The sequence below is a fragment of the Nonomuraea aridisoli genome (assembly GCF_003236395.1).
GTDB lineage: Bacteria > Actinomycetota > Actinomycetes > Streptosporangiales > Streptosporangiaceae > Nonomuraea > Nonomuraea aridisoli.
On the sequence record NZ_POUD01000028.1, the window covers coordinates 1 to 51,153 of the forward strand.

49 protein-coding genes and 1 pseudogene are annotated in these 51,153 nt (G+C 72.2%); 31 read left to right on the forward strand and 19 right to left on the reverse strand.

The genetic code is table 11. The features are described 5' to 3' along the window. On the reverse strand, positions 1-597 hold a 597-nt coding region (locus C1J01_RS09825; protein WP_111178322.1), incomplete at its 3' end, for a TetR/AcrR family transcriptional regulator. An 84-nt stretch (positions 598-681) separates the two neighbouring features. Between C1J01_RS09825 and C1J01_RS09830 the strand changes: the two genes are divergently transcribed. Both C1J01_RS09830 and C1J01_RS09835 read left to right on the forward strand, forming a co-directional pair. Further along, entirely contained in the window at positions 682-1,707 is a 1,026-nt protein-coding gene (locus tag C1J01_RS09830; RefSeq protein WP_111178325.1) for a saccharopine dehydrogenase NADP-binding domain-containing protein, read from the forward strand. Next, a complete protein-coding gene (locus C1J01_RS09835; RefSeq protein ID WP_111178328.1) occupies positions 1,704-2,546 on the forward strand; it encodes an NAD(P)H-binding protein in 843 nt (280 codons plus the stop codon). The genes C1J01_RS09830 and C1J01_RS09835 overlap by 4 nt, the downstream gene beginning before the upstream one ends. A gap of 48 nt (positions 2,547-2,594) precedes the next feature. Here C1J01_RS09835 and C1J01_RS09840 read toward each other — a convergent pair whose 3' ends face one another. From C1J01_RS09840 to C1J01_RS09870, 7 genes are all read right to left on the reverse strand, one after another. Further along, the gene (locus tag C1J01_RS09840) at positions 2,595-4,307 is read right to left on the reverse strand and encodes an ABC transporter family substrate-binding protein (protein WP_111178331.1); all 1,713 of its coding nucleotides are present in this window, start codon (positions 4,305-4,307) and stop codon (positions 2,595-2,597) included. Continuing rightward, complete coding sequence (locus tag C1J01_RS09845) at positions 4,304-6,373, reverse strand: ABC transporter ATP-binding protein (protein ID WP_111178334.1); 2,070 nt, start codon at positions 6,371-6,373, stop codon at positions 4,304-4,306. Before C1J01_RS09845 ends, C1J01_RS09840 begins: the two co-directional genes overlap by 4 nt. Further along, the gene (locus tag C1J01_RS09850) at positions 6,370-7,212 is read right to left on the reverse strand and encodes an ABC transporter permease (RefSeq protein ID WP_111178337.1); all 843 of its coding nucleotides are present in this window, start codon (positions 7,210-7,212) and stop codon (positions 6,370-6,372) included. Before C1J01_RS09850 ends, C1J01_RS09845 begins: the two co-directional genes overlap by 4 nt. 1 nt (position 7,213) lies before the next feature. Further along, on the reverse strand, positions 7,214-8,191 hold the full coding sequence (locus C1J01_RS09855; protein WP_111178340.1) for an ABC transporter permease: 978 nt from the start codon (positions 8,189-8,191) through the stop codon (positions 7,214-7,216). A gap of 341 nt (positions 8,192-8,532) precedes the next feature. Then, entirely contained in the window at positions 8,533-9,513 is a 981-nt protein-coding gene (locus C1J01_RS09860; protein WP_111178342.1) for a phosphotransferase family protein, read from the reverse strand. Between the two features lie 50 nt (positions 9,514-9,563). Continuing rightward, positions 9,564-10,397, reverse strand: a complete 834-nt coding sequence (locus C1J01_RS09865; protein ID WP_111178345.1) for an amidohydrolase family protein — start codon at positions 10,395-10,397, stop codon at positions 9,564-9,566. Positions 10,398-10,556: 159 nt separating this feature from the next. Next, on the reverse strand, positions 10,557-11,327 hold the full coding sequence (locus tag C1J01_RS09870) for a MerR family transcriptional regulator (RefSeq protein ID WP_235854352.1): 771 nt from the start codon (positions 11,325-11,327) through the stop codon (positions 10,557-10,559). A gap of 62 nt (positions 11,328-11,389) precedes the next feature. On the opposite strand from C1J01_RS09870, the gene C1J01_RS09875 reads away from it, so the two are divergent. Continuing rightward, complete coding sequence (locus C1J01_RS09875; RefSeq protein ID WP_111178351.1) at positions 11,390-11,857, forward strand: DUF6194 family protein; 468 nt, start codon at positions 11,390-11,392, stop codon at positions 11,855-11,857. A 101-nt stretch (positions 11,858-11,958) separates the two neighbouring features. Here C1J01_RS09875 and C1J01_RS09880 read toward each other — a convergent pair whose 3' ends face one another. Beyond that, positions 11,959-13,050, reverse strand: a complete 1,092-nt coding sequence (locus C1J01_RS09880) for an NAD(P)/FAD-dependent oxidoreductase (protein ID WP_111178353.1) — start codon at positions 13,048-13,050, stop codon at positions 11,959-11,961. A gap of 98 nt (positions 13,051-13,148) precedes the next feature. Between C1J01_RS09880 and C1J01_RS09885 the strand changes: the two genes are divergently transcribed. Continuing rightward, complete coding sequence (locus tag C1J01_RS09885) at positions 13,149-13,490, forward strand: winged helix-turn-helix transcriptional regulator (RefSeq protein WP_111178356.1); 342 nt, start codon at positions 13,149-13,151, stop codon at positions 13,488-13,490. A 90-nt stretch (positions 13,491-13,580) separates the two neighbouring features. Continuing rightward, positions 13,581-14,120, forward strand: coding sequence for a hypothetical protein (locus C1J01_RS09890; RefSeq protein ID WP_111178358.1), 540 nt, complete (start codon positions 13,581-13,583; stop codon positions 14,118-14,120). A gap of 11 nt (positions 14,121-14,131) precedes the next feature. Here the strand turns inward: C1J01_RS09890 and C1J01_RS09895 are convergent, their stop codons facing one another. Further along, positions 14,132-15,007 (reverse strand): MurR/RpiR family transcriptional regulator, encoded by an 876-nt coding sequence (locus tag C1J01_RS09895; RefSeq protein ID WP_111178361.1) that lies wholly within the window; start codon positions 15,005-15,007, stop codon positions 14,132-14,134. A 138-nt stretch (positions 15,008-15,145) separates the two neighbouring features. Between C1J01_RS09895 and C1J01_RS09900 the strand changes: the two genes are divergently transcribed. The 5 genes from C1J01_RS09900 to C1J01_RS09920 are packed head-to-tail and all read left to right on the forward strand — an operon-like array spanning position 15,146 to position 20,424. Beyond that, complete coding sequence (locus tag C1J01_RS09900; protein WP_111178364.1) at positions 15,146-16,534, forward strand: MFS transporter; 1,389 nt, start codon at positions 15,146-15,148, stop codon at positions 16,532-16,534. After that, the gene (locus C1J01_RS09905; RefSeq protein ID WP_111178367.1) at positions 16,531-17,007 is read left to right on the forward strand and encodes a GAF domain-containing protein; all 477 of its coding nucleotides are present in this window, start codon (positions 16,531-16,533) and stop codon (positions 17,005-17,007) included. Before C1J01_RS09900 ends, C1J01_RS09905 begins: the two co-directional genes overlap by 4 nt. Continuing rightward, a complete protein-coding gene (locus C1J01_RS09910; RefSeq protein WP_111178370.1) occupies positions 17,004-18,209 on the forward strand; it encodes a metal-dependent hydrolase family protein in 1,206 nt (401 codons plus the stop codon). The genes C1J01_RS09905 and C1J01_RS09910 overlap by 4 nt, the downstream gene beginning before the upstream one ends. A gap of 47 nt (positions 18,210-18,256) precedes the next feature. Next, positions 18,257-19,048 carry an alpha/beta hydrolase gene (locus C1J01_RS09915; protein ID WP_220039825.1) on the forward strand — a complete coding sequence of 264 codons (792 nt, stop codon included), beginning with the start codon at positions 18,257-18,259 and terminating at the stop codon, positions 19,046-19,048. A 47-nt stretch (positions 19,049-19,095) separates the two neighbouring features. Then, complete coding sequence (locus C1J01_RS09920; protein WP_146615531.1) at positions 19,096-20,424, forward strand: PBP1A family penicillin-binding protein; 1,329 nt, start codon at positions 19,096-19,098, stop codon at positions 20,422-20,424. 129 nt (positions 20,425-20,553) lie between these two features. Here C1J01_RS09920 and C1J01_RS09925 read toward each other — a convergent pair whose 3' ends face one another. Both C1J01_RS09925 and C1J01_RS09930 read right to left on the reverse strand, forming a co-directional pair. Then, the gene (locus C1J01_RS09925) at positions 20,554-21,675 is read right to left on the reverse strand and encodes a CaiB/BaiF CoA transferase family protein (protein WP_235854353.1); all 1,122 of its coding nucleotides are present in this window, start codon (positions 21,673-21,675) and stop codon (positions 20,554-20,556) included. 55 nt (positions 21,676-21,730) lie between these two features. Beyond that, positions 21,731-22,810, reverse strand: a complete 1,080-nt coding sequence (locus tag C1J01_RS09930; RefSeq protein ID WP_111178378.1) for a C45 family autoproteolytic acyltransferase/hydrolase — start codon at positions 22,808-22,810, stop codon at positions 21,731-21,733. A gap of 182 nt (positions 22,811-22,992) precedes the next feature. Here C1J01_RS09930 and C1J01_RS09935 point away from each other — a divergent pair, with 182 nt between their 5' ends. Next, the gene (locus C1J01_RS09935) at positions 22,993-23,577 is read left to right on the forward strand and encodes a Uma2 family endonuclease (protein WP_111178380.1); all 585 of its coding nucleotides are present in this window, start codon (positions 22,993-22,995) and stop codon (positions 23,575-23,577) included. Positions 23,578-23,672: 95 nt separating this feature from the next. Then, positions 23,673-24,665 carry an endonuclease/exonuclease/phosphatase family protein gene (locus tag C1J01_RS09940; protein WP_111178382.1) on the forward strand — a complete coding sequence of 331 codons (993 nt, stop codon included), beginning with the start codon at positions 23,673-23,675 and terminating at the stop codon, positions 24,663-24,665. 2 nt (positions 24,666-24,667) lie between these two features. Here C1J01_RS09940 and C1J01_RS09945 read toward each other — a convergent pair whose 3' ends face one another. Further along, the gene (locus tag C1J01_RS09945; RefSeq protein WP_111178385.1) at positions 24,668-26,998 is read right to left on the reverse strand and encodes a beta-glucosidase family protein; all 2,331 of its coding nucleotides are present in this window, start codon (positions 26,996-26,998) and stop codon (positions 24,668-24,670) included. Positions 26,999-27,304: 306 nt separating this feature from the next. On the opposite strand from C1J01_RS09945, the gene C1J01_RS09950 reads away from it, so the two are divergent. Continuing rightward, on the forward strand, positions 27,305-28,729 hold the full coding sequence (locus tag C1J01_RS09950; RefSeq protein ID WP_111178388.1) for a vanadium-dependent haloperoxidase: 1,425 nt from the start codon (positions 27,305-27,307) through the stop codon (positions 28,727-28,729). 44 nt (positions 28,730-28,773) lie between these two features. Here C1J01_RS09950 and C1J01_RS09955 read toward each other — a convergent pair whose 3' ends face one another. The 3 genes from C1J01_RS09955 to C1J01_RS09965 form a co-directional block, all read right to left on the reverse strand. After that, positions 28,774-28,962 (reverse strand): hypothetical protein, encoded by a 189-nt coding sequence (locus C1J01_RS09955; RefSeq protein WP_111178390.1) that lies wholly within the window; start codon positions 28,960-28,962, stop codon positions 28,774-28,776. A gap of 135 nt (positions 28,963-29,097) precedes the next feature. Beyond that, positions 29,098-29,913, reverse strand: coding sequence for a carbohydrate ABC transporter permease (locus tag C1J01_RS09960; RefSeq protein ID WP_111178393.1), 816 nt, complete (start codon positions 29,911-29,913; stop codon positions 29,098-29,100). Further along, positions 29,906-30,640, reverse strand: coding sequence for a carbohydrate ABC transporter permease (locus tag C1J01_RS09965; RefSeq protein WP_235854354.1), 735 nt, complete (start codon positions 30,638-30,640; stop codon positions 29,906-29,908). The genes C1J01_RS09960 and C1J01_RS09965 overlap by 8 nt, the downstream gene beginning before the upstream one ends. Here C1J01_RS09965 and C1J01_RS49705 point away from each other — a divergent pair. The 10 genes and pseudogenes from C1J01_RS49705 (at position 30,621) to C1J01_RS10005 (ending at position 38,399) form a co-directional block, all read left to right on the forward strand. Continuing rightward, positions 30,621-30,764: a hypothetical protein gene (locus C1J01_RS49705; protein WP_181448671.1), complete on the forward strand. Its 144-nt coding sequence runs from the start codon at positions 30,621-30,623 to the stop codon at positions 30,762-30,764. The two genes, C1J01_RS09965 and C1J01_RS49705, sit on opposite strands and share 20 nt — an antisense overlap. Before the next feature lie 105 nt (positions 30,765-30,869). Beyond that, a complete protein-coding gene (locus C1J01_RS09970; protein ID WP_111178396.1) occupies positions 30,870-31,052 on the forward strand; it encodes a hypothetical protein in 183 nt (60 codons plus the stop codon). A gap of 345 nt (positions 31,053-31,397) precedes the next feature. Then, positions 31,398-31,891: pseudogene (locus C1J01_RS51185) on the forward strand (amidohydrolase family protein); the annotation flags it as partial. Positions 31,892-31,967: 76 nt separating this feature from the next. Beyond that, positions 31,968-32,651 (forward strand): amidohydrolase family protein, encoded by a 684-nt coding sequence (locus C1J01_RS51190; RefSeq protein WP_268958634.1) that lies wholly within the window; start codon positions 31,968-31,970, stop codon positions 32,649-32,651. A gap of 19 nt (positions 32,652-32,670) precedes the next feature. Then, positions 32,671-33,336: a hydrolase gene (locus C1J01_RS09980; protein ID WP_111178399.1), complete on the forward strand. Its 666-nt coding sequence runs from the start codon at positions 32,671-32,673 to the stop codon at positions 33,334-33,336. A 52-nt stretch (positions 33,337-33,388) separates the two neighbouring features. After that, positions 33,389-34,972 (forward strand): MFS transporter, encoded by a 1,584-nt coding sequence (locus tag C1J01_RS09985; protein ID WP_111178402.1) that lies wholly within the window; start codon positions 33,389-33,391, stop codon positions 34,970-34,972. A 164-nt stretch (positions 34,973-35,136) separates the two neighbouring features. Further along, on the forward strand, positions 35,137-35,757 hold the full coding sequence (locus C1J01_RS09990) for a hypothetical protein (protein WP_111178404.1): 621 nt from the start codon (positions 35,137-35,139) through the stop codon (positions 35,755-35,757). A 65-nt stretch (positions 35,758-35,822) separates the two neighbouring features. After that, positions 35,823-36,095: a hypothetical protein gene (locus C1J01_RS09995; RefSeq protein ID WP_111178407.1), complete on the forward strand. Its 273-nt coding sequence runs from the start codon at positions 35,823-35,825 to the stop codon at positions 36,093-36,095. A gap of 274 nt (positions 36,096-36,369) precedes the next feature. Further along, positions 36,370-37,710: a serine hydrolase domain-containing protein gene (locus C1J01_RS10000; RefSeq protein ID WP_111178410.1), complete on the forward strand. Its 1,341-nt coding sequence runs from the start codon at positions 36,370-36,372 to the stop codon at positions 37,708-37,710. Positions 37,711-37,748: 38 nt separating this feature from the next. Then, positions 37,749-38,399, forward strand: coding sequence for a class I SAM-dependent DNA methyltransferase (locus C1J01_RS10005; RefSeq protein WP_111178413.1), 651 nt, complete (start codon positions 37,749-37,751; stop codon positions 38,397-38,399). 65 nt (positions 38,400-38,464) lie between these two features. On the opposite strand, the gene C1J01_RS10010 is transcribed toward C1J01_RS10005, so the two are convergent. From C1J01_RS10010 to C1J01_RS10015, 3 genes are all read right to left on the reverse strand, one after another. Next, positions 38,465-41,368 (reverse strand): M36 family metallopeptidase, encoded by a 2,904-nt coding sequence (locus C1J01_RS10010; protein WP_235854355.1) that lies wholly within the window; start codon positions 41,366-41,368, stop codon positions 38,465-38,467. 153 nt (positions 41,369-41,521) lie between these two features. Further along, a complete protein-coding gene (locus tag C1J01_RS49710; RefSeq protein ID WP_181448669.1) occupies positions 41,522-41,662 on the reverse strand; it encodes a hypothetical protein in 141 nt (46 codons plus the stop codon). Next, complete coding sequence (locus C1J01_RS10015) at positions 41,655-42,428, reverse strand: ABC transporter ATP-binding protein (RefSeq protein ID WP_111178416.1); 774 nt, start codon at positions 42,426-42,428, stop codon at positions 41,655-41,657. Before C1J01_RS10015 ends, C1J01_RS49710 begins: the two co-directional genes overlap by 8 nt. A gap of 116 nt (positions 42,429-42,544) precedes the next feature. On the opposite strand from C1J01_RS10015, the gene C1J01_RS10020 reads away from it, so the two are divergent. The 8 genes from C1J01_RS10020 to C1J01_RS10055 form a co-directional block, all read left to right on the forward strand. After that, positions 42,545-42,877, forward strand: coding sequence for a putative quinol monooxygenase (locus C1J01_RS10020; protein ID WP_111178441.1), 333 nt, complete (start codon positions 42,545-42,547; stop codon positions 42,875-42,877). A gap of 162 nt (positions 42,878-43,039) precedes the next feature. Then, positions 43,040-44,296 (forward strand): ROK family transcriptional regulator, encoded by a 1,257-nt coding sequence (locus tag C1J01_RS10025; protein ID WP_111178419.1) that lies wholly within the window; start codon positions 43,040-43,042, stop codon positions 44,294-44,296. Continuing rightward, positions 44,293-45,102 carry an ABC transporter permease gene (locus C1J01_RS10030; protein WP_111178421.1) on the forward strand — a complete coding sequence of 270 codons (810 nt, stop codon included), beginning with the start codon at positions 44,293-44,295 and terminating at the stop codon, positions 45,100-45,102. Before C1J01_RS10025 ends, C1J01_RS10030 begins: the two co-directional genes overlap by 4 nt. Beyond that, positions 45,099-45,878 carry an ABC transporter ATP-binding protein gene (locus C1J01_RS10035; protein ID WP_111178424.1) on the forward strand — a complete coding sequence of 260 codons (780 nt, stop codon included), beginning with the start codon at positions 45,099-45,101 and terminating at the stop codon, positions 45,876-45,878. The genes C1J01_RS10030 and C1J01_RS10035 overlap by 4 nt, the downstream gene beginning before the upstream one ends. 35 nt (positions 45,879-45,913) lie before the next feature. Then, positions 45,914-46,882, forward strand: a complete 969-nt coding sequence (locus C1J01_RS10040) for an aliphatic sulfonate ABC transporter substrate-binding protein (protein WP_111178427.1) — start codon at positions 45,914-45,916, stop codon at positions 46,880-46,882. Beyond that, positions 46,879-48,348, forward strand: coding sequence for a sulfatase family protein (locus C1J01_RS10045; protein ID WP_111178430.1), 1,470 nt, complete (start codon positions 46,879-46,881; stop codon positions 48,346-48,348). Before C1J01_RS10040 ends, C1J01_RS10045 begins: the two co-directional genes overlap by 4 nt. Further along, entirely contained in the window at positions 48,345-50,615 is a 2,271-nt protein-coding gene (locus C1J01_RS10050) for a glycoside hydrolase family 43 protein (protein ID WP_111178432.1), read from the forward strand. The genes C1J01_RS10045 and C1J01_RS10050 overlap by 4 nt, the downstream gene beginning before the upstream one ends. A 94-nt stretch (positions 50,616-50,709) precedes the next feature. Then, the coding region (locus tag C1J01_RS10055; RefSeq protein WP_146615532.1) for a hypothetical protein at positions 50,710-51,153 on the forward strand (444 nt) is incomplete at its 3' end.

Here is a 51,153-nt window from a genome sequence, read left to right on the forward strand (position 1 = left end):
GGCCAGGAGCATACCGGCCTCGCACAGCGCCCCGAACAGCAGCTGCGCGCGGGCGGGCAGCCGCCCGTCCGCGGCCCCGCCCACGTCGCCGTCCGCGGCCCCGCCCGCGGACGTGGACCCGCCCGTGGACCCGTTCGACCTCCCGTCCGTGGGCCCGTTCGTGTTCGCGGTCGTGGCCTGGCGGAGGCCGGTGAGGAGGACGCGCAGGGTGTGGGCGTACTCGATCTCTCGGACGGTCTCCCAGCCCAGGACCGAGGGGGCGTCCAGGAGGACGATGCGGCGGAAGCGGGGGTCGAGGCAGTGCTCCAGGAACGCGCGGGCGCCGCGGCTGAGCGCCGCCCACGGGTCGCGTTCCTCGGCGGCGGCCCGCTCCAGCCGGGCGGCCACGTCGGCCAGCTCGGCGGTGAAGGCCGCCCGGAACAGCTCCGCCTTGCCGGCGAAGTGGTGGTACGCGGCGCCCTTGGTCATCCCGGCCGCGGCGGCGACGGCGTCGATCGTCGTGGCCGCGTAGCCGTCGGCGCCGAACAGATCACGCGCGGCGCGCACCAGCCGCGCCGTCGTCTCGTCCGAACGCTCTGCCTGGGTACGGCGGATCATCGTGCTCCCCATTGACTTGCATACTCGCGGTACGTAACTTCGAGCCTAGTTACGTACCGACAGTATGAATCATGGAGGTGGGTCATGTCTCCACCGCACATCGCCGTCTACGGCGCCACGGGCCACACCGGGCGCCTGGTCGCGACCGGGTTACGCGACCGCGGCCGGGACGTGATCCTGGCCGGCCGGGACGCCGGCGCCCTCAAGGCGCTGGCCGACGAGCTGGGCGGCGCCCCGGTCCACCAGGCGGCCCTCGACGATCAGGACGCGCTGCGCGAGCTGGCCGCACGGGCGTCCGTGGTGATCCACTGCGCGGGGCCGTTCACGCACACCGGCCGGCCCGTCGCCGAGGCGGCGGCCGGGGGCGGTTGCCACTACGTCGACCACGCGCTGGAGCAGCATCACACGGCCTGGATGTTCGACGCCATGGCCGAGCCCGCACGGCGGCAAGGGATCACCATGGTCACCGCGATGAGCTTCTACGGCGGCCTCGGCGACCTGCTCGCGGGCACCGTGGCCGCCGGCATGACGGACATCGAGCGGGTCGTCACCGCGTACGCGGTCAGCGGCTGGCGGCTCACCACGGGGGCCAGGAGGACGGCCGAGCTGCTGTTCGCCGACACGCGGCGCATCACGTACACCGACGGCGCCCGGCACGTCGGCTACGTCGAGCCGCGCAACGCCGTCTTCCCGTTCCCGCCGCCGCTCGGGCCGCGCACGATGATCGCGCCGGTGCCGTTCTCCGAGGTCGTCACGGTGCCGCGGCACGTGGCCGCGCGGCGGGTGGAGGCGCAGCTGACGGCGCACACGTTCGAGGAGGAGCAGGCGTTCACCAGCGAGCACGTGGACGCGGCCACCCGGGCGGACTCGGACTTCACGGTCGCCGTCCAGGTGATCACCGGGGACGGCGGCCGGGCGGGGCAGGCGAGCGGGCGCGACCTGTGGCGCATGAGCGCCGTGGCCTCCGTCGAGGCCGCCGTCCGCCTGGCCGACGGCGGCGGGCCCGGCCCCGGCGTGTACGGCCCGGCCGAGGCGTTCCCCGCCGAAGCCTTCCTGCGCGACCTGGAACGGCTCGGCCTGTTCACCCTCGCCCTTCCGGAGGACCGATGATCCTCGTCACGGGAGCGGCCGGCGGGCCGCAGGGATCGACCGGCCGGCACGTCGCCGGCCTGCTGCCGGCGCGCGGCGAGCAGGTGCGGGCGTTCGTGCGCACCGACGACCACCGCGCGGAGGAGCTGCGCAAGCTCGGCGCCGAGGTGGTCGTCGGCGACCTGCGCGAGATAGCCGACGTGCGCCCGGCGATGCGGGGCGTGCGGCGGGCGTTCTTCACCTATCCGGTGACGGCGGGCCTGCTGGACGCCGCGGCCGCGTTCGCGGCGGCGGCCCGCGAGGAAGGAGTGACCCGCGTCGTCGAGGTGTCGCAGCTCGACGCCTCCCCCGTGGCGGGCACGCCGCGCATGCGCCGGCACTGGGTGGCCGAGCAGGTCTTCGACCGGGCCGGGGTGGGCGCGGTGCACCTGCGGGCGGCGGTGTTCTTCGAGAACCTGGCCGTCGTGGTCGCGGCGGCGGGCCGGCTGGCCCTGCCGCTCGGCCCGGCGGACACCTGGATCCCGCTGGTCGCGGGCGAGGATGTGGCGAGGGTGGGCGCCGGGCTGCTGCTCGACCCCGCGCCGGCCGACCCGGTGTGCCTGGTGACCGGGCAGATGGCGACGGCCGGCGAGGCTGCGCGGGCGTTCGGGGTGCCGTACGAGGACGTGCCGCCGCAGGAATGGGAGGGGTGGGCGATGGAGGTGTACGGCGATCCGTACACGGTCGAGCATCTGACCCACCTGTGGGCGCTCTTCCGCTTCATCGGCTCCGGCGACCACCCGCTCTACCGGGTCACCGAGAGCATCGAACGTTACGGCGGCAGAGCGCCGCTGACGCTACGGGAATTCACCGGTGCATGAGAGAACCCCCGGCCGGGGGTACGGCCGGGGGTTCGTCACCTCAGGGGATCAGCCGGTGAAGCCGACCTCGGTGTAGTCGAGGTACTTGTAGCCGCGCGCGCCCCAGTTGGCGAGCGTCTTCTTCGTCGCCTGGATGTTGGGCCGCTGGTACAGCGGGATGGTGTGCACCATGTCCCAGATCAGCTTGTCGGCGGCGTTGGCGAGCTCGATGGCCTTGGCCGGGTCGGTCTCGGCCACGGCCGCGTCGATCGCGGCGTCGACCGCCGGGTCACTGGCCTTGGGGAAGTTGCTGTCGGAGCCGGTCTTGTAGATCTGCGCCAGCGAGCCGATCGGCAGCGGCGTGCCGATCCACGCGAACGGCGTGACGTCGAAGTCGCCCTTGATGATGTAGTCGTTGAAGAACTTGTCGAGCGGGACAGCCTGGATGTTGACCTTGATCCCGACTTCCTGCAGCATGGCCTGGGCCAGCTCACTCTCCGACTGCGACACCGGCGTGCCCGTCGGGATGACGAACCTCAGGCTGAGTTCCTTGCCGTCCTTCTTGCGGACCTGGCCGTCCAGCTTCCAGCCCGCCTGGTCGAGGAGCTGCTTGGCCTTCTCCGGGTTGTACTTGCCGAGGTCGCCGGAGTTGTCGACGTAGCCCTTGTGGTTGTTCATGAAGACGTGGTTGCCGAGCGTCTGCACCGGCCAGTCCATGTCCTTCAGCGAGGACTGCGCGATGGCGTCCCGGTTGATCGCGTACGCGACCGCCTGCCGGACGGTCTTGTCCTTCAGGAACTCGCTCTGGTTGTTGACCGTGAAGTGCCGCCAGTCCGGGCTGAGCGCCTTGCGGATGTCGGAGTTCGGCACCTCCTTGGCCCGCTTGAGCTCGGCCGGGGAGCCGGAGGGGATCTCGACCGCGTCGAGCTCGCCGTTGGCGAACGCGTTCACCTGCGCCTCGGGCGACTCGATGCCCCGGAAGATGATCTTGTCGAGCTTGGGCTTCCTGCCCCACCAGTTCTCGTCACGCGCGAGGGTCAGCGTCTTGGTGCCCTCGTCGATCTTCTCGACCTTGAAGGGGCCCGCGGTGACCGGGATCTTCTGCAGGTAGTCGTTGTCGAACTTCTCCGGCGTGTCGATGTGCTTGGCCGGGACGAGGTGGAAGGTGCCGCGGTTGAACAGGCCCTCCCACTCCGGGTACGGCTGGGAGAAGGTGATGACCGCGACCTTCTCCGAGTCGCCCTGCTCGACCGACTCGATCTGCTTCCAGCCGTCCGTGGAGGCCGGCTTGTACTTGTCGTTCGAGCCGTTGGCGGCCTTCCACGCCGCCTCGAGGTCCTTCCAGGTGATCGGCGTGCCGTCCGACCACTGGGCCTTGTCGTTGAGCGTGTAGGTGACGACCTGCTTGCCGTCCACCGTCTCGTTCTTGACGTCGGTGACGTAGTCGGGGTTCGGGGTGAACGTCGCGTTCTCGTCCGCCATCAGCAGCTGCGGCAGGATCGGGTCCAGCATGTCGGCCGTGTCGGCCTGGTTGCCGTCGACGTGGGCGGGGTTCCACTGCGAGGGCCACTGGCCGATCGCCAGCGTCAGCGTGCCGCCCTCCTTGACCTGCTCGTACGGGATGGGGTTGATGCTGATGGCAGGCGTCTGCGACATCGCCTGCTGGGCCTGCTGCGACTGCTCGGCGTTCGGCTGGTTTGTTTCGCCGCCACCTCCGCCGCACGCTGCGACGGCCAGGGCCAGGACCGCGATGCCCGCGGCCGCCCGGTAACGAACCTTCACTTTTCCTCCTGATCGTCCGAGGCCGTGATGACCTCGATCTCCTCCGCGTAATGGCAGGCGGCACCGTGGTCCACGGTGTTCGCCAGCCGAGCAACCGAGGGCTCTTCGTCCACGCACCGCCGCCGTTCGGCCTCGCTGAGGCGGGCGAACTTGGGGCAGCGCGTACGGAACCGGCAACCCGATGGCGGGTCGGCCGGGCTGGGCAGGTCTCCTTCGAGCAGGATCCGCTTGCGGCTGCGCTCCAGCTCCGGGTCGGGCAGCGGGATCGCCGACAGCAGCGCCTGCGTGTAGGGGTGGGCGGGGTGGTCGTAGACGTTCTCCACGGTGCCGATCTCGGCGATCTTCCCGAGGTACATCACGGCCACCCGGTCGGCCAGGTGCCTGACGACAGCCAGGTCGTGGGCGACGAAAAGGTACGACAACCCGAGGGTGTTCTTCAGTTCCTCCAGCAGGTTGATCACACCCGCCTGGATGGAGACGTCGAGCGCCGATACCGGCTCGTCCAGGACGACCAGCTTCGGCTCCAGCGCGAGCGCGCGGGCGATGCCGATGCGCTGCCGCTGGCCGCCGGAGAACTGCTGCGGGTAGCGCTCGGCGTGCTCGGGCGCGAGCCCGACCAGGTCCAGCAGCTCGGCGACCCGGGCCTGCACGTTCTTCCTGCCGTGGGCGCGCAGCGGCTCGGCGATGATGTCGCCGACCGGCATGCGCGGGTCGAGCGCGGCCATCGGGTCCTGGAAGACGATCTGCACGTCCCGGCGCAGCGCCCGGCGCGTCGCGGAGTCGATCTCGGCGCTGTCCTTGCCGAGCACGACGACCCGGCCGCCCTGCGGCGGCGCGAGCTGCATGATCTGCTGCAGCGTGGTCGTCTTGCCGCAGCCGGACTCGCCGACCAGGGCCAGCGTCTCGCCCTCGGCGATGTCGAAGCTGATGCCGTCGACCGCGTGCACCGTGCCGACGCGGCGCTTGAAGACGGCGCCCTTCATCAGCGGGTAGTGCCGGATCATGTCGTTCAGCTCCAGCACGGTGGGGCGCTCGGCGCGCGGCACGCGCACCACGTCGCTCGGCGGGATCATCGGCACGGGGAACACGTCGGCGCCGGTCAGGCCCTTGTGCTCGATCTCCTGCGCGCGGATGCAGGCGACGTGCCGTTCGCCGCCGAACGGCACGAGCGGCGGCTCCTCCTCGTCGCACAGGTCCACCTTCATGGGACAGCGCGGCGCGAACGGGCAGCCGGGCGGCAGCGACGCCGGCGAGGGCGGGTTGCCCTCGATCGGCACCAGCGCCCCCTCCTCGCCGTCGATCCTGGGGATCGAGGCGAGCAGCCCCATCGTGTACGGCATGCGCGGCCGGTAGTAGATGTCGTCCACCGACCCCTGCTCGACCGGCCGGCCCGCGTACATGACGAGCACCCGGTCGGCCATGCCGGCGATGACGCCGAGGTCGTGGGTGATCATCACGATGCCGGCGCCGGTCTCCTGCTGCGCGGTCTTGAGCACCTCCAGGACCTGCGCCTGGATGGTGACGTCGAGCGCGGTGGTGGGCTCGTCGCAGATCAGCAGGTCGGGGTCGTTGGCGATGGCCATGGCGATCATCGCGCGCTGCCGCATGCCGCCGGAGAACTCGTGCGGGAAGGCCTTGGCGCGCACGTCGGGGTGCGGGATGCCGACGAGGTCGAGCAGCTCCACGGCCCGCTTGGCGGCCTTGTCCTTGTTCATCTTCTGGTGCACGCGCACGGCCTCGGCGATCTGGTCGCCGATGGTGTAGACGGGCGTGAACGCCGACAACGGGTCCTGGAAGATCATGCTGATCGACTTGCCGCGGACCTTGATCAGCTCGTCTTCCTTCATGCCGATCAGCTCGCGGCCGTGCAGCTTCACCGAGCCGCTGACCACGGCGTTCCGGTGCAGCAGGCCCATGATCGCCAGCGAGGTGACCGACTTGCCCGAGCCCGACTCGCCGACGATGCCGAGCACCTCGCCGCGCTCGACCTCGTACGACACCCCGCGCACCGCCTGGATGCCGCCGGGGAAGGTGACGGTGAGGTCCTTGACCTCCAAGATGCTCACGAGTTGCTCCCGGGGTCGAGTGCGTCACGCAGGCCGTCGCCGATGAGGTTCACGCTGAGCACGAGGAGCACCAGGAGGCCCGCGGGGAAGGCGAACAGCCACGGATAGCCGCTGGCGTTGTCGGAGCCGCTCGCGATGAGCGTGCCGAGCGAGACGTCCGGCGGCTGGATGCCGAAGCCGAAGAAGGACAGCGCCGCCTCACCGATGATCGCCGCGGAGACGTTGAGCGTCGCGTCGATGATCAGCAGGGAGGACATGTTGGGCACGATGTGCCGGAAAATGATCTTCCAGCGCGGGATGCCCATGTAGACGGCGGCCTGGACGTACTCGCGCTCGCGCAGCGAGATCGTCATGCTGCGCACCACCCTGGAGGTGACCATCCAGGAGAACGCGGCCAGCAGCACCACGAACCACAGCCAGGAGGAGTCGGCCTTCAGCCGCGGCGAGACGATCGCGATGATGAGGAAGCTCGGCAGGACGAGGAGCAGCTCCACGCCCGACATCAGCAACCGGTCCACCCATCCGCCGAAATATCCGGCGAACGCTCCCACGATCGCGGCCAGCCCCGTCGAGATGACGGCGACCAGGAGCCCGATGACGATCGACTTCTGCATGCCGCGCAGGGTGATCGCGTACATGTCCTGGCCGATCGCCGTCGTGCCCCACCAGTGGTCGGGGCCGGGGGGCGACAGGAAGGACAGGAAGTCCTTCTCCGTCCACTCGTAGTTGCCGAAGAACGGGCCGATGTAGGCCAGCGCCACGAGGATGACCAGCGCGGCCAAGCCGTAGCGGGCCTGCCGGTTCTTGAGCAGGCGCCTGAGAACGACCTTCGAACGCATGTCAGCTCACCCGCACCCGGGGGTCGAGGGCCGCCACCAGCAGGTCCGACAGGAAGGCGGCGAACAGGACGCAGATCGCGGTGAAGAACGTCACCGCGGCGACGGAGTTGACGTCCTGGGCGTTGATGGCGTCGACCAGCCAGGCGCCCATGCCGTGCCAGGCGAAGATCTTCTCGGTGAAGATGGCTCCGGTGAACATCGTTCCGAACGCGAAGGCGAAGTACGTGGCGGACGGGATCAGCGCCGTGCGCAGCGCGTGCTTGGTGAGCGCGGTCCTGCGGCGCAGGCCCTTGGCCATGGCCGTGCGGACGAAGTCCTGGCCGAGCACGTCGAGCATCATGTTGCGCTGGATGCGGCTGTAGAAGGCGATCGAGCCCAGGCTGAGGGAGATGGTGGGCAGGATCAGGTGGTTCAGCCGGTTGAGGAACTGGTCCCAGCCCGAGAGTCTGGGGTTGTACTCGCCGGTGTACTCGATCAGCGTGAACCCCAGGCCCCGGTTGAGGTTGTAGGTGGCGATCGCGAGGAGAGTGGCCAGCACGAACACCGGGATCGCCATGATCACGAACGAGCTGACGCCTATTAACCGGTCACTGAGCTTGTACTGCCTGACCGCCGAGACCGCCCCCAGCGCCACCCCCACGGCGAAGCCGAGGACGGTGCCGATGAGCAGCAGCCTGAGGCTGACGAAGATCCGCCGGCCCATCTCGGCGTTGACGGAGCCGCCGTTCCAGGTCTTCCCGAAGTCGCCCGTGATGACGCCGGAGGCCCAGGTCGCGTACCGCTGCAGGACCGGGGTCTTGTCGTTGAGGTTGTAGGCGTCGAGGGTCTGGTCGATGACCGCCTCGGGGATGGGAGGTTGGCGTCCTTGGTATGTGGCCCGCGGGTTCATGGTGGTGGCCGCGAGCATGTACGCGAGGCTGGCCGCGAGGGCGACCAGGATCACGTTTATTGCCAACCTGCGGAGCAGGTACTTGCCCATTACTCTCCGTTCGCGCTGATCGGGCGCGAGCGTCCGCCTGGGGAGGCGGCGCCGCGACGTATACCCGCCTCGTCGTTTGAAATTCAACTGACGAGCAGGTGGCGATCAGGGCGAAAGAATATAAGCAAAAATATAACAGTCAGAAACGGCACCACATAACGGTCAGGTCACCACCAAAAGATCATCGGGACCTGTCCGATACCCGAGCGCAGCCCCATGACGTGCTCGAACACGTTCCGTAACGATCACTTCGCATGCCTCTCGACACCCTCTACGTCACAGAATCCGGACATATATTGACGCGTAGAGAAAGTGATGCACGTCATATCCCGAGACGCATGTCACCCCATATCGGCGAGCACGACGGCCACCTCCGAGTAGGACGCCAGGACGCCGGCCGCGTCGCCGAGCCGGTGGCGCTCCAGGCGGACGGCGCCGAGATGGCGGACCTCGTACACCAGGGACCGCCAGACCGCGGCCGGGGTGCGGTCCGGGGGCCCGTACGCCTCCCAGAACGCCACGCGCTCGTCCTGCTTGGCCGAGGCCAGGCGGATGGTCCAGTCGGCGGCCGGGTCGCCCCACCAGGTGCGGTCGAAGTCGAACACCCCGGTGATCGTGGGCTCGGGGGCGTCCGGGGCGAGCATGGTGTTGACCGTCCACAGGTCGCCGGTGAGCAGGCGGGGCTCGGCGATCTCGTCCAGGAGCTCGCGCCGCTCGGCGGCCAGGGCCGCGGCCCGGCGCACGTCGGCGGCGTCGAGTCCGGCCCCTTCCAGGTCGGCGGCGATCTGCGACAGCGACGCGGTGACCGCCTGGCCCCAGGTGGCGTACGCCGGGTTCGCCACGGGGCCGAACGCCGGGCCGCGCACGTCGTGGACGGCGCGGGTGATCTCGCCGAGCCGCCGGTAGAAGGACGTCCAGGACGCCCGCGGGTAGCCGGGCAGGCGCTCCGGGGCCGGGACGCCGTCGAGGAACGTCTGCACCATGTAGTCGCGGCCGATCAGCTCGTGCGACCAGTCGGCCGCGAGGACCCGCGGCATCAGCGGGGCGATCACCGACAGGTACGGCACGGTGGCGTACTCGTTGCGCATCAGCTCCCGCTCGGAGGCGAACTGGCGGGCCGGCTCGGGCGCGAACCGCAGCACGACCGGCCGCTCCAGCCCCTCGACGGTGACCCGGTAGGTGGTGTTGTAACTCCCCCAGCCGAGCTCGACGGCTGAGACCGCGTCCCGCCCGAGGACGCGACGGCAGATCCGCCGGATGTGCTCGGAGGTCACCGGCTGCTGGAACGCGCCGCCGTCGCGCGCGATTGTTCGCAGATCCACGCCGCCATCCTGCCGAACGCCCCCGGCGGCCCGCACGCCGCATCAACCGGTCAGCCCCCGAGCCGGTACGCGCGCCGCGCGGTGCCGGCGAAGACCTCGGCGCGCTCGTGCTCCGACAGCCCGGCGCACAACTCGTCGGCCGCCGCGGCGACCTGCTCGTACTCGGCGGCCAGCAGGCACACCGGCCAGTCGGAGCCGAACATCACCCGCTCGGGCCCGAACGCCTCCAGCACCACCTCTGCGTACGGTCGCAAATCGGCCACCCGCCAGGAGGCCCAGTCGGCCTCGGTGACCATGCCGGACAGCTTGCAGCAGACGTTGGGATGCGCGGCCAGCTCGCGGACCCGCGCGCGCCACGGCTCCAGCTCGCCGGAGGCGATCGGCGGCTTGGACAGGTGGTCGAGCACGAACGTCAGCTCGGGCAGCGCGGCCACCGTCTCGACGGCGGCGGGCAGCTGGTGCGGCAGCGTGAGCAGGTCGTAGGCCAGCCCGGCGGCGGCCACGGCGGCCAGGCCCCGGCGCACGTCGGGGCGGGTGAGCCAGGCCGGATCGGGCTCGGACTGCACGCCGTGGCGCACGCCCACGAGCCCGGCGGGCAGCGCGGCCAGCGTGTCGGCGGCGTCGGGCGCCGTCAGGTCGATCCAGCCGACCACCCCGGCGACCAGCTCCGACGCGGCGGCCAGGGCCAGGAACTCGCGCGTCTCATCGAGGTCGGGCAGCACCTGCACGAGCACCGTGCGGGTCACCCCGGCCGCGGCGGCGTGCCCGGCGAGATCGTCGAGGGTGAACGTGCGCCGTACGGGCGCCATCTCCTCGGGCTCCAGCCAGGCGTGCGGGCGGGCGAGCGGGTCCCAGACGTGGTGGTGGGCGTCGATGCGGTTCATGGGGGTTCCAGCTCCGTGCGGGTCGGTACGGCTCGGTCAGGATCTTGCCACGACCACGTCGGCGCGCCGGTGCCGGGCGACGCGGCCGGGGTGCGGCCGCTGATCACCGGGACGACGAGGCCGGCCGCGCCCCCGTACGGACGCCGTCGGGCGGATCCGTCATCGTGCGAGCACCGCGTGGAGTGCGACGGCGGCTTCGAGCAGGGCTCGGGAACGGGTGTCGATGCTGGCGTCCCTGGCGGCCAGCGTGCCGCGCACCTCCTCCCAGCGGTGGCCGCGGCGCAGCTGCGGCATCAGGGATCTGAGCGGAGCTATGCGGTAGCCGGCCATGCGCAGCTGGTGGACCACGCGCGCGTCGCGCACCTGGCCGGGTGAGTAGCGTCGCGGGCCTCGTACGGAGTCGCGGCCGGGGACGACGAGACCTTCCGCGTCCCAGTGCCGCAAGGTCGACGGGCGCACGCCGAGCGCGGCGGCGAGCTCGGCGATGCTCATCGTGTCCGAGGGGCGCACGGCGTCGATCGGTTCCGCGGTGATGGCCTCGGCGGCCTGCCTGGCCAGGGCGAGCTCACGGCGCTCGGTGTCGAGCCGGGCGTGTGCCGCGTCCAGGAGGGCGAGCGCCTCCGACGGCACATCCGACAGCGCGTCCGACGGCGCATCCGACGGCGCATCCGACAGCGCATCCGACAGCGGGCGCGCGTGCGCGGCGCGCAGGATCCGCTTGGCCTCGACCGGGCCCGTGCCGGCCGCGAGTGCGCGATAGGCCAGCACGGCCTGGACGTGCGGCTCGGCGTAGACGCGGTAACCGGTGGGCGTGCGTCCCACCGGGGGCAGCACACCGTCGCGCTCGAGATTGCGGATCTGCTGCACGGAGTACCCGGTCCGCCGTGCGATGTCGGCGGTGCGCATTCCTGGCGAGTTGCGGCTTCGCACGCTACGACCTCGGCTCTTTCGTGAAAAGTCTCCATAAGCGGTTGAATGGAATGCTAGAACGCATGGACGTTGACGAGATCATCAAGTTCCTCGACGGCCTCGGCGGGGTTCTCGTGCTCAGGCCGGGGCCCGGCGATGGTTCACCCGAGACCAGCTGGGGCGACGTGTTCGTCTACTACGCTCCCGACGGCGTCGTCCCGAAGACCCAGCCGTTCGCGACGATCGTGACGAAGGACTACCCCGGCGACGAGGGCTCGCGGCTGAACCGGCCGGACGCCTTCCGGCTGAACCTCTTCGCGGGCAAGGACGCCTTCGTGAGCTGGACCGGCCACGAGCCGCGCGACCCGGGCCCGGACGACGCCGATCCGAGCGTGGCGGACACCGTGATCGCGCACCCCGTCTACGGCGAACTCGGCTGGCTCGCCGTGGTGAACCCGGGCCCGCGCACGGAGGCGGCGGTCCGTGACCTGCTGCGCACGGCCCACCGCCTCGCCCGCGGCCGCTACGAACGGCGGGCCGCGGCGCGCTGACCGGCTCAGGACCGGCTCAGGACCGGCCGCTTGGAGCCGCGCGAACCCTTCATCCGGCCCGGGGACGCCGTTGGCCCCGGGCCGGAGTCCTTCCCGGCGCTTCAGGCGTCGAAGTGGCCGGTGTACATGTCCAGGAGCATTGCCTGGCCCTTGATCTGCGAGGTCACCTCGCGGCCCACGAACCCGCCGTAGTCGGGCAGGTAGCCGGCGCCGCCCTCCGGGCCCAGCGGGACGAGGATGACCGGCGGCCGCCGTTCGTAGTCCTGCTGCTCACCTTCGCCGGTGATCAGCGCGCGCAGGTTCGCCGCGAGCAGCTCGCCCTGGGCGCCGGCGAACCCGGCCATCTTGCGGTCGGCGTCGGCGATGTCGCCGACGGCGAACACCCGCTCGTGCCCGGCGACCCGCAGCCGCTCGTCCACCCGTACGTAGCCGCGCTCGTCGCGGGCGGCGGCGAGCGAGCCGCGCAGGTAGTCGGTGCGCGGCACGACGCCGAAGCAGCGGAACCAGACGTCGGCCGTCAGCTCCTCCCCCGCCTCCGTGACGACGCTGACAGGCCCGGCGACGGCGGGCGGCACGCTCGGCAGGCCGCGCAGCGCGGCGCCGAGCCGCAGCTCGACGCCCAGGTCGGCGAGCTGCTTGCGCAGCTCGACGCGGAGCTCGTCGTCGAACGGCCCCTGGAGGATGTCGGACGCCGCGTCGGCGAGGATCACGTGCTTGCCGGGGAACGTCGTCTTGATCTCCCCCGCCAGCTCCAGCCCGGCCGGCCCGGCCCCGAGGAGCAGCACGCGCTCCGAGCCGGCCAGCGCCTCGTGCGCGGCCCGCGCCCTGGCCCTGGCCGACCCGACGTCCGGCTCGTCGATCTTCGCCGGGAACGGGTACGACGACCCGGTCGCCAGCACCAGGTAGTCGGGCTCCAGGACCTGCCCGGAGGCGAGCCGCACGCGGCGGCCGTCGGCCTCCACGACGCTGTCCTGGACGAATCTGCCGCGCGCCAGCAGACGGCGGTAGGGCAGGAATATCCGCTCCAGCCACTCCGGCTCGACCAGCGCCCGCCACGCCGCGACGTTGTGCATGAACGTGTCGGTCTTGTCGACCAGCGTCACGTCCGCGACGTCGTCGAGGAGCTTGGCCACCTTGAAGCCGGCGTATCCGCCGCCGACCACCACGACGCTCGGCCGCGCGTTCTCGCTCATCACATCTCCAAGCAGGGGAACTAGGAAGGAAGGTGCGGCTAGGTTATTCGTACTTACTTCTAAAATCAAAGCAGCATCTGATCTGTTAGCTTGGAGGGATGGCGCCTACGCGACACGACCTGGAAAGCTGCGCCCGCGGCGACGCCGCCCTCACCCGGGCGTTCACCCTGCTCGGCAAGCGCTGGAACGGCCTGCTGCTGGGCAGCCTCGGCTCCGGCCCCGCGGGCTTTCGGGAGCTGTCGCGGGCCATCGGCGGCGTGAGCGACTCGGTGCTCTCCGACCGGCTGGCCGAGCTGTGCAAGGCGGGCCTGATCACCCGCCGCGTCGACGAGGGGCCGCCGGTGACGGTGTCGTACGAGTTGACGGAGGGCGGGCGGGCCCTCATTCCGGCGCTCCACCAGATCTCACGCTGGGCCGAAGAGCACCTGCCCGCGACCTGAGCCTGGGGCGGTTGGGGGTTGATCGTCCGATATGCGGTGTTACGTTGAGATTCGAGGCGTGCCCCGACACCTGCGAAGGACGTGGTTCCCGTGCTCTACCTCTTCGGCTTCGAGCGGATCGGCGTGGCCGTGAGTGACATCTACTTCGTCGACCCGGCCCCCTTGCCCGGCCAGGAGGGCGCCGAACGCGGCGTGCGGCTCGAGCTGCGCAGGCTGGAGCAGGGCGAGCTGAAGGGCTCCATCTACTCCGCCCGCCCGATCGGCATCGACCGGCCGATCTGGCGCGTCGACCTGCTGGAGTCCGTCGAGGGCACGCCGGGCAGCTTCGACCGCACCCACCACCACCCGGGCACGCGGGGGTGGGAGCCGGGGCGGCGGGTGTTCGACGAGCGGCTGTCGAAGGAGCCGCTGGCCTGGCTGGGGGAACGCCTCGCCGACCTCGAGGGCGTCCTCGACGAGGCGGGCGTCGCCCGCGACGAGGTGACCCCGGAGGACGTACGCGGCCTGCGCGAGCGCGCCCCCGAGATCGTCGAGACGGTCTCCCGCCTGCTGGACCAGGTGCGCGCCGCCTCCCCCGACGTGCCCGCCGGCGCCGAGTCGGCCACCAGCGTCCGCGCCAGCTGGCTCTGACCCCCTGACCCTCAGGGGGTCGCGGGGCGGCGGTGCAGGAGGCCGAACTTGGCCCACATGGCCTCCGCCGCCTCGATGGAGGCGCCCGTACGGGCCGGGTCGACGGCGGCGAGCTGGGCGACGAGGGCCTGGGCGACGGCCATCCCGGCGGTCAGCGACGGGAAGAACGCCTCCCCTTCGGCGGGCACCAGCACGACCTCCTCCGCCGCGTTCGCCAGCGCCGGGCTGGCCGCGTCCGTGATGGCGAACACCCGCGCGCCCCGCGACCCGGCCTCGTTGGCCGCCAGCACCGTGCTCTCGTACAGACGCCAGAAGCTGATCGCGATCAGCACGTCGCCGGCGGCGACGGTGGAGACCGTGTTCGCCAGTTCCGCGTCGCCCGACGTCACCGCCGCCACGGGATAGCCCGCCAGGCGGGCGTTGTGGGCGAGGGCGAGACCGACGGCGGCGTAGCTGCCGTCGGCGACGATGACGGTGCGCCGCGCCGCCGCGACGGCCTGCGCGATCGTGAGCAGCACGCGTTCGTCCATGCGCCGGTTGAGCAGCGCCAGGCTGTCGAGGTCGCGGCGCAGCGAGCGGGAGCTGGGCGAGCCGGTGCCCCGGTGCTCGGCGGCGACCTGCCCCGCGCTGAGCGAGGAGAGATAGCGGGCGCGCAGCTCCAGTTGCAGCGCCGGCCAACCCGCGAAGCCGAGCGCCTGCGCCGTACGGGTGACGGTCGCGACGTTGACGCCCGCGACCTGGGCCAGCTCCCCCGCCGACGCGAAGGACGCGCGGCGCGGCTGTGACAGCAGGAGCTCCACGACGACGGCGGCCTTGCCGCGCAGGCCGCGCTCGGGCAGCCGCTCACGCAGCCAGTCTTCGAAGCTGTCGGCGGCGCGCTCTGTCACCGTGATCCTCCCTCGGCCGGCACCATGCTACGCAGTTCGCCGCTATCATCAGCCTTCCTGCAATGACCATTGCATTCTTGACATTTCGCACTATATGTTGCTTCCCAGTCTCCCCGTAGGACCTGGGAAGGTGCGTCCATGTCCTTGTTGGCCCGTCTCGATCGGCTCCCGCTGAGCCGCCCCCACTATGTCCTCCTGCTGATCGGCGGGCTCGGCTACACCTTCGACGGCATGGACTCGGCGGTGGTCGCGTTCCTGTTGCCGAGCGCGCAGGACGCCTGGAGCCTGTCCGATGGCCAGCTCGGCTTCATCGGGTCCGCGACGCCGTTCGGGTTCCTGTTCGGCGCGACCGTGGCGGGCCTGCTCGGCGACCGCATCGGCCGCAAAAAAGTGATGATGTACGCGCTCGCCTTCTACGCCGTCTTCTCCGTGGTGGCCGCGTTCGCGCCCTCCTACGAGGTGTTCCTGGTGGCGCGCGTGCTGGCCGGGGCCGGCGCGGGCGCGGAGAGCGCGATCATCGCGCCGTTCCTGTCGGAGTTCGTGCCGGCCGACCGGCGTGGGTGGTTCATCGGCGCGCTGGCCGGGTTCTTCTCGTTCGGGTTCGTGATGGCCGCGCTGATCGGGCGCTTCGTGGTGCCCACGTTCGACGACGGCTGGCGGATCGCGCAGGTGATCACCGCGCTGCCGATCCTCATGCTGCTGTGGTGGCGGCGCTCACTGCCGGAGTCGCCGCGCTACCTGCTGCATCAGGGCCGTACGGCCGAGGCCGAGGCGGTGGTCGCCGACCTGGAACGCCGCGTCGAGCGGGCCACCGGCGCGCCGCTGCCCCCGGTGCCCGAGACCGCCGTCGCCCCTTCGGCCGCTCCTTCGGAGACGGCCCGCAAGGTGAACCTGCTGACCGCGCTGCGCTTCCTGTGGAGCCCCGCCATGGCCAAGCGCACCGGGGTGATCTGGCTGGTGTGGTTCGTGATCACGTTCTCGTACTACGGGTTCTTCTCGTGGATCCCGACGCTGCTGGTCAACCGCGGCATCACCGTCACCAAGAGCTTCGAGTTCTCGATCATCATCTACCTCGCCCAGATCCCCGGCTACTTCTCCGCCGCCTGGTTGTCGGAGCGGCTGGACCGCAAGAACACCATCGCCCTCTACCTGGCGGGCTCGGCGGTCAGCGCGTTCTGGCTGTCGCAGATGGACTCGCCCGTCTCCATCACGGTCGCGGGCGCGGTGCTGTCGTTCTTCCTGAACGGCACGTACGCAGGCGTCTACTCCTACACCCCCGAGGTGTTCCCCACCTGGATCCGCGCCACGGGCACCGGGCTGTCGAGCGCCTTCGGCCGGGTCGGCAGCATCCTCGCCCCGACGATCATCGGGTTCTCCGCGGCGAGCCTCGGGTTCGCGGGCGTGTTCGGCCTGACGACCGCGGTGCTGGTGGCCGGGGTGGTGTGTGTGATCGTTTTCGGCCTGGCCACGGCCGGGCAATCCCTTGAAGAGCTGACCGAACCCCCCGTGCAGGAGGCCACCAGGTGACCACGTTGACCCAGCTGGAGGAGAGGGTGCGCAGGGAGGTGGGCGTGCGGCTGTTCACCGTGCTCGCCTGGGTGCCGGAACGGCGGGCGCTGCGCCGGGTGCACAGCAGCCACCCCGAGCAGTATCCGGTGGGCGGTGAGAAGACCGTCGAGGTCGCCCAGGGGTGGCTGGCCACGTGTGTCGAGGGGCGGCGGCCGTACCTCGGCAAGGACCGGGCCGCCGTGCGGGAGATCTTCGCCGACCACGAGCTGATCGAGAGCCTCGGCTGCGGCGCCGTCGTCAACGTGCCGGTCGTGGACGGGGACGAGGTGGTCGGCGTGCTCAACCTGCTCGACGCCGAGGGCCGCTACGACGAGAGCTCGGTGGCGGCGGCGCAGGCCCTGGCCGGCGAGGCCGCCGCCGCACTGCGCGAAGACGCCACCACGGCACAGCGCGAAGGCGCCGCCCGGGCGCGGCGCGGAGGTGCCGCATGAGTCTGCTGCTGCGCAACGCGATGCTGCTCGACGTGGCGACCGGCGAATACACCGAAGGCGACCTGCGCTGCGCCGACGGTCGCATCGCCGAGACCGGGACGAACCTGCGCGCCCCCGACGGCACGCGGGTGCTCGACCTCGCGGGCGCCCGGGTCGTGCCCGGCCTGATCGACGCCCACGTGCACGTCACCGCCTCGACCGCGGACCTCGGCGCGCTGCGCACGATGTCGCCGTCGTACGTCACCGCGCACGCCGCCCGCATCATGGGCGGCATGCTGGACCGGGGCTTCACCACCGTCCGTGACAACTCCGGCGCCGACTTCGGGCTGGCCGACGCGCAGGCCGAGGGCCTCGTCCGGGGGCCGCGGCTGCTGTTCTGCGGCAAGGGGCTGAGCCAGACCGGCGGCCACTCCGACTTCCGCGGCCGGGGCGAGCAGCACGTCGACGACCACCCGTGCTGCGCGGGCATCGGACGGGTCGCCGACGGCGTCGACGCCGTGCGCGCCGCGGCCCGCGACGAGCTGCGCAAGGGCGCCACCCACGTCAAGGTGATGGCCTCCGGCGGCGTGGCCTCCCCCACCGACCGCATCGACTCGACCCAGTACTCCATGGACGAGCTGCGCGCCATCGTGGCCGAGGCCGAGGCCGCCAACCGGTACGTCGCCGCCCACGCCTACACCGCGCGGGCCGTCAACCGGGCGCTCGAAGCGGGCGTGCGCTCGATCGAGCACGGGAACCTGATCGACGACACGAGCGTCGAGCTGTTCCGGCGCCACGACGCGTTCCTGGTGCCGACGCTGGTGACGTACTGGGCGCTGAAGGAGGAGGGGCGGGCGTTCGGGCTGTCGGAGGGCAGCTGGCGCAAGGTGGACGAGGTGCTGGAGGCCGGGCTGACGGCGCTGGAGCGGGCCGCGCGCGGCGGCGTGCGACTGGCGTTCGGGACCGACCTGCTCGGCGGCATGCACCGTCACCAGAGCCACGAGTTCCGCCTCCGCGCCGAGGTGCAGCGACCTCTCGACGTGCTCCGCGCGGCCACGTGCGGCGCCGCCGAGCTGCTGGGGATGACCGGCGAGATCGGCACCCTCGAGGTCGGCGCCCACGCCGACCTCCTCGTCCTCGACGGCGACCCGCTGGAGGACGCCGGCGTCCCCGCCGACCCCAAGCACCTCCGCCACGTCGTGCAGGCCGGCATCATCACCTGACCCGCCCTCCGGTGCGGTGCGAGGGCGGGGTGCGTAGCGTGGGCGGGGTGACGACGCTGACGCGCACCGCCCTCGTGGTCGTCGTGGTGCTGGTTCTGCTGCTCGGGCTGCTCTGGGTGTTTCAGCGGCGGCTCATCTACCTGCCGGACCGGGGCGCGGTGCCGCCGGCCGCGTCGGTGATCCCGGGCGCGCGGGACGTGTCGTTCACGACGCGTGACGGTCTGCGCCTCGCGGCCTGGTACGTGCCCGGCCGCCACGACGTGACCGTCCTGGTGATGGGCGGCAACGCGGGCAACCGGCTGCACCGGGCGCCGCTGGCCCGCGCCCTGGCGGAGCAGGGGCTGCCGGTGCTGCTGATGGACTACCGCGGCTACGGCGGCAACCCGGGCAGCCCCACCGAGGAGGGCCTGTACCTCGACGCGCTCGCCGCCCGGGCGTTCGTCGGCGGCCCGCGCGTCGTCTACTTCGGCGAGAGCCTCGGCGGGGCGGTCGCGACGCGGCTCGCGCTGGAGCACCCGCCCGCCGGGCTGGTGCTGCGCTCGCCGTTCACCGACCTGGCCGACGCCGGCCAGGTCAACTACCCCTTCCTTCCGGTACGCGCGCTGCTGCGCGACCGCTTCCCCGTCGTCCCCGACATCGGCCGGGTGCGGGCGCCGGTCGTGGTCGTGTACGGCGCCCGCGACACGATCGTGCCCCCGCGCCTGAGCCGGGCGGTCGCCGAGGCGGCCGGGGCGACGGCCGTGGAGATCGCCGGAGCCGGGCACAACGACCTGGTCATGCTGAACGGCCGCGAGCTGGTCGACGCGGTGGTGGAGCTGGCCGGACGCGGATCGCGGTAGCGGGCCCGGCCTGTCCGCGGTGCCCGCACCGTCGTAGGATCCGCGGCGTGAGACCCTTACACGTCGCCGCCGGCGTGGCCGTGGCGGTGGTGCTGGCAGGCTCGGCGGTCCTGGTTCCACGACTCGTCTCCGGCGCGGAGCCGGCCAGGGATCACCTGGCCGTGGCCGCCGTACGCCCCAGCGTGCTGGTCGACGTCCAGGGGGCGGTCATCGAGGAGTTCACCGGCGACTGCGCGGCAAGCCGGAACGCGTACCTGTGCGAGCGGGTGCGGGCCGAGCTGTCGGCGAGCGACGCGACCCTGGTGCGGCGCGGCGACCTGACGATCAGGACGGCGATCGACCCGCGCGTGCAGCGGGCCGTCGAACAGGCCGTCGAGCGGCACGTCGATCCGGGCGACGAGCCGGTGGCCGCCCAGGCCGTGATCGCGCCCGGCACCGGCGAGATCAAGGCGCTGGCGACCCGCGGCGGTCACCCCGGCGGAGCCCACCACTCCAGCGGCGTCCAGCAGGGGACCAGCGCGATGGTCTATCCGCTGGCCGCCGCCCTGGAAAGCGGCATGCGCCTCGACGACGGCCTGTCCACCGGCGACGGCTATCAGGCGCCGGCGTACGCGTCGTTCAAGAACTGCGCGGGCGAGAGCGTCGGCGACCCCACCCACACCGTCGTCAACCGGACGGACGACGGTGCGGCCTTCACCACCCTCCGCTCCGGCACGGTCGCCGCCGAGAACACGTTCTTCATGAAGCTGACCGAGACGGTCGGGTTGTGCGAGAGCGTGAAGATGGCCCAGCGGCTCGGGCTCGCGCGCGCCGACGGCGCGCCGCTGCAGGAGTACGAGACGTTCGCGCTCGGCGTCAACGAGGTGGACGCAGTCGCGGTCGCCTCCTCCTACGCCACTCTGGCCGCCCGCGGCCGGCACTGCGCGCCGCGCGTGGTCACCGAGGTCATCGCCGACGGAGGCGTCGTCCGGGCCTTCCCGCCGGCCTGCGAGCAGGAGCTGGAGGCGCCGGTCGCGGACGCCGTGACCGCGGTGCTGGCGCAGGCCCTGGCGGCGAGCCCGCTCGAGGGCCTCGGCCGCGACGCGGCGGGCATGGACGGCACGGCCGACGCCTTCACCGCGGCGGGCTACGCCGGCTACACGCCCGACCTCGCCTCGGCCGTCAGCCTCGGCTTCCCGTCCGGCGGCGTCCGCCGCACCCTGACCGACGTCACCATCGGCGGCCGCCGCCACCAGGAGGTCTCGGGCACGGACGTCGCCGGCGCGATCTGGAAGGAGTCGATGCGCGCCGCCCTGGCCGGCACCCCGGAAACCCCGTTCACCGCCCTCGACGAGACCCGCTTCGGCGGCTGCCGCAAAGCCTGCCCGCCCGGCTGATCAGGTCAGGCGGTCGAGGGGCCCGGGGGCCTGCGCGGCCCGGATCTGGTCGGCGTAGAACCGCAGCAGTACGGCAGGCCCTCGCGCGGGGCAGCGGCCGTCAGACGCCTGGAGGCGGCGGCATGAGCCTCAGTCGTCCAGGAGGTCGCGGACCCACTCCGCGTCCTGGCCGAGGGACGGGGGCCGGTGTCGGTAGGTGGGCGGGGTGGCGCTGAGGCGGAGCGGGTTGGCGACCTGGCCGACGCCGTCGAGCCGTACGGCGGGCTCCAGGCCGAGCCGCTCGGCCAGGGCGAACGCGGCGGCCAGGTCGTTGATGGGCCCGCACGGCACCCCGGCGGCGGTGAGCCGCTCGAACCAGTCGTCGGCGCTCCGCGTGGCCAGGGCGGCGTTCAGGTCGGCGACGAGCGGCTCGCGGGCGGCCACCCGGCCGGCGTTGGTGGCGTAGCGGTCGTCGTCGGCCAGGTCCGGCCGGTCGAGGGCGAGGCACAGGGCGCGGAAGAGGCCGTCGTTGCCCGCCGCGATGACGATCGGCCGGTCGGCCGCCTGGAACACCTCGTACGGGACGATGCTGGGGTGCCGGTTGCCCATCGCGCGGGGCACGACCCCGGCGGCGGCGTAGGAGGAGGCGTGGTTGGTGAGCGCGGAGAGCACCGACGACAGCAGCGAGACCTCGACGTGCTGGCCCTCACCGGTGACGTCGCGGTGGCGCAGGGCGGCCAGGATGCCGAACCCGGCGTGCAGGCCGGTGATGACGTCGGCCACCGCGACGCCCGCCTTCATGCCGGGCCCGCCGGGCTCGCCGGTGATGCTCATGAGCCCGCCGGCGGCCTGCGCGATGAGGTCGTACCCGGGCAGGTGGGCGCCCTCGCCGGAGCCGAAGCCGGTGATCGAGCAGTACACCAGCCCCGGGTTGAGCTTCCGCAGCGCGTCGTAACCGAGGCCGAGGCGGTCCATCGTGCCGGGCTTGAAGTTCTCCACGAGCACGTCGGCCCGGGCGGCCAGGGCGCGGGCGACCTCCGTGTCGGCCCGCAGGTCGAGAGCGATCGAGCGTTTGTTGCGGTTGACGCCGAGGAAGTACGTGGCCTCCCCGTCGGCGTACGGCGGCCCCCAGGCGCGGGTGTCGTCGCCGGCGCCGGGCCGTTCGACCTTGACCACCTCCGCCCCGAGGTCGGCCAGCAGCATCGTGCAGTACGGCCCCGCCAGCACCCGGCTGAAGTCGGCCACCAGCAGCCCCGACAGCGCCCCGCTCACACGCACCACCTCGCGACCACCCTACGCACGCGGCGAGACCCCGCACGCACGCGGGTCAGAACGTCTGCCACGTCGCCTCGGTGACCCGGCAGGGCCCGCCGTGGTGCACCCGCAGCCGCCCGGCCGTCACGTCGAGGCCGATCGTGGCCACCGTCTCCCACCGCTGGTTGATCGGCTGCGTGAGGTCGGGGTGGGCGCAGACGGGGGCGTCGTCGGGGCCGTGGCTGAGCATGGCGTGCGCCCGCGCGGTCAGGTCGGCGCGGCTCAGCCCCGCCACGTTCGCGCGCAGGTGCCGCTGCCGGTCGTACGTGCCGGGCCGGTCGGAGGCGTGCCGCTCCCCGGGCGCGAGGACGGGGTCGAGGAAGTGGTTGCAGTGCAGCAGCACGCCGTCGGGGCCGGGCGGGATGACGGCGACGCCGGCCGGGGAGATCTCGACGGACGCCGCCTCCGACGCGGTCACGACGGTGATCACGGTCGACGCGGAGACCTCGGCCGACCGCGCGATGCCGGCCGCCTCCTCCACCGTGGCGGCCTCCTCGAGGATCCGGCGGGCGATCAGGTGCACGGGCACGCCCACGTCGCCGGTGTCGGAGCGGTGGCGCAGGATGTTGAAGTGCACGCCGAGCCCGGCCGTGTTGACGCCGATCTTGGCCAGTGACCCCGCCTCGGTGAACGTGCGCACCACGTGGCCGGGGCGCGGCTCGAGCTCCCACAGGACGGGGGCGTCGCGCAGGTGGTCGTGCCAGTCCCAGGTCTGCACCGTGCGCGCCGGGGCCGCGTCGGGCAGCACGACGGAGGTCGAGCACTCGCCCTCGCCGGCGATGGCGCCGGTGGTCGCGTCGATGGCGGCCAGGATCTCGGTGCGGGCGTTCACCGCGGCGACCTGCCAGGGTTCGAGCCCGGCGCCGGCGGCGATCCCGGCGATCTCGTCCGCCAGGCCGGGCGCCCAGGCGGCGCTCCGGTCGAGCGCGCGCTCGGCCCACGCGCGCACCTGGTCGCCGGTCGCGCCGGCGACGGTGAACAGGTCGGTGTAGCCGGACAGGTTGGCGAGGATCCTCGGTCGCAGGCGGGTGCCGAACTCCTTGCCACGGGCGCTCGGCTCGATCTGACTGGAGGAGAAAACGGGAAATGTCATGATCTGTCCATCATCTCAGCGCGCCGCGCGGCGGTTACCGGCACCGGAGAGCAAGGCCTCTACCCCGCCGACGGGCGCGCGGAACCCACGTACGGCGGCCGCTCCGTGACTCAGGGTGACGTTTTTCGGGGAAGTAGCATGTGGGCGAGGGCGAGGCTCCCGATACTGAGTGGGTGACCGCGATGGCGACGATCGAACCGAGCACGAGGCGCAGGTTTCTGCCGAGCGCGCAAGCGTTCACGGTCGACGATCTGCTCGAGCTCCCCGACGACGGGAACCGCTACGAGCTCTTCAACGGGAGCCTACTGGTGAGCCCTTCCCCCACCCCCCTGCACCAGCGCATCATCTACCGGCTGCAGCGGATACTCGATGACGCGATGCCACCGGGGCTGGAGCCCTTGGCGACCGTGAACGTGCGGGTGAGCGACAAGGACTTCTACATCCCCGACCTCGTCGTCGTCCGCGAGGACGAAACGAAGACGGTGGAGCTCATGTTCGCGCCCGGCGACATCCTGCTCGCCGCGGAGGTGGTCAGTCCGAGCACCAAGATGCGCGACGAGATGTTCAAGGTGGAGGCGTACGCGAAGGCGGGCATCCCCTCCTACTGGCGGATCAACCCGGAGGAGGGCCCGGCCCTCTACGTTCACGAGCTGAAGGGCAAGCGGTACGGCGAGCCCGCCGTCTTCAAGGCCGGCGCGGCCGCCGACCTGACCGCCCCCTTCCCGATCAGCTTCGACCCCGCCGATCTCGTCAGCAGCCGCCGGTGACCCGAGGCACCACGCCGCCGCGCCGGCGTGCGCCGTCTCGTCCCGCGTGCGTTTAGGGTGCACGGTGTGGATCAGTTCGGGTACGGGGCCGCGAAGTGAGCGCGACGGCCGGGATCGAGCGCGCCGAGGCCGCTGAGGAGCCGCAGAAGCCGAAGAGACGACGCAGGCGGTGGTTCGCCTGGACGGTCGTCACGTTGCTCGCCGTGTGGGCCGTAACCAGGGTGGGCGGCCTGGAGAGTGGATCGTTCCCCACGCAGCTGATGACCGTCACCCCCTTCGGCGCGGCGCTGGCGGCCCTGACCGCGCTGCTGTCGCTGCTGCGCCGCAACCGGCCGGCCGCGCTCGCCGCCGCGCTGGTGTGCGCGGTGATGGTCGCGGTCGTGGTGCCGCGCACGATCAGCGCGGAGCAGCCGGCGGCGAAGGGCGCCCCGCTGCGGGTGCTGACGATCAACCTGTTCGGCCGCGCCGACGCCGAGGCGGTGGTCGATCACATCCGTACGCACGACGTCGAGGTGTTCAGCGCGCTGGAGCTCACCTACGCCGAGGCCGAGCGGCTGGACGAGGCCGGGCTGAAGGAGCTGCTCCCCTACCGGGTGCTGCAGCCGGAGCTCGACGTGACGGGCGGCGGCATCTACGCGAAATATCCGCTGACGGAGCTGCACGGCCTGTTCACGCCGATCGGCCACAACATGCCGGCGGCGAGGGTGGCGCTGCCCGGGGGCGAGTCGGTCGAGATCGTCGCCGTGCACCCCAACCCGCCGCTCGGCCGCCGGGTGGAGGAGTGGAACACCGTCCTGCGCACCCTGCCCTCGGCCTCGCCGTCGGCGGTGCGGGTGCTGGCCGGCGACTTCAACGCGAGCCTCGACCACCGCGCCTTCCGCGACCTGCTCGACCGCGGCTACGTCGACGCCGCCCGCCAGGTGGGGAAGGGCCTGGTCCCCACCTGGCCGAACTTCGGGCCCATGCGACCGTTCATCTCCATCGACCACGTGCTGGCCGACCGGCGGGTGGCGGTGGAGCGGGTGGAGGTCCTCGACGTGCCCGGCACCGACCACCGCGGCGTCTTCGCCGCCCTGCGGCTGCCCTAGGCTCACCACTCCCCGAGGCGCGCCGGGGTGGTGAGGCGGCGGGCGTGGCCGAGGATGACGGGTTCGCCGGTCAGGCGGAGGTCCGCGCGCAGCGGCGGCTCGTCCGCCGACGGGCCGGCGGCGAGCGTGACCGTGCCGGGCTCGACGACGCGGCGCAGGTCGACGCCGGTGTAGGAGAACGCGTCCGCCGGCACCTCGAACGTCACCGCCCGCGTGCGGCCCGGCTCCAGGGGCACCCGGGCGAAGCCGACGAGCTGCACGGCGGGCCGGGCGACCTGCGCGACCGGGTCGGAGGCGTAGAGCTGGACGACCTCCTCGGCGGGCCGGTCGCCGGCGTTGCGCACCGTCACGGTGACCTCGACGACGCCGTCGGTGGCGCATTCGGCGCGGTCCGTGGCGAGGGCGACGTACTCGACGGGCGCGTACGACAGGCCGTGGCCGAACGCGAACGCCGGGGTCGGGTCGAGCACGGTGATGCCGTCCGCGCGCCGGCCGAGGGGCGGCTGCAGGTACGTGGACGGGTTGATGGCGGGCGAGGCGGGGATCTGGACCGGCAGCCGCCCGGAGGGGTTGACCCGGCCGCTCAGCACCCCCGCCAGTGCCGCGCCGCCCTCCACGCCGGGCAGGAACGCCTGCACGGCCGCGGCCACCCGGTCCTTGTACGCCCCCAGCGCGTACGGCCGCCCGGACACCACGACCAGCACGACCGGCGTGCCGGTCGCCAGGACGGCCTCGACCAGCTCCGGCTGCAGGCCGGGCAGCCGCAGGTCGGCGGCATCGCAGCCCTCGCCCGAGCTGCCGCCGCCGAACAGCCCGGCCCGGTCGCCGACGAACAGCAGCGCCAGGTCCGACTCGGCGGCGAGCGCCGCGGCGGCGGGGATGCCTGAGGCGTCGCCGCCCAGGACGTCGGCTCCGGCCGCGTGGCGCAGCTCCGCCTCGGGGAACTCGGCGGCCAGGCACTCGCCGACGGATCGGATGGGCAGGCCCATGCCGTGCTCGGGGTAGCGGTCGAGCACGTGGTTGGGGAAGGCGTAGCAGCCGAGCAGCGTGCGCGGGTCGCCGGGGCACGGCCCGACGACGGCGATCCTGGCGGTCGTGCCGGGGTCGACGGGCAGCACGCCGGCGGGGTTGTGCAGCAGCACGATGGAACGTTCCGCGACGCTGCGGGCCAGCGCGCGGTTGCGGGGGCCGTCGAGCTCCAGCCGGTCGGCGTCCTCGGGGACGTCGTAGGGGGCGTCGAGGAGGCCCAGCTCGATCTTCTGCCGCAGCACGCGGCGTACGGACTCGTCGAGCAGCGTCTCGTCGATCAGGCCCGCGCGGACCTGCGCCACCAGGTGGTCGCCGTAGGAGACGGTCTCGGGCAGCTCCACGTCGATGCCGGCGCGCAGGGCGACGGCCCCGGCGCCGGCGACGTCCTCGGCCACGCCGTGCATGGACGCCAGGAACGGGATCGCCCAGTAGTCGGACACCACCGTCCCCTCGAACCCCCACTCCTCGCGCAGCAGCCCGCGCAGCAGGTGGGCGCTCGCGCCGACCGGCACGCCGTCGAGGTCGGTGTAGGAGTTCATCACCGAACGGGCGCCGCCCTCGCGCAGGGCCGTCTCGAACGGCGGCAGGATCACGTCGGCCAGCTCCCGGGGCCCGATGCTGACGGGCGCGTGGTTGCGCGCGGCGCGCGAGGCGGCGTACCCGGCGAAGTGCTTGAGCGTGGCGACGATCCCGGCGCCCTCCAGGCCGCGCACGTACGCGGCGCCGAGCTGCCCCACCAGGTACGGGTCCTCGCCCAGCGTCTCCTCGACCCGCCCCCAGCGGTAGTCGCGCACGACGTCGAGCACGGGCGACAGGCCCTGGTGGACGCCGGCGGCGCGCAGGTCGGCGCCGATGGCCGCCGCCATGCGCTCGATCAGCCCGGGGTCGAACGTCGCCGCCCAGGCCAGCGGCGTCGGGTAGGCGGTGGCCCCGTGGGTGGCGAACCCGGTCAGGCACTCCTCGTGGGCGATCGCCGGGATGCCGAGGCGGTTGGCGTCGATCACCAGCCGCTGCAGGGAGCGCAGGCGCTCGGCGCCCTCGGCCGGGGTCACCGGGGCGGTGCCGTAGACGCGGGTGAGGTGGCCGAGCCCGTGGGCCAGCCGGTCCTCCAGCCGTTCCGAGGTCGTGAAGAGGTCCTGCAGCGGGGCGACGCCGCCGGGGTCGCCGGTCTGCACCCAGGCGGATCCGAGCTGGGCGGCCTTCTCCTCGAGCGTCAGCTCGGCCAGCAGGCTCTCCACGCGCTCGCCGACCGTGCGGGAGGTGTCCCGCCAGGCCGCGACGCCCGGCGCGTTGACAGATGTCATGGCTGTCACTTTCGAGAGTTCCATCCCGATCATTACGCCCGGACTGTAAGTGGCCCTCTGCTGCTCGTCAAGAATATTTCGCCATACGTCCGAAAATTTCGGAAACTTCGGCTGAAAGGCCGAGGAAAGCTCCTCGGAAAGGCTGGCTGAGCAGCGGACTCTTGGCGCCGTACCGGATGAAATTTTCAGGAAAGCGCATCAGAAATATCAGCGGTAAGCGGGATGTCACCCGGCCGCCAGGCCGAATGCTTGTTCGAATGTGGCAGTGTCGGCTGTTCCGAGAAGCCCTCACCCAGGAGTCCGTCCATGCCCGTTCACCGGTTCTTATCCGCGCTCACGCTCGCGCTGGTCACCGTCGCCGCACTCGCCCTGACCGCCCTGCCCGCCCGCGCCGGCGGGCCGAACGTGGTGGTCAGGTGGAACCAGGCGCTGCTGCAGGCCGTACGCGGCGGCACGCTCGGCCCGCCCCTCGTCGCCAGGGCGCTCGCGATCGTGCACACCTGCGCCTACGACGCGTGGGCCGCCTACGACGCGGTCGCCTCCGGCACCCGGCTCGGCGGCTCGCTGCGGCGGCCAGCGGCCGAGCACACCGAGGCCGACAAGGCCGAGGCCATCAGCTACGCCGCGCACCTGGCGGCGGTCGACCTCTACCCGGCGCAGCGGGCCGTCTTCGACGCGCTGATGGCCGACCTCGGGTACGACCCCGCCGACGCCTCCGGCGTGCCGGCCGGCGTCGGGGTGACCGCGTGCCGGGCGGTGCTCGACCACCGGCACGCCGACGGCTCCAACCAGCCCGGCGGCTACGCCGACACCACCGGGTACGCGCCGGTCAACGGCCCCGTGGTGGTCGCCGAGCCGACGGCCGGGATCGCCGCGCCCGGCCGCTGGGCGCCGCTGACGTACGCCAACCGGGCCGGCGTCGTGGTGACGCCGCCGTTCATGGCCCCGCACTGGGGAGGGGTGGCCTCCTTCAGCGGCGCCGCGCGCGCCCTCGCCGACCGCGTGCCCGCGCCGTACGCCTACGGCTCCTCCGGGTTCCGCGCGCAGGCCGCCGAGATCGTGTCGGTCACGGCCGCGCTGACCGAGCGGCAGAAGGCGATCGCCGAGTACTGGGCCGACGGGCCGAGCAGCGAGACCCCGCCGGGGCACTGGTGCCTGTTCGCCCAGCAGGTCTCCGCCCGCGACCGGCACGGCGTCGACGAGGACGTGAAGCTGTTCTTCGCGCTGGCGAACGCCGTCATGGACGCCGGGATCGCCTCGTGGGAGGTCAAACGCGACCACGACTCCGCCCGGCCGATCACCGCGATCCGCCATCTGTACCAGGGCCGGCAGATCCCGACCTGGGGCGGCCGGACGGTCGAGGGGGCCGCGTGGGTACCGTACCAGCCGTCGTGGTTCCCGACGCCGCCGTTCGCCGAGTACGTCTCCGGGCACAGCACGTTCAGCGCGGCGGCGGCGGAGGTGCTCAGGCGTTTCACCGGCGCCGACACGTTCGGCGGTCAGGCGGTCGTCGCCCAGGGCTCGTCGCTGGTGGAGCCGGGGGTGACGCCCACGCAGGACGTGACGCTGCGCTGGAGCACGTTCAGCGCGGCCGCCGACGAGGCCGGGCTCTCGCGCCGGTACGGCGGCATCCACTTCCGCGCCGGCGACCTGCAGGGCCGCGCCCTCGGCCGGGCGGTGGGCACGGCGGCCTGGGACCGCGCGAAGAGCCACTGGACCGGCCGCGGCTGACGGCGGGCGCCCGCTCCCCCGTGCCGGGGAGCGGGCGCGTGCGGTCAGGCGAGACTCTCCTCGGCCTGCCGGTTGAGCGTCTCGAGGTCGAACGCGCCCGACTTGACGGCCGCGGTGAACGCCTCCCAGTCGAGGCGCGGCACGTTCAGCACCACGTCCGGGTGGTCCGCGTGCACGAGCTCCACGTGGTCGTTGATCCGCTTCGCCGCGACGCGGCCGGCGTCTTGCGTCATCTGCGGCACTCCTCTCGTTGGTGTGCGGTTGCGGGCAGCCTTCCACCCGGCGGGCGGATCGGCCACCGGCTCTCCCGGGAGTGCGCGGCACAAACCAACCCGAAGGCGACTGTCTGGAGACCCCGGCCGAGGGGGTCAGCCCTTGGAGCCGGTGAAGGCGATGCCGGCGATGAGATGCCGCTGCATGACCGCGAAGAGCACGATCACGGGCAGCGAGGCCACGGCGGCCCCGGCGAACAGGATCGGGAAGTTCGTCTGGAACTGTCCGCGCAGCGAGGCCAGCCCGGCGGAGAGCGTCATCATCTCGGGATCGGTGTTGACCACCAGCGGCCAGAGCAGGCTGCTCCACGACCACATGACCGTCAGCAGCCCCAGCGCGAGCAGCCCCGGCCTGACCAGCGGCAGCATGATGTGCCAGTAGATCTGCAGCGGGTTGGCCCCTTCGAGCTGCGCGGCCTCGTCCAGCTCCCTGGGCAGGGTGAGGAAGAACTGACGGAGCAGGAACGTGCCGAAGGCCCCGAAGACGCCCGGCGCGATCAGCGCCTGCAGCGTGTCGAGCCAGCCGAGGTCCACCATGATCTCGTAGCGCGGGATGAGGAACAGCTCGCCGGGGACCATGAGCACGGCCAGGAAGAGCGTGAAGATGCCGCCCCGGCCGGGAAAGCGCAGCCGGGCGAAGGCGAAGGCGGCCAGCGAGCACAGCAGCAGCAGCCCGGCGGTGACGGCCGCGATGACCACGACCGTGTTGAGGAACTGCCTGGCCAGCGGCACCGTCCGGAAGACCTCGGCGAAGTTCGACCACTGCCACGAGGGCGTGAACTTCGGCGGCACCCGCAGCGAGTCGGGCAGCGTCTGCAGCGCGACCACGATCTGCCAGACGAAGGGCGCGATCATCACCAGCGCGCCCGCGGCCAGCGCCACGTAGGCCGGCCAGGTTCTGGGCCTATTCATAGTGCACCCACTTCTTCTGCAACCTGAACTGGATCGCGGTCAGCACGAGGATCAGGCCGAGCAGCAGGACGGCGATCGCCGCGGCGAGCCCTCGCTGGTTCTGCACGAAGCCCTTCTCGTAGAAGAGGTAGACGATCGTGCGGCTGCCGCTCAGCGCCGGGCTCGTCGTGTCGATCATGAGGTAGACCAGGTCGAAGACCTGCAACGCGTTGATCATCGTGATCACGACGACGAAGAACGTGGTCGGCGTGAGCAGCGGGAGCGTGATGCGGAAGAACTGCCGCAGCCGTCCCGCGCCGTCGATCGCGGCCGCCTCGTAGAAGTGGCGCGGAACGCTCTGCAGCCCCGCCAGGAACAACACGGCGTTGTAGCCGATCGAGCTCCAGATGCCGACGATCGCGATCGCGTAGATGGCGACGTCCGGATCGCCCACCCAGTACGGCCCGTCGATCCCCACGAGGCCGAGGAGATGGTTGATCGCCCCGAAGTCCCCGTTGAACAGGTACCTCCAGGTCAGGCCCACGGCGGCGGGCATGGTGACGACCGGCAGGAAGTACAGCGTCCGGTAGACGCTCAGCCCGCGCAGCCCGGGCACGTTCAGCAGGGCCGCGATGACGATGGACAGCGGCACGCCGGCCAGCACGAGCGCCGCGTAGAGCAGGGTGTTGCCGAGCGCGCCGGCCATCTCCTCGTCGCCGAGCAGGTCGGTGAAGTTGGCCGTCCCCACCCAGGTGTACGCGGCCGCCGTGCTCGCCCTCGCCGACCGGGCCACGGGGGTGCGGCTCAGCCAGGCCGCGTACGACCGGACGACCTTGTGCGGGCCGAGCGAGCATCTGGCGCCGTACGTGTGACGTCAAGGCGGGTCCAAGGTTCGGCGGGGAAAGCGGCGAGGTGCCGCGGAGCGACGCACAAACGACCTGAAAGCCCCGCCATGGGTCGCCGCCGAACCCGCGAACGTGCCGGAGCGGGTCTTCTCCGCGCCGCACGGGCTGACGCTCAGCGTGAAGGAGGTCGGCCCGACGGGACAGCCGGCCGATCTGCAGATCATCACCTTGTTCGACGAGGCCTCCGGGCAGGCGTTCACCGGCTCGATGGTCGTGCTGAGGACCGGCCCGGCCGCCACCGCCTGCCGCACCTGACCCGCCCGCCGGGCACTCGACGCGAGCGGTCGCGAGGGTGCCGGGGGTCCGTCAAGGCCGGGCCGATCGATTGCCTCGTGGCCCATTCCTCGGCAAATGCTCGGTCGGCTCGGGCCTGCCGGAGAACGGCACGGGTAGCCGCGCTGACGCACCCGTCGCCGAGGAGCGGAAGCCATGTTCAACGCCATGCCGGTCGAGGGCATCGTCCCCGACAGCGCCGCCGAGACGCCCGCCGACCTGGTCATTCGCAACGGCCGCGTGCACACCCAGGACCCGGCTCGGCCCGCCGCCGCGGCCCTCGCCGTACGGGAGGGACGGATCGTCGCCGTGGGCGACGACCAGGACATGGCCCCCTTCGTGGGTACGCGGACCAGGATCGTCGACGCGCTCAACCGGCGGATCATCCCCGGGCTCAACGACTCCCACCTCCACGTCATCAGGGGCGGCCTGAACTATCTGCTGGAGCTGCACTGGGACGGCGTCCCGTCGCTGCGCATGGCGCTGTGGATGCTGCGCGAGCAGGCCGGGCGCACCCCGCAGGGCCAGTGGGTCCGGGTGGTGGGCGGCTGGACGGGTGAGCAGTTCGCCGAGCGGCGCCTGCCGACGGTGTCGGAGCTGGACGCCGCCGCGCCCGACACCCCGTCTTCGTCCTGCACCTGTACCAGTCGGCGATCCTCAACCGGGCGGCCGTGCGGGCCATCGGGTTCACCAAGGACAGCGTCCCCCCGCCGGGCGGCCAGATCGTCCGCAACCACGCCGGTGAGCCCACGGGCGTGCTGCTCGCCGCGCCCGCCGCCACGCTCCTGTACGCCGCGCTGGCCAAGGGCCCGAAACTGGCCGAGGACGAGCAGCTCGGCTCGACCCGCCACTTCCTGTACGAGCTCAACCGGTTCGGCCTAGGCGAACCTCGACCGGATCGCCGCGCTGGGCGGGAGCCTGTCGGTGCAGAACCGGATGATGTTCCAGGGCGGCGCGTTCGCCGACCGCTACGGAGCCGCGCAGGCCGCCCGGACCCCGCCGATCCGGCAGATGCTCGGCCGGGGCCTGCTGACGGCCGCCGGCACCGACGCCACCCGCGTCTCCAGCTACAACCCCTGGCTGTCGCTGGAGTGGCTGGTGACCGGCCGCACCATCGGCGGCGCCGAGCTGATGGACCCGCAGTGCCGCGTCGACCGGGAGACGGCGCTGCGCATGTACACCGTGGCCGGCGCCGGCCTCACCGGCGAGGCCGGCGTCAAGGGCGTGCTCAAGGAGGGCTGCTACGCCGACCTCGCGGTGCTCTCCGACGACTTCTTCGCCGTCCCCGAGGACGGCATCTCGCACATCGAGTCGCTGCTGACCGTCGTCGGGGGCCGGATCGTCTACGCCGCGGGCGAGTTCGAGGGGATCGCGCCGCCGCAGCCCGCGATCCAGCCGTCGTGGAGCCCGGTCGCGTTCTTCGGCGGGTACCACCGCACCGCGCCGGGGGTGCGACAGGCCCAGGCGGTGATGGAGGCCGCCGCCGAGTCCGAGGAGCACCGCCAGTGGCGGGCCGTACGGGGCTTCGCGCGGGGCCGTACGACCGAGGACGAGATCTTCGACTCCTGCTTCGTCCTGTGACAGTTCAGAGAGGTCAACCATGGCGAACTTCAGCAAAGCCAAGCCCGATCCCGCGTCGTCGCTGCTCACGCCGCAGGACAGCGTGGTCGTGCTGGTGGACCACCAGCCGCAGATGTTCTTCAGCACGACCAGCGCCGACCGGGGCTCCATCATCAACGCGACCGTGGGCCTGGCCAAGGGCGCCAAGGTCTTCGACGTGCCCGTCGTCCTGACCACGGTCCAGTCGAAGAGCTTCTCCGGGCCGCTGCTGGCCCCGCTGACGGAGCTCTTCCCCGGCGTCGCGCCGATCGACCGGTCCACGATGAACTGCTGGGAGGATCCGCGGGTCGTCGACGCCGTCAAGGCCACCGGCCGCCCGAAGATCGTCATGGCGGGGCTGTGGACCGAGGTCTGCATCGCGCTCGCCTCGCTGTCGGCCGCGGAGCAGGGATACCAGGTGTACGTCCCGACCGACGCGTGCGGGGGCGTGTCGCAGGAGGCGCACGAGAACGCCGTGCGGCGCATGGTCCAGCACGACATCGTGCCGCTCACCTGGCTCACCACGGTGCTGGAGTGGCAGCGCGACTGGAGCCGGACGCGGACGTACGACGCGGTGACGAGGGTGATCGAGGAGCACGCGGGCGCCTACGGGCTCGGCGTCGCGTACGCGCACGCCATGCTCCCGTCGCACGCGACCGCGGCCTGATGAGTCGAGCGTCCGGTTCTGGGGCACCGCCCCGTCACCCGGGCGGCCGACGATGACCGAGGCCGCGGCCGGGTCCGTCTGGCAGCCGCTGCACCTGCGGGTCTTCCGTACGCTGTGGCTGGCCCAGCTGGTCTCCAACGTGAGCAGCTGGATGCAGACCGTCGGCGCGCAGTGGCTCATCACGCAGGAGAGCGGGTCGGCGAGCCTGGTGGCGCTGGTGCAGACGGCGGCCAGCCTGCCGGTGCTGTTGTTCGGCATCCTGACGGGCGCGCTCGCCGACATCGTGGACCGGCGCCGGCTGCTGCTGCTCGCTCAGGCGGTCATGTTCGTCGCGGCGGGCCTGCTGGCGGTCCTGACGGCGCTGGGGCGGATGAACGCCTCCGGGGTGCTGTTGCTGACGTTCCTGCTCGGGTGCGGCAACGCGCTCATGACGCCGGCCTGGCAGGCCATCCAGCCTGATCTGGTGCCGCGCGAGCAGATCCCCAACGCCGCGAGCCTCAACGGCGTCAACATGAACCTCTCGCGGGCGGTCGGCCCGGCGGTCGGCGGCCTGGTCGTGGCGCTCGCGGGACCGGCCGCGGCGTTCGCGGTCAACGCGCTGTCCTTCCTGGTCACCTCGGCCGCGCTGGTCGCCTGGCGGTACCGGGCCGACGTGGGGCCGCTGGGGGCCGAGCGGGTCCTGCCGGCGCTGCGGGCGGGTAACCGCTACGTGCGTCACGCCCCGCGGGTGCGCCGGGTGCTGGCCCGTACCCTGCTGTTCGTCCCGGCCGGGGCGGCGTTGTGGGCGCTGCTGCCCGTCGTCGCGGACCGGCGGCTGGGGCTCGGCCCCGGCGGTTACGGGCTGCTGCTCGGCGCGGTGGGCGCGGGCGCCGTCGCGGGGGCGATGCTGCTGTCGTACGTGCGCGGTCACTGGTCGAGCAACACCGCGCTCACGGGCGGCGGGGTGCTGTTCGCGGCGGTCATGGCGGTGCTGGCCGTGACCCCGTCGCCGTGGCTCGCGGGGGCGGTGCTGGTCCTGGCCGGCGTGGCGTGGATCGCCGTGTTGTCCACGCTGAACGCGCAGATGCAGGTCACGACGTCGGGCTGGGTACGCGCCCGCGCCCTGGCCGTCCACCTGACGATCTTCTCCGGAGGCATGGCGATCGGCGCGGCCGTGTGGGGCGCGCTCGCCGACGGCCTCGGCCTCGGGCCCGCCCTGCTGCTGGCCGCGGCGCTCACGGCGGCCGGCTCCCTCGTCGCCTGGCGCGGTCTCGGCATCCCCGACACCCGGCTCGACCGCTCGCTGTCGGTCCACTGGCCCGCGCCCGCCATGGTGCTGGAGCCCGGCGGGGAGGACGGGCCGGTGCTCGTCACCGTCGAATACCGGGTGCCGCGCGAGCGGGCCGCGGAGTTCGTCGCGGCGATGCGGGACTTCGGGCTCTCCCGGCTGCGCACCGGTGCGCTGCACTGGGATCTGTACCGGTCCGGCGCCGACCCCGACGTCTACCTGGAGACCTTCGTGGTGGCCTCGTGGGAGGAGCACCTGCGCCAGCACTCCACCCGGCTCACCGGGTCGGACCGGGCGATCGAGGAACGGGCGCGTGCCCTGGTGGCGGAGCCGTTCCGGGTCTCCCACTACCTGCCCGCACGCTTTTAAGCGAGAAGTAAGCGCGGGGGCGTAGCGTCCGTCGGCGACAAAAGGGACCAAGGGACACCAAGGGACACAGTTCGGAGGACAGGTCATCCGTGTCAGCGCCGCCGCAAACGCCCGCCCCGTCAGCACGACCTCGGGAGGCCGCGGCCGTCGACGGCATTCCCGCCGTGACGATCGCGCCCGGACGGGGCGAGCCGCGGATCCGCGTCTCCGTCTCGCCGCACCTGACGGTCCTAGCGATGATCCCGGACGCGCTGGCGGGCCGCCGCCGGGGACTGCCGGAGCCCTGGCGGCGTACGCTCGGCGCTCGGGTCGGCCGGCCCGGTCACGAGGCCCCGCGCCCGCTCGCCTGCTCTGCCGTCGCGCCCGGCACCCTCGTGCCCGTCGCGCCCACGGCCGGTGACGTCTCGGTCGAGGACCAGCTCAGCGCCCTGCGCGACGCCCCGCCCGAGACCCTGACCCGGGATCTGGAACGCGCCTTCGGCCCCGGCACGCCCCCGCCGGAGTGGCGCCGGGCCGCCGAACGCCCCGGCCGGTGGCTGCACGACTACGCCGCCGCCCTCGCCGACGCCTGGGAGGCGGCCGAGCTGGCCGGGAAGGACGCGCTGGTCGTCGGGCTGGACGAGCCGGACGCCGGGTGGATCGCCTACCCGGTGCCGGGCGCGGGCTCGCTCTGGCGCGAATCGCCCGGACCTCCCGGGCGGAGGAATTGCTCGCTTTGTTCCCGACCCGGTGATCGGCCTCTGAGCTGCGGCGACGGACGAGGAGCCGAAAAGTTTCCGACGTGAGAACGATCAATGATGATTCGATGATGCCGCGGCCCGGCGCTCCCCGGATGTTGCAAGGTGGAGGCGTGAATCCGGATACCCGTCACAGCAGCCCCGACACGATCGGCGAGGTCCGGCGGAGCATCAGGGACGACCTGCTGCCGGTCTTCACCGAGGTGCGCCAGGTCTTCCAGGAGTGCAAGTCCGTCGGCTTCCCCGGCTCGGGCCCGTTCGGCGAACGCCAGGTCGACGCCCTCTACCGTGCCCTGATGGACTCCCTCGTCCGCGACGCCGAGGACGCGCTCGCCGCGCTCCGGCGGTGGCAGGACGACGACCCGGCCCACACCGCCGGCGGTTGACGCCTCTGGCCTCCCGTGCCGAGGTCGAGCAGCGCGGTCGCGCCGGGCAAGCCGCGCGCCGACAGCTCCTCGTACCGCCAGGGCAGCTCGCCTTCGTAGGTGACGCGGTCGCGGAGGACGGCGAAGTCCCACCCCTCGAACGGGGTGGCCAGCGCCTCGCGGATCAGTTCGTCGTACTCCATACAGGTGATCATCGCGGACATGACGGATGTCATGTGGAGCCGGTGACAGCGCGGACTAACGAGGCGTAAGTGTTTCGATCACGATTTATGCCATGAATCTTCGCCGTTACCGATATGTCGCAGCAAGCCGCCGAGCCGCCGCCGTGACCGCCCTCGGCGCGCTGCTCACCGCGGGCACCCTGGCCGCCCCCGGCCCGGCCGCCGCCGGCAGCGGCCCCGAGACGGGGCAGGGCACGGGGCAGGGCACGGGGCAGGGCACGGGGCTCGGCACGCGTCTCGACCGGGCGGCGCTGAGCCGGAGCCTCGACGCCGTTCACGAGGCCGGCATGTACGGCGTCTACTCGGCCGTACGCGACGGCGAGGAGTCCTGGCGGGACGCGGCGGGCGTGGCCGACGTGGACACCGGCCGCCCGGTCAAGCCGTTCATGGTGCACCGCGTGGGCAGCATCTCCAAGACGTTCACCGCGGTGGCCCTGCTCCGGCAGGTCGCCCGCGGCACCGTCGAACTGGACGCCCCCATCGGCCGCTACCTGCCCGACCTGGTGCCCGGCGAGCGCGGCCGGCGGATCACCGTGCGGATGTTGCTCAACCACACCAGCCACATCGCCGACCACGTCGCCCAGGCGTTCCCCTCGCTGACGCAGGGCTCGACGAGCAGCCTGGACGACAACCGCCTGCGTTCGTTCGACTCGGCGGAGCTGGTGCGGGGGGCGCTGGCCGCCCCGGCGACGGGCGAGCCGGGGGCGCTGCCCGGCGTGTACTCCAACACCAACTACATCCTGGCCGGGCTGCTGCTGGAGAAGGTGACGGGCGAGGACGCCGAGGCGCACATCACCCGCGAGGTCATCCGCCGGGCGGGCCTGCGGCACACGTCGTTCCCGCGCACGCCGAACATCCCCGGCCCGCACTCCGGGGCGTACGAGTCGATGTACGGCCTCATCGACCCGCCGCGCGACTACAGCGTCTATGACATGTCGTGGATCACCACGGCGGGCGCGGTGGTGTCCACGATGGAGGACCTCAACCAGTTCTACCGGGCGCTGCTGCGCGGCCGGCTGCTCGGCCCGGCGGAGCTGGCCGAGATGCAGAAGACGGTGCCGGTGCTGCTCGGCGGCTACCCCTCGCCGTACGGCCTCGGCATCTACGCCACCGACCTGCCCTGCGGCAGGTTCTGGGGGCACAGCGGCAGCGTCTTCGGCATGGGAACGGAGTCGATGTCGAGCCCCGACGGCACCCGCCAGATGTCGATCGGCATGAACCGGACCAAGTACCAGCCGCTCGACGAGAACGGCTTCCCGGCGGCCAGCCCGATCGACCCGGCCCTCGTCGTCCACCTGCTCGAGGGTCTGTGCGGCCCGGCCACGGCCCGGACCAGAGCGGCGGAGCCGTCCTTCGTCCCGTTCGCCGTGGACCGGATCTCCGTCAAGCGCTGACCACGCGGGCCGGCCGGGGCGATCTAGCATGGCCGTCCATGACCGAGCCCGACTTCCGCACCGCCACCCGCGCGGCGTACGACGCCATGGCCGACCGCTACGCCGCGAGCATCCCCGAGCGCTACCGCGCCGAACCGCTCAACCACGCGATGGTCCCGCTCTTCGCCGAGCTGGTGCTGGCGCAGGGCGGCGGCGCGGTGGCGGACGTGGGGTGCGGTCCCGGCCATGTCACCGCCCATCTGCACGCGCTGGGCGTGGACGCGTTCGGGATCGATCTGTCGCCCGGGATGGTGGCGCTCGCCCGCGAAGCCCACCCGAGGCTGCGCTTCGAGGTGGGGGTGATGGAGTCGCTCAACGTGGCGGACCAGGCGCTGGCGGGGGTGGTCGCCAACTTCGCGATCCTGCACACGCCGCCGGAGGGGCTGCCGGCCGTGGTCGCCGAGTTCGGGCGCGTGCTGGCGCCCGGTGGTCATCTGCTGCTCGGGTTTCCGGCCTGGGACGGTGCCGGGCCGGCGCAGGCGTACGACCACGTGGTGACGACCGCCTACCGGCACGCGCCCGATCGGGTGGCCGGGCTGCTCCTGGAGCACGGGCTCGCCGAGGTGGCCCGGCTGACCGTCGCGCCCGGCGAGGACCCCCGGCGCGGCTTCCCCCAGGCGTTTCTGCTCGCCCGCCGTACGGCCCCCTGACAGGGACGCGGGAGCCCGCGCTCCGGCAGGCGAATCGGAGCGCGGGCCCGTGGCCGATCAGGGCGTCAGTGCGAGAACGCCTGGAACTCGGCCGCTCGGAGGTGGTCGCGCTGCGGGCTGGCGGTGGCGCAGTCCGTCGCGGAGTTGGGGTCGTTGTCCTGCTCCCCGGCGTACAGCGGGTTGCCGGTGCACTGTGTGGTGAGCGCGCGGAGCATCAGGTGGGTGGCGTTGACGGAACGGATGTCGAACGACTTGATCAGCATGTCCGCGCCCCTCGGACGCGGCAGCGCGGAGTCGAAGGCGTTCGCCTTGCTCGTGTAGACCTTCCGGAAGTTCGCCGGGTCGGCGCAGTCCTGGCTGCACGCCAGCACCTCGAAGGAGCGCAGGCTGGAGAAGCGGTTCTGCGTGCCGGGGTCGGCCGTGTCGCCGATCGTCGGGCGGAGCATGGCGCTCACCTGCACCCTGCCGACCCTGACCGGCCGGTCGCCCGCCAGGTCCACGACGACCGACTTGCCGGCGGGGGCGCCGGTGAGCGAGGCCCAGTTCGTGGCCTCGGTGTCGTCGATCAGCTTGTCCTGGTTGACGCCGTCGCCCGTGGCCGTCGCCCCGTTCGCCGCCGAGGCGAGGTTGCGGGTCAGCGGCAGCGGGAGCGGCAGCTTGACGCCGGGCAGGACCGCGTACTTCAGCCGCTTGTGGCCGAAGCCGGCGCCCGCCACGACGAAGTCGTACACGCCCGGGGTCATCTCGACGGTGTCGCCGAGCTCGGTCGCCGGGTCGGTGTCCGCGACGGGGACCACGCGGCCCTCGTAGTCGCCGACGTACAACTTCAGCGCCGCGTCCTTCGCCTCGCCCAGCGGCTTGAGCTGCAGCGAGCCGTTCTTGCCCGCCGGGTCGGCGAAGCTCGGCGTGGCGTCGGCGTCGTTCGGGCCGTTGCTGGCCGCCCCCTCGCCCAGGCCGTGCTCGGCGAAGGCGCGCCACATGATGTCCTGGTTCCTGCCGCCGAAGCGCATCCGGTCGGCGGCGAGCAGCGCGTCGCGGTGGTCCACGTAGTCGACCGCGCCGGCCGCCATGAGCAGCAGGGCGTCGAACGACAGCTGCACCCAGCGCCGGTTGCCCGGGCACTTCTCGACCGGGGTCCTGCCCTCGGCGCAGGCCAGCTGCTGCCTGGCGTTGCCCTGGCCGTAGCGCTTGACGAACGCCGCCCGCACGTCGAACTGCGTGGCCGACCAGATCTCGCCGTCCGCGTGCGGCTGCGTGCCGACGATGTCGTAGCCGAGGTTGCTGTAGTTCAGCGGGGACTTCGACATGTCGTAGTTGCGGATGCCGCGCGTCTTGTCGCCGGTGACGTAGCCGCCGGTGACGTACGGGGTGTCGCCCACGGGGCGGGTGCCGTACTCGAAGAGCTGCTCCATGGAGAACAGGTCGGAGGTGCTCTCGTTCATGGCGCCGGCCTGGGCGCCGCTCCAGCCGGCGTTCGGGCCGGCGATCATGCGGCCGGAGATGGCGTGCGTGTACTCGTGGCCGATGACCGACATGTCGTAGTCGCCGTCCACGCAGGGCGCGTAGAACGAGCCGGCGATCGGCTGCCACAGGTACATGTTGGTGATCGGCGCGACGCCGTCGGGGCCGGTGATCTGGTTGGCGTTGTCACGCACCGACAACACCCGGGCGCCGGCCTGGGCGTTGCCCTGCTCGGGGTCGTTGCCGAGCCCGCCGCGGTCGCCGTTGTCGCTCTGCATGTTCCACGCGGTCTCGGTGAAGCCGAGCCGGTAGGACCAGTCGTGCATGCGGTTGTGCATGGCGTTCAGGTTCGCCATGGCGGCCTCGAGGTCGGCCTCGCCCGGCTGGTCGAACACGGCCGGGTCGCACTTGGCCTCGTACCAGGTGTTCTTCCACGGGTAGTCGTACTCACGGCTCGGCGTGAGCACGTTGGAGCGGGTGCCGACGGTGAACGGGTCGCCGCTGGCCCGGTTCTCGACCGTCTTGGCCGCGTTGCCGACGCTCGTGTTGGTCGGCTCGCCCGTCGTGTGGTCGACGTCCCAGGGCTTGCCGGTCGCCGGGTCGCCGCCGATCACGTAGTCGCAGCCGCGGGCGGGCGAGAAGCACCAGGTCTCGCGGGTGTCCCGGGAGGAGTAGTCGCCGCGCGGGCTCGCCGGGAAGACCTCCCACTGCGGGTTGTCCGGCTCGGCGTGGTGGTCGACGAGGTTCTCGCGGGTCAGGATCGCGCCGCCGACCGCGTCCACGTGCGTGGTGTATCCCGCCTCGGCGCCCTGCGCGCCGCCGATCAGGACCACCTGGTACGCGCTGTGCACTCCGTCCGGCGCGGGCACCGCCACCGGCGTGGCCTGCTTGGTGACCGCCGTGGCGAGGTCGATGCCGGCGTCCCTTGCGGCGATCTCCATGGCCTGCTCGGCGGTGATCGCGGCGGCCGGGGGCGCGCCGGTCTCCCGCGAGAGCGAGGACGTGACGTGCACGACCTGACCGCCGGTCACGCCGACCGAGACGAGGCCGTCCACGCCGGCCGGCAGGTCGCCGAAGCGCTGCCGCAGCAGCACGGCGTGGCCGTCGCCGATCGGGTTGGCCGCGACCGTCTCCAGCGCGTCCACGGCCTCGGCCGACAGCCCGAAGACGCTCTCGTTGTCCTTGAGGTAGGTCTTCGCCGCCTGTACGGGATCGGCGCCGAGGCCCTCGGCCAGCGGTTCGGCGCTGGTGACGGTGGCCGGGGTGCCGAGGTTGTTCCAACGGATGTCGGCGGCGGGTCCGGCACGGCGGGCGTTGGCGCCGGCCGGCGGCGGCACCCGGCCCTGACGGTTGTCCACGTCGGGCTTACCGTGGTTCTCCGCCTGGAAGTCGTGGACCACCGAGGGTGGCTCGCGGCGTTCGCCTTGCGCCGCTCCGGCGAGGGGGAGAGTCGACGCGGTGAGCGCGACGACGACGAGGGTGCCGCGTAACCAGGGCTTGGACGACACGTTTGCCTCCTGCGTGTCAGGGACGCGCTTACGCGCATCTGCGCATGAGGAAACACCGGCTGATAGCAACTGACAAGATCTTGTAAAGGCGGAAATATCAGCGTATAAGCGCCCGAAAGGTGCAGGTCGGGCACGTGGCCGGTAAGGGAACGCTCACCCGTTCCCGGGCGCCGACCGCCAGGCGAGCAGCCGGCGGACCAGGCCGTGCACGCCGGTCGCCGCCTCGTCGGGCTCGCATTCGTCGTCGGGCAGGTCGTACCAGTGGAGATCGCCCTCGTACTCCGCCTCAGCCATGGAGGGCCGCCTCCCGCGCCCGCGTCACCTCGCCGCGCAGCAGGCTCCACACGTGCCTCCGGTACGCGCCGAAGGCCGGGCCGGCCCGGCGGTCGTCGAGGCGGACGTCCACGATCTCCTTGATCCGGCCGGGCGCGCGGGTCATCACCGCGACCCGGCGGCCCAGGCGGAGCGCCTCGTCGATGCCGTGCGTGACGAGCAGGACGGTCATGCCGGTACGCTCCCAGACCCGTACGAGATCGTCCCGCAACGACGCGCGGGCCGCGGCGTCGAGACCCGCGAACGGCTCGTCCATCAGCAGGACGCGGGGGCCGAAGGCGAGGCTGCGGGCGAGCGCCACCCGCCGGCGCAGCCCGGCGGAGAGTTCGTGCGGATAGTGGTCCTCCTGACCGGACAGCCCGGCGAGGGCCAGGTGCTCGCGCGCCCGCCGCGCCCGCTCCGGCCCCGGCACGCCGGCGCCCTCCAGGGCGAACTCCACGTTCGCCTGGGCAGTGCGCCACGGGAACAGGTCGTACTGCTGGACGACCACCCCGGGGTGGGGCGCGGCGACCGGCACGCCGTCCACGAGGACCTCGCCCCGTGTCGGCCGGCAGAGCCCGGCGACGAGGTCGAGCAGCGTGGACTTGCCACAACCGCTGGGCCCCACGAGCGTGAGCAGCTCCCCCGCACGCACGTCGAGGTCGAGCCCGGACAGCGCGGCGCGCGGCCCGTCCGGCCCGACGACCGGGGACATCATCGTCACGTCGCGGATGCTGATCTCGATCATGTGGCTCCCTCCACGACGACGAAACTACGAGCCCGCGACCACAAAGTCAACATTCCCTACATGAGATGTAGAAAATTACGCTGATCTCATCACATGACGAGCGACGAGGGGAAATGATGATCTTCATCACCGCCAAGTTCCGCATCCTGCCCGAGCACGCCGACCGGTGGCCGGAGATCACCCGCGAGTTCACCGAGGCCACCCGCGCGGAGCCCGGCTGCCTGTGGTTCGACTGGTCGCGCAGCCTCGACGACCCGAACGAGTACGTCCTGGTGGAGGCGTTCCGCGACGACGCGGCGGGGGCGGCGCACGTGCAGTCGGCCCACTTCAAGCAGGCCCAGCAGACGCTGCCGCCCCACCTGGCCGAGACGCCGCGCATCGTGAACACCACCGTCGCCCAGGACGACTGGTCCGAGCTGGGCGAGATGGCGGTGCCCCCGCGCGGCTGACCCCCCCGTCACGCGGCGCGCGAAGCTCGTTACGCGACTGTTACGAGCTTCGCGCGACGCGCCACATTCCCGTTTCCGCAGCTGACAGCCGCTGTTTCCGGAACGGAATTATTTTTTCCGGGTTATTGACGAAAAACCCGCGACGTCGGCAGACTCGGCGTCATGTCACCACCCCGTGGTCCCCTGGCCCAGCTCCGGCGCGGGCACGAGCAGCTCGTGCTCGGCCTGCTGCGCAAGCACGGGCCACTCAGCCGGGGCGAGCTGGGCAAGCGCTGCGGCCTGTCCCGCACGACGCTCTACGACATCCTCGCCTCGCTGGTCGCCAGCGGCACCGTCGTCGCCGCAAGCCAGCAGGACGCGCCCCGCGGCCGCGGCAGGCCCGCCGAGACGCTGACCCTCAACCCCGACGCGGGGCAGGCGATCGGCATCGACTTCGCCCGCCGGGGCCTGCACGTCGCCGCCGTCAACGTGGCTCACGAGGTCGTCGGCGCGGTCAGCGAGCCGCACGACGCCGACCTGCCGTGGGAGCGGCGGGTCGAGCTGGCCGAGCGGCTCGTCGGCTCCCTCACCGGCACCGGCTCGGGAGCCCTGCGCCTGGGCGCGCTCGACGCGATCGGCGTCGGCGTCGTCGGCCCCGTGACCGGTCCGGTCACCGGGCCGGACGCGTCAGCGGAGGGCGGCGACGCCCCGGCCGCGGACGGGCCCGCGCCGCATCCTGTGCAACTCCTGCTGCGCGAGCGGTTCGGCGTGCCGGTGCTGCTGGACAACAACACCCGGCTGGCCGCCCTGGGCGAGGCCATCTGGGGCGCCGCCGCCGGCGAGCAGGACGTGCTCTACCTGCGCCTGTCCCACGGCGTCGGCGGCGGGCTGGTGATCGGCGGCTCGCTGCACCGCGGCACGCAGGGCCTGTCCGGCGAGTTCGGCCACATCACCGTCGAGCCCGGCGGCGCGCGCTGCGAGTGCGGCGGCACGGGCTGTCTGGAGACCGTCGCCTCGATCAGGGCCGTGCTCGACGCCTACCGCGCCGTCGGCGGCCGGGCCGACGACGTCGCGCAGCTGGCCAAGTCGGTCACGGCCGGCGACACGCCCGCACTGACGCTCCTGGAGGACGTCGGCACGAAGATCGGCGCCGTGCTCGCCGCCGTCTGCAACACGATCGGCCCCGGCGTCATCGTCATCGGCGGCGAGCTGACCGAGACCGGCGAGGCGCTGATGCGGCCGATCGAGCGCGCGCTGCACGACCACGTCATGCCGGTCTCCCGGCACCTGCTGAGCCTGCGCCGCGCCAGGCTCGGCGAGGTCGCGGGCGCCCTCGGCGGCATCGCCCTGGTGCTGCACGAGTCTCCCCTGCTGTCCCGCTATCCAGCCGGTCCCGATCTCGCAAAGGACCCCACCATGACCCCATCGAGGCACCCATGACCCAGCTCACCGCGGTGGGCAAGCCGTCCGAGGCGCGGGCCGCGCGGCGCGGCGCCGGCCGCCCGAGGCGTGCCCTCACGCTCAACCTGATCGCGGTCGTCGCCGGCCTGGTCGTGTGGACGCTGCTGGCCACGGTCGGCGTGCAGGGCCTGCCCACCCCGCTGGCGGTGGCGGCCAGGGCCGGCGAGCTGATCGCCGACGGCACGCTGCCGCTGGACGCGCTGGCCAGCCTGCGCCGCGTCCTGCTCGGCTTCCTGCTCGGCACGCTGCTGGCCGTCCCGATCGGCTTCCTGATGGGCTGGTACGCCACCGCGCGCGGCCTGCTGGAGCCGTACGTGCAGTTCTTCCGGACGATCCCGCCGCTGGCGATCATCCCGCTGGCCATCGTGCTCATGGGCATCGGCGAGGTGCCGAAGGTCTTCGTGATCTTTCTGGCGGCGTTCCTGTCCAGCGTCGTGTCGACGTTCCAGGGCGTGGTGGACGTGGACAAGACGCTGATCAACGCCGCCCGTGTGCTCGGCGCCTCGGACCGGACGATCTTCGCGAAGGTCGTGGTGCCCGCCTCGACGCCGTTCATCCTGGTCGGGATGCGGGTCGGGCTCGGCGCGGCCTGGGGCACGCTCGTCGCCGCCGAGCTGATCGCCGCCCAGGAGGGCCTGGGCTTCCGGATGCAGCAGGCCCAGCTCTACTACGACCTGTCCACGATCTTCGTGGGCCTGATCGCCATCGGCGTGCTCGGCCTGCTGATGGACCGACTGCTGCTGTTCGCCGAGCGACGCCTCACCGACTGGCAGGAGCGCCGTTGAACACCAAGATCTCTTTCCGGGACGTCGTCAAGACGTACCCGATGAAGGACGGCGTCTTCACGGCGCTCGACCACGTGTCGCTGGACATCGCCGACCGCGAGTTCGTCACGGTCGTCGGCCCGTCGGGCTGCGGCAAGAGCACGCTGATGAGCATGGCCGCCGGGCTCGTCGAGCCCGGCGCGGGCGAGGTGCTGGTCGACGGCCGGCCGGTGACCGGCCCGGGGCCGGAGCGCGGCGTGATCTTCCAGCAGTACGCGCTGTTCCCGTGGCTGACCGTGCGCAAGAACGTCGAGTTCGGCCTGAAGCTCATGGACCTGCCGGCCGAGGAGCGCAGGCGGCGGGCCGAGCACGCGATCGAGCTGGTCGGGCTGTCCGACTTCGCCGACGCGCTGCCCAAGACGTTGTCCGGCGGCATGAAGCAGCGCTGCGCGATCGCCCGCGCGTACGCGGTGAACCCGCAGGTCCTGCTCATGGACGAGCCGTTCGGCGCGCTCGACGCGCTCACCCGCGTGCAGCTGCAGGACCAGCTCCTCGACACCTGGAGCAAGGAGCAGCGCACGGTCATGTTCATCACGCACGACGTGGACGAGGCCGTCTATCTGGCGCGCCGGGTCGTCGTGATGGCGGCCAGGCCGGGCCGCATCCAGCAGGTCATCGACGTGGACCTGCCGTACCCGAGGACCGAGGAGATGCGGCTGTCGCCCGAGTTCGGGCGCCTCCGCAACGAGGTCTGGCACGCCGTCTACCACCAGCCGCCGGCCGTGCCCGCGGCCTGACCGTACCCCCATCCCCCGGAAAGGACTGATCCGCCATGCGTTCTCTTCGCCGCGCCCTGACGGCCGCCTCGGCGGTGAGCCTCCTGACACTCTCCGTGACCGCGTGCTCCGACGACGGCTCCACGGTCAGGTTCGGCTACATCAGCGACTACAACGGCGCGAGCCTGCTCGCGATCGCCGGCAAGCAGGGCCTGTGGGACAAGCAGGGTCTCACCCCCGAGATCAGGGTGTTCACCAACGGCCCGCTGCAGATCCAGGCGCTCGGCGCCGGCGACCTCGACTTCGGCTACATCGGCCCGGGCGCGATGTGGCTGCCCGCCTCCGGCAAGGCCAAGGTCGTCGCCGTCAACACGCTCGCGTACGCCGACCGCGTCATCGGCCGGCCCGGCGTCGCCACGATGCAGGACCTCAAGGGCAAGAAGGTCGGCGTGCCCGAGGGCACGTCCGGCGACATGGTGCTCAACCTGGCGCTGAAGAAGGCCGGGATGGCCCCGAGCGACATCGAGAAGGTGCCGATGGACCCGGCGACCGTGGTGTCGGCGTTCGCCGCCGGGCAGATCGACGGGGCCGGCATCTGGTACCCGCTGATCGACACCATCAAGCAGAAGGTGCCGGGCATGACGGAGATCGCCAGCACCAAGGAGTTCCCCGACAACTCGTTCCCGACGGCGTTCGTCAGCGGCCCCGACCCGGACGCCGAGCTGACCGACAAGGTGATCAAGGTGCTGCAGGAGGCCAACGACTGGCGGGCCGCGCACCCCGAGGAGTCGATCAACGAGGCCGCCGCGCTGCTCAAGCTCGACCCGGCCAAGGTCAAGGCCGACGCGGCGAACGTGCAGACGATGACCACCGCCGACCTGGTCGCCAAGACCGAGGACGGCACGGTCGGCAAGTGGCTGGACAGCCTGGCCGACTTCTTCGTCGGCACCGGCCAGCTCAAGTCGAAGCCGGACCCCGCGACGTACTACACCGGCGATCTCTACACGAAGGCCTACGCGAAGTGAACCTGCTGTTCCTGATGACCGACCAGCACCGCGTCGACACCCTGGGCTGTTACGGCAACCCGCACGTGGCCACGCCGAACCTCGACCGGCTGGCGGCGACCGGCACGCGCTTCGACCGGTTCTACACCCCGACGGCCATCTGCACGCCGGCGCGCGCCAGCCTGCTCACCGGGCAGGCGCCGTTCCGGCACCGGCTGCTGGCGAACTACGAGCGCAACGTCGGTTACCTGGAGGACCTGCGGGACGACGCGTTCACCTTCCCGCAGGCGCTGAAGGAGCAGGGCTACCAGCTGGGGCTGATCGGCAAGTGGCACGGCGGCACCCACCGCAACGCCGCCTCCTACGGCTTCGACGGCCCCGACCTGCCCGGCTGGCACAACCCGGTCGACCATCCCGACTACCTGGCGTACCTCGAGGAGCGGGGGCTGCCGCCGTACAGGATCTCGGACCTGATCCGCGGCACCACGCCGAACGGCAACCGCGGCAACCTGCTCGCGGCGCGGCTGCACCAGCCGGAGGAGGCGACGTTCGAGGCCTACCTGGCGACCCGGGCCATCGAGCACCTGGAGCGGTACGCCGCCGACGGCCGGCCGTTCTACCTGGCCGCCCACTTCTTCGGGCCGCATCTGCCGTACCTGCTGCCGGACGAGTACTTCGACATGTACGACCCGGCGCTGGTCGAGCTGCCGGCCTCGATCGCCGAGACGTTCGAGGGCAAGCCTCCGGTGCAGCGCAACTACAGCGCGCATTGGACGTTCGACACGATCCCCATCGAGGTCACCCGCAAGCTGATCGCGGTCTACTGGGGGTACGTCACGCTGATCGACCGGCAGATCGGCCGCATCCTCGACAAACTGGACGAGCTGGGGCTCAGCGATGAGACGTCGGTGTTCTTCACCGCCGACCACGGCGAGTTCACCGGCGCCCACCGCCTGCACGACAAGGGCCCGGCGATGTACGAGGACATCTACCGCATCCCCGGCATCGTGCGGATCCCCGGCGAGCGACCGCAGGTCAGGGACGAGTTCGTGACGCTGACCGACTGCACGGCGACGATCCTGGAGCTGGCCGGCTGCGACACCGGGCCGGCCGTGGACAGCCGCAGCCTGGTGCCGCTCGTCCGCGGTGAGCGGCCGGAGTGGCCGGGCGAGCTGCTGGCGGAGTTCCACGGCCACCACTTCCCGTACCCGCAGCGCATGATCCGCGACGACCGCTACAAGCTGATCGTCAACCCGGAGTCGGTCAACGAGCTGTACGACCTGCACGCCGACCCGCACGAGCTGAGCAACCGCTACACCCACCCGGAGCTCGCGCCGGTGCGCCGCCGCCTGATGCGCCGGCTGTACGACCTGCTGCGCGAGCGCGGCGACAACTTCTACCACTGGATGACCCCGATGTTCGACATCGGCGCCCTCGACTACGACCCCACCCTGAGCTCCTTCGAGAAGGAGGACGCCCCCGCATGAGAAGGCTCCTGGGCCTCGCCGCCCTGCTGGCGGGGCTGGCCGTCGACCCGTTACCCGCCGCGGCGCAGGCCCCCGCCGCGTACGCCAACCCGGTGTCGGCGGGCGTCGTGGACACCTTCCCCGACCCGACGATGATCCACGCCAAGGACGGCCTCTGGTACGCCTACGGCACCCAGAACCCGGTGTTCCACAGCAAGGGCGAGGCCGGCGAGCGCATCCTGCCGATCCTGCGCTCGGCGGACATGGTGACCTGGGAGTACGCCGGCGAGGTCTTCACCCCGCAGACCGAGCCCGCCTGGCACAACGGCGCGCGGCTCTGGGCACCGGACATCCGGTACATCGACGGCCAGTACCACCTGTACTACTCGCTGGCCGGCGGTGACCTCGGCCTCGCGACCGCGCCGACGCCGACCGGGCCGTGGACGGACCGGGGCGACATCCTGCCCGCCGCGACCCAGTCGACCTGCCCGACCGGCCACATCGACCAGGCGCAGTTCACCGACGCCGACGGCACGCACTACATGTACTGGGGCAGCTACGACGTCATCTGCGTGGCGCGGATGAACGCCGACGCCACCCGCGTCGAGGGCCCCGCCCGGCAGGTCGCGCGGGGCCGCCGCATGGAGGGCGGGTACGTCGTCCGCCGCGACGGCTTCTACTACCTCTTCTACTCCGACGCCGGCTGCTGCGACGGCGCCTTCAGCGGCTACCAGGTGAAGGCCGGCCGCTCCACCAGCCCGTTCGGCCCGTTCACCGACGACGAGGGCGTGGACCTGATGGCGCTGACCTCCAAGGGCGCCGTCGTCGTGGGCGCGAACGGCAACCGCTGGGCCGGCCCCGGCCACAGCGGCTTCCAGACCGACCTGTCCGGCCAGGACTGGCTCGTCTACCACGGCATCTCGACGGCCGACCCGGACTTCCCGCCGATCGGCGGCGGGCGGCTGACGGGGCTGAGCAAGCGCCCGTTGCTGATCGACCGGCTCGACTGGATCGACGGCTGGCCCGTGGTCCGCGCCGGGGCGGGGCCCTCCGAGGGCGACCAGCCGGCGCCGGTGACGTCGTACGAGGCGGGCGGCGCGTTCGGTGAGGGCTCGCTGACCGGCTGGCGCGCCGAGGACGGCTGGTCGGCGCGGACCGACCGGGACGCCCACGGGTACGCCACCCACACGGGCGGCCTGTCGTATCTCGTCTCAGCGGGAAAGACGGCCGCCGCCGACGTACGGGCCCAGGCGGACCTGCGGGTCGCCGACGGCGCGGCCGGTCTGACGCTGGCCCACGTCAACCGCAACAACAACGTGGTCGCGTGGCTGGACGCGGAGCGCGGCGCGCTGGTCACCGACGTGGTGATCGGCGGCCGCAGCCGCGGCGAGCAGGTGACGCCGCTGCCGGCCGCGTTCGACTTCGGCGTCTGGCACGCCGTGGTGGCCGAGCTGCGCGGCGCCGAGCTGACCGTGCAGGTGAGCGCCGACAAGCTGGGCGACGCCGTCGCCGAGCAGACCCGCACCCTGCCGCGGGCCGCCGCCCGCCACGGCTCCGTGGGCGCCGTCGCGCGCGGCACGGCCGACGCCGACAACGTCGGCGCCGCGAGGCTCCACACCCCGGTCACCGAGCGCGTGCCCGCGCCCGCGGCGGGCGAGCCGCTGCCCGAGTACAGCGACGAGTTCGACGGCACGGCGCTCGACGCGAGCTGGCGATGGGTGCGCGGCCCCGCCGCCGGCGTCTCGGTCGCCAACGGCACGCTGACCTGGCCGACGCAGAACGCCGAGCTGTACCGCGACAACAACACGGCGTCGGTGCTGCTGCGGGACGCGCCCGAGGGCGACTACACGGTCGAGGCCAAGCTCCGCTTCGCGCCGTCGCAGGGCAACCAGCAGGCCGGCATCCTGCTGTACGAGAACGACGACCGCTGGTTCAAGCTGACCCACTCGGCGCTGCCGCTGCAGCGGGGCGACGGAGCCGTGCTGCGGGTCAGCGAGTTCGGCAAGGAGGGCGAGCGGCCGACGACCACGCCGCCGACCGCCGTGTTCAACGCGCCGATGTTCGGCGGGCCGACGGCGGAGACGATGTGGCTACGGCTGTCGTACCACCACGACGCCGCGAACGACGAGACCGAGGTGCGTGCGGCGACCAGCCGGGACGGCGAGGGCTGGGTGCCGGGCGGCGTCTGGACGCTGCCCGCGAAGGACAGGCCCAGGATCGGTCTGATCTCCATGAACCGGGCCGGCGCCGTGGCCGCGTTCGACTACGTGCGGACGTATCGCGATTGACGACGGGCGATTCCCGTTCTGTGAAACGTGTGTCGCCCGGCGCGGCCGGTGTGCTTGACTCACCGGCCGGTGACCACACCCTCTGGGAGGGTTCATGCGGGAGTTCGTAGGGATCGACCCCCGCGGGGCGCATGCGGTGATCCGCCGGATGGAGGCGGGAAAAGAGGCTCTCGACCGGCTCCGTCCTCTGCTCGACGCGGCGATCGCCGAGGCGGGCGAGGACTGGGCCGGCGACCCTTCCGCCGCGGCCCTGCACCGCGCGCGGGCGTTCCTCGACGAGTCCCGGCAGGAGCTCAGGTGGCGTATCCACACCCTGGAACACCTCGTGCCGGTCCGGGAGCGCGGCATGCTCACGGGAACGTTCCCGTTCGCCACCGAAGAGGATGCGGTCGAAACCGCCGACCGGCACGCCCGAGCGATCCTGCACGCCCTCACCGCCCACGACCGTAGCCCTTCTCCGGATACCCACCACGGCGTGCGATCCGCCGTAACCGCCATAACCCCCGGCGACCCCTCCTACGCCTCCACCCTCCTGACC

Coding starts and splice junctions, on each gene's coding strand:
- C1J01_RS09830 (WP_111178325.1), top strand. CDS start 682: ATGTCTCCACCGCACATCGCCGTCTACGGCGCCACGGGCCACACCGGG.
- C1J01_RS09835 (WP_111178328.1), top strand. CDS start 1,704: ATGATCCTCGTCACGGGAGCGGCCGGCGGGCCGCAGGGATCGACCGGC.
- C1J01_RS09850 (WP_111178337.1), bottom strand. CDS start 7,212: ATGCGTTCGAAGGTCGTTCTCAGGCGCCTGCTCAAGAACCGGCAGGCC.
- C1J01_RS09855 (WP_111178340.1), bottom strand. CDS start 8,191: ATGGGCAAGTACCTGCTCCGCAGGTTGGCAATAAACGTGATCCTGGTC.
- C1J01_RS09865 (WP_111178345.1), bottom strand. CDS start 10,397: ATGAACCGCATCGACGCCCACCACCACGTCTGGGACCCGCTCGCCCGC.
- C1J01_RS09875 (WP_111178351.1), top strand. CDS start 11,390: ATGGACGTTGACGAGATCATCAAGTTCCTCGACGGCCTCGGCGGGGTT.
- C1J01_RS09880 (WP_111178353.1), bottom strand. CDS start 13,050: ATGAGCGAGAACGCGCGGCCGAGCGTCGTGGTGGTCGGCGGCGGATAC.
- C1J01_RS09885 (WP_111178356.1), top strand. CDS start 13,149: ATGGCGCCTACGCGACACGACCTGGAAAGCTGCGCCCGCGGCGACGCC.
- C1J01_RS09900 (WP_111178364.1), top strand. CDS start 15,146: ATGTCCTTGTTGGCCCGTCTCGATCGGCTCCCGCTGAGCCGCCCCCAC.
- C1J01_RS09910 (WP_111178370.1), top strand. CDS start 17,004: ATGAGTCTGCTGCTGCGCAACGCGATGCTGCTCGACGTGGCGACCGGC.
- C1J01_RS09930 (WP_111178378.1), bottom strand. CDS start 22,810: ATGACATTTCCCGTTTTCTCCTCCAGTCAGATCGAGCCGAGCGCCCGT.
- C1J01_RS09935 (WP_111178380.1), top strand. CDS start 22,993: ATGGCGACGATCGAACCGAGCACGAGGCGCAGGTTTCTGCCGAGCGCG.
- C1J01_RS09945 (WP_111178385.1), bottom strand. CDS start 26,998: ATGACATCTGTCAACGCGCCGGGCGTCGCGGCCTGGCGGGACACCTCC.
- C1J01_RS09950 (WP_111178388.1), top strand. CDS start 27,305: ATGCCCGTTCACCGGTTCTTATCCGCGCTCACGCTCGCGCTGGTCACC.
- C1J01_RS09955 (WP_111178390.1), bottom strand. CDS start 28,962: ATGACGCAAGACGCCGGCCGCGTCGCGGCGAAGCGGATCAACGACCAC.
- C1J01_RS09960 (WP_111178393.1), bottom strand. CDS start 29,913: ATGAATAGGCCCAGAACCTGGCCGGCCTACGTGGCGCTGGCCGCGGGC.
- C1J01_RS09980 (WP_111178399.1), top strand. CDS start 32,671: ATGGCGAACTTCAGCAAAGCCAAGCCCGATCCCGCGTCGTCGCTGCTC.
- C1J01_RS09985 (WP_111178402.1), top strand. CDS start 33,389: ATGACCGAGGCCGCGGCCGGGTCCGTCTGGCAGCCGCTGCACCTGCGG.
- C1J01_RS10000 (WP_111178410.1), top strand. CDS start 36,370: ATGAATCTTCGCCGTTACCGATATGTCGCAGCAAGCCGCCGAGCCGCC.
- C1J01_RS10005 (WP_111178413.1), top strand. CDS start 37,749: ATGACCGAGCCCGACTTCCGCACCGCCACCCGCGCGGCGTACGACGCC.
- C1J01_RS49710 (WP_181448669.1), bottom strand. CDS start 41,662: ATGGCTGAGGCGGAGTACGAGGGCGATCTCCACTGGTACGACCTGCCC.
- C1J01_RS10015 (WP_111178416.1), bottom strand. CDS start 42,428: ATGATCGAGATCAGCATCCGCGACGTGACGATGATGTCCCCGGTCGTC.
- C1J01_RS10020 (WP_111178441.1), top strand. CDS start 42,545: ATGATCTTCATCACCGCCAAGTTCCGCATCCTGCCCGAGCACGCCGAC.
- C1J01_RS10025 (WP_111178419.1), top strand. CDS start 43,040: ATGTCACCACCCCGTGGTCCCCTGGCCCAGCTCCGGCGCGGGCACGAG.
- C1J01_RS10030 (WP_111178421.1), top strand. CDS start 44,293: ATGACCCAGCTCACCGCGGTGGGCAAGCCGTCCGAGGCGCGGGCCGCG.
- C1J01_RS10040 (WP_111178427.1), top strand. CDS start 45,914: ATGCGTTCTCTTCGCCGCGCCCTGACGGCCGCCTCGGCGGTGAGCCTC.
- C1J01_RS10050 (WP_111178432.1), top strand. CDS start 48,345: ATGAGAAGGCTCCTGGGCCTCGCCGCCCTGCTGGCGGGGCTGGCCGTC.